At 64.2% G+C, this 55353-nt stretch carries 55 protein-coding genes, 1 tRNA gene and 1 pseudogene (2 of these 57 running past the window's edge); 31 read left to right on the plus strand and 26 right to left on the minus strand.

The annotated features are described in order from the left end of the window. The 3 genes from iolD to FJ419_RS01225 form a co-directional block, all read right to left on the minus strand. Nucleotides 1-1419, minus strand: partial view of a 3D-(3,5/4)-trihydroxycyclohexane-1,2-dione acylhydrolase (decyclizing) gene (gene iolD, locus FJ419_RS01215; RefSeq protein ID WP_140686886.1) — the 5' portion only. It extends 426 nt beyond the left edge of the window; the window shows 1419 of its 1845 coding nt (coding positions 1-1419); its start codon is at nt 1417-1419; its stop codon lies beyond the left edge, outside the window. Nucleotides 1420-1451: 32 nt separating this feature from the next. Next, nucleotides 1452-3389, minus strand: coding sequence for a 5-dehydro-2-deoxygluconokinase (gene iolC, locus FJ419_RS01220; RefSeq protein ID WP_140686887.1), 1938 nt, complete (start codon nt 3387-3389; stop codon nt 1452-1454). 154 nt (nt 3390-3543) lie between these two features. Next, on the minus strand, nt 3544-4389 hold the full coding sequence (locus FJ419_RS01225) for a MurR/RpiR family transcriptional regulator (RefSeq protein ID WP_181170604.1): 846 nt from the start codon (nt 4387-4389) through the stop codon (nt 3544-3546). Between the two features lie 157 nt (nt 4390-4546). Here FJ419_RS01225 and FJ419_RS01230 point away from each other — a divergent pair, with 157 nt between their 5' ends. Then, nucleotides 4547-5656 (plus strand): Gfo/Idh/MocA family oxidoreductase, encoded by a 1110-nt coding sequence (locus FJ419_RS01230; protein ID WP_140686889.1) that lies wholly within the window; start codon nt 4547-4549, stop codon nt 5654-5656. 69 nt (nt 5657-5725) lie between these two features. On the opposite strand, the gene FJ419_RS01235 is transcribed toward FJ419_RS01230, so the two are convergent. From FJ419_RS01235 to iolE, 7 genes are all read right to left on the minus strand, one after another. Then, nucleotides 5726-6664, minus strand: coding sequence for a sugar phosphate isomerase/epimerase (locus tag FJ419_RS01235; protein WP_140686890.1), 939 nt, complete (start codon nt 6662-6664; stop codon nt 5726-5728). Between the two features lie 32 nt (nt 6665-6696). After that, the gene (iolG, locus tag FJ419_RS01240) at nt 6697-7689 is read right to left on the minus strand and encodes an inositol 2-dehydrogenase (protein WP_140686891.1); all 993 of its coding nucleotides are present in this window, start codon (nt 7687-7689) and stop codon (nt 6697-6699) included. Between the two features lie 63 nt (nt 7690-7752). After that, a complete protein-coding gene (locus tag FJ419_RS01245; protein WP_140686892.1) occupies nt 7753-8571 on the minus strand; it encodes a carbohydrate ABC transporter permease in 819 nt (272 codons plus the stop codon). Continuing rightward, nucleotides 8568-9461 (minus strand): sugar ABC transporter permease, encoded by an 894-nt coding sequence (locus FJ419_RS01250; protein ID WP_181170574.1) that lies wholly within the window; start codon nt 9459-9461, stop codon nt 8568-8570. Before FJ419_RS01250 ends, FJ419_RS01245 begins: the two co-directional genes overlap by 4 nt. 11 nt (nt 9462-9472) lie before the next feature. Then, the gene (locus tag FJ419_RS01255) at nt 9473-10786 is read right to left on the minus strand and encodes an extracellular solute-binding protein (RefSeq protein ID WP_140686894.1); all 1314 of its coding nucleotides are present in this window, start codon (nt 10784-10786) and stop codon (nt 9473-9475) included. Then, nucleotides 10783-11880 (minus strand): ABC transporter ATP-binding protein, encoded by a 1098-nt coding sequence (locus FJ419_RS01260; RefSeq protein WP_140686895.1) that lies wholly within the window; start codon nt 11878-11880, stop codon nt 10783-10785. Before FJ419_RS01260 ends, FJ419_RS01255 begins: the two co-directional genes overlap by 4 nt. A 27-nt stretch (nt 11881-11907) precedes the next feature. Next, on the minus strand, nt 11908-12819 hold the full coding sequence (iolE, locus tag FJ419_RS01265) for a myo-inosose-2 dehydratase (RefSeq protein WP_140686896.1): 912 nt from the start codon (nt 12817-12819) through the stop codon (nt 11908-11910). 517 nt (nt 12820-13336) lie between these two features. On the opposite strand from iolE, the gene FJ419_RS01275 reads away from it, so the two are divergent. From FJ419_RS01275 to FJ419_RS01305, 7 genes are all read left to right on the plus strand, one after another. Further along, nucleotides 13337-14932 carry a PLP-dependent aminotransferase family protein gene (locus tag FJ419_RS01275; protein WP_140686897.1) on the plus strand — a complete coding sequence of 532 codons (1596 nt, stop codon included), beginning with the start codon at nt 13337-13339 and terminating at the stop codon, nt 14930-14932. Nucleotides 14933-15135: 203 nt separating this feature from the next. Then, on the plus strand, nt 15136-16062 hold the full coding sequence (locus tag FJ419_RS01280; RefSeq protein WP_140545631.1) for a helix-turn-helix domain-containing protein: 927 nt from the start codon (nt 15136-15138) through the stop codon (nt 16060-16062). Between the two features lie 184 nt (nt 16063-16246). After that, a complete protein-coding gene (locus FJ419_RS01285) occupies nt 16247-17758 on the plus strand; it encodes an alpha-N-arabinofuranosidase (RefSeq protein ID WP_140686898.1) in 1512 nt (503 codons plus the stop codon). Between the two features lie 43 nt (nt 17759-17801). Further along, nucleotides 17802-18893, plus strand: coding sequence for a sn-glycerol-3-phosphate ABC transporter ATP-binding protein UgpC (ugpC, locus tag FJ419_RS01290; RefSeq protein WP_140686899.1), 1092 nt, complete (start codon nt 17802-17804; stop codon nt 18891-18893). Nucleotide 18894: 1 nt separating this feature from the next. Then, a complete protein-coding gene (locus FJ419_RS01295) occupies nt 18895-19830 on the plus strand; it encodes a sugar ABC transporter permease (protein WP_140686900.1) in 936 nt (311 codons plus the stop codon). Beyond that, entirely contained in the window at nt 19827-20675 is an 849-nt protein-coding gene (locus tag FJ419_RS01300) for a carbohydrate ABC transporter permease (RefSeq protein ID WP_140686901.1), read from the plus strand. Before FJ419_RS01295 ends, FJ419_RS01300 begins: the two co-directional genes overlap by 4 nt. 136 nt (nt 20676-20811) lie before the next feature. Continuing rightward, nucleotides 20812-22083, plus strand: coding sequence for an extracellular solute-binding protein (locus FJ419_RS01305; RefSeq protein WP_246679121.1), 1272 nt, complete (start codon nt 20812-20814; stop codon nt 22081-22083). A 101-nt stretch (nt 22084-22184) separates the two neighbouring features. On the opposite strand, the gene FJ419_RS01310 is transcribed toward FJ419_RS01305, so the two are convergent. Continuing rightward, on the minus strand, nt 22185-22859 hold the full coding sequence (locus tag FJ419_RS01310) for a GntR family transcriptional regulator (protein WP_140686903.1): 675 nt from the start codon (nt 22857-22859) through the stop codon (nt 22185-22187). A 293-nt stretch (nt 22860-23152) separates the two neighbouring features. On the opposite strand from FJ419_RS01310, the gene FJ419_RS01315 reads away from it, so the two are divergent. Genes FJ419_RS01315 through atzF form a run of 8 tightly spaced genes read left to right on the plus strand, consistent with a single transcriptional unit; the run spans nt 23153 to nt 31423 of the window. Further along, complete coding sequence (locus FJ419_RS01315; protein ID WP_140686904.1) at nt 23153-24280, plus strand: BMP family ABC transporter substrate-binding protein; 1128 nt, start codon at nt 23153-23155, stop codon at nt 24278-24280. Nucleotides 24281-24309: 29 nt separating this feature from the next. Beyond that, nucleotides 24310-25425, plus strand: coding sequence for an ABC transporter permease (locus FJ419_RS01320; protein WP_246679122.1), 1116 nt, complete (start codon nt 24310-24312; stop codon nt 25423-25425). Continuing rightward, entirely contained in the window at nt 25425-26354 is a 930-nt protein-coding gene (locus FJ419_RS01325; RefSeq protein ID WP_140686906.1) for an ABC transporter permease, read from the plus strand. The genes FJ419_RS01320 and FJ419_RS01325 overlap by 1 nt, the downstream gene beginning before the upstream one ends. Nucleotides 26355-26368: 14 nt before the next feature. Further along, on the plus strand, nt 26369-27070 hold the full coding sequence (locus FJ419_RS01330) for an isochorismatase family cysteine hydrolase (protein ID WP_140686907.1): 702 nt from the start codon (nt 26369-26371) through the stop codon (nt 27068-27070). A 10-nt stretch (nt 27071-27080) separates the two neighbouring features. Next, nucleotides 27081-28613 (plus strand): ABC transporter ATP-binding protein, encoded by a 1533-nt coding sequence (locus FJ419_RS01335; RefSeq protein ID WP_140686908.1) that lies wholly within the window; start codon nt 27081-27083, stop codon nt 28611-28613. Further along, nucleotides 28613-29281, plus strand: coding sequence for an isochorismatase family cysteine hydrolase (locus FJ419_RS01340; protein WP_140686909.1), 669 nt, complete (start codon nt 28613-28615; stop codon nt 29279-29281). The genes FJ419_RS01335 and FJ419_RS01340 overlap by 1 nt, the downstream gene beginning before the upstream one ends. Then, on the plus strand, nt 29274-29624 hold the full coding sequence (locus FJ419_RS01345; RefSeq protein ID WP_140686910.1) for a cupin domain-containing protein: 351 nt from the start codon (nt 29274-29276) through the stop codon (nt 29622-29624). Before FJ419_RS01340 ends, FJ419_RS01345 begins: the two co-directional genes overlap by 8 nt. Then, entirely contained in the window at nt 29621-31423 is a 1803-nt protein-coding gene (gene atzF, locus FJ419_RS01350; RefSeq protein WP_140686911.1) for an allophanate hydrolase, read from the plus strand. The genes FJ419_RS01345 and atzF overlap by 4 nt, the downstream gene beginning before the upstream one ends. A gap of 131 nt (nt 31424-31554) precedes the next feature. Here atzF and FJ419_RS01355 read toward each other — a convergent pair whose 3' ends face one another. The 5 genes from FJ419_RS01355 to FJ419_RS01375 are packed head-to-tail and all read right to left on the minus strand — an operon-like array spanning nt 31555 to nt 34698. Continuing rightward, nucleotides 31555-32388, minus strand: coding sequence for an alpha/beta hydrolase (locus tag FJ419_RS01355; RefSeq protein ID WP_140686912.1), 834 nt, complete (start codon nt 32386-32388; stop codon nt 31555-31557). Nucleotides 32389-32402: 14 nt separating this feature from the next. Then, complete coding sequence (locus tag FJ419_RS01360; protein WP_246679123.1) at nt 32403-32618, minus strand: SRPBCC family protein; 216 nt, start codon at nt 32616-32618, stop codon at nt 32403-32405. 31 nt (nt 32619-32649) lie between these two features. Beyond that, entirely contained in the window at nt 32650-33609 is a 960-nt protein-coding gene (locus FJ419_RS01365) for an arginase family protein (protein WP_181170575.1), read from the minus strand. 19 nt (nt 33610-33628) lie between these two features. Continuing rightward, on the minus strand, nt 33629-33952 hold the full coding sequence (locus tag FJ419_RS01370; RefSeq protein ID WP_140686915.1) for a hypothetical protein: 324 nt from the start codon (nt 33950-33952) through the stop codon (nt 33629-33631). Between the two features lie 11 nt (nt 33953-33963). After that, the gene (locus FJ419_RS01375; protein WP_140686916.1) at nt 33964-34698 is read right to left on the minus strand and encodes a phosphoribosyltransferase; all 735 of its coding nucleotides are present in this window, start codon (nt 34696-34698) and stop codon (nt 33964-33966) included. Between the two features lie 243 nt (nt 34699-34941). On the opposite strand from FJ419_RS01375, the gene FJ419_RS01380 reads away from it, so the two are divergent. The 3 genes from FJ419_RS01380 to FJ419_RS01390 all read left to right on the plus strand — a co-directional run bounded on the left by FJ419_RS01380 (nt 34942) and on the right by FJ419_RS01390 (nt 36681). Then, nucleotides 34942-35370 (plus strand): CBS domain-containing protein, encoded by a 429-nt coding sequence (locus FJ419_RS01380; protein WP_140545638.1) that lies wholly within the window; start codon nt 34942-34944, stop codon nt 35368-35370. 354 nt (nt 35371-35724) lie between these two features. After that, the gene (locus FJ419_RS01385) at nt 35725-36162 is read left to right on the plus strand and encodes a DUF2267 domain-containing protein (RefSeq protein WP_140686917.1); all 438 of its coding nucleotides are present in this window, start codon (nt 35725-35727) and stop codon (nt 36160-36162) included. Between the two features lie 48 nt (nt 36163-36210). Further along, nucleotides 36211-36681: a YbhB/YbcL family Raf kinase inhibitor-like protein gene (locus tag FJ419_RS01390; RefSeq protein ID WP_140686918.1), complete on the plus strand. Its 471-nt coding sequence runs from the start codon at nt 36211-36213 to the stop codon at nt 36679-36681. 39 nt (nt 36682-36720) lie between these two features. Here the strand turns inward: FJ419_RS01390 and FJ419_RS01395 are convergent, their stop codons facing one another. The 4 genes from FJ419_RS01395 to FJ419_RS01410 all read right to left on the minus strand — a co-directional run bounded on the left by FJ419_RS01395 (nt 36721) and on the right by FJ419_RS01410 (nt 40830). Then, nucleotides 36721-38196, minus strand: a complete 1476-nt coding sequence (locus FJ419_RS01395; RefSeq protein ID WP_140686919.1) for an FAD-dependent oxidoreductase — start codon at nt 38194-38196, stop codon at nt 36721-36723. 1 nt (nt 38197) lies between these two features. After that, on the minus strand, nt 38198-39187 hold the full coding sequence (locus tag FJ419_RS01400; RefSeq protein ID WP_246679098.1) for a hypothetical protein: 990 nt from the start codon (nt 39185-39187) through the stop codon (nt 38198-38200). 393 nt (nt 39188-39580) lie between these two features. Next, a tRNA-Arg gene (locus tag FJ419_RS01405) sits at nt 39581-39657 on the minus strand. Nucleotides 39658-39906: 249 nt separating this feature from the next. Continuing rightward, on the minus strand, nt 39907-40830 hold the full coding sequence (locus FJ419_RS01410; protein WP_140545619.1) for a DUF1003 domain-containing protein: 924 nt from the start codon (nt 40828-40830) through the stop codon (nt 39907-39909). A gap of 544 nt (nt 40831-41374) precedes the next feature. Here FJ419_RS01410 and FJ419_RS01415 point away from each other — a divergent pair. Beyond that, nucleotides 41375-41824, plus strand: coding sequence for a universal stress protein (locus tag FJ419_RS01415; protein WP_140686920.1), 450 nt, complete (start codon nt 41375-41377; stop codon nt 41822-41824). 480 nt (nt 41825-42304) lie between these two features. Here FJ419_RS01415 and FJ419_RS01420 read toward each other — a convergent pair. Beyond that, nucleotides 42305-43099 (minus strand): annotated as a pseudogene (locus FJ419_RS01420) (D-alanyl-D-alanine carboxypeptidase family protein); the annotation flags it as partial. Between the two features lie 403 nt (nt 43100-43502). Between FJ419_RS01420 and FJ419_RS01425 the strand changes: the two are divergent. From FJ419_RS01425 to FJ419_RS01435, 3 genes are all read left to right on the plus strand, one after another. Continuing rightward, the gene (locus tag FJ419_RS01425; protein WP_140686922.1) at nt 43503-44609 is read left to right on the plus strand and encodes a hypothetical protein; all 1107 of its coding nucleotides are present in this window, start codon (nt 43503-43505) and stop codon (nt 44607-44609) included. A 345-nt stretch (nt 44610-44954) separates the two neighbouring features. Next, nucleotides 44955-45581: a nucleoside triphosphate hydrolase gene (locus FJ419_RS01430; protein ID WP_140686923.1), complete on the plus strand. Its 627-nt coding sequence runs from the start codon at nt 44955-44957 to the stop codon at nt 45579-45581. 152 nt (nt 45582-45733) lie between these two features. Then, the gene (locus FJ419_RS01435) at nt 45734-46057 is read left to right on the plus strand and encodes a hypothetical protein (RefSeq protein ID WP_140686924.1); all 324 of its coding nucleotides are present in this window, start codon (nt 45734-45736) and stop codon (nt 46055-46057) included. A gap of 421 nt (nt 46058-46478) precedes the next feature. Here FJ419_RS01435 and FJ419_RS01440 read toward each other — a convergent pair whose 3' ends face one another. The 3 genes from FJ419_RS01440 to FJ419_RS01450 all read right to left on the minus strand — a co-directional run bounded on the left by FJ419_RS01440 (nt 46479) and on the right by FJ419_RS01450 (nt 48783). Further along, nucleotides 46479-47183 carry a glutathione S-transferase N-terminal domain-containing protein gene (locus FJ419_RS01440; RefSeq protein WP_140686925.1) on the minus strand — a complete coding sequence of 235 codons (705 nt, stop codon included), beginning with the start codon at nt 47181-47183 and terminating at the stop codon, nt 46479-46481. Between the two features lie 132 nt (nt 47184-47315). Continuing rightward, nucleotides 47316-48524 carry a beta-ketoacyl-[acyl-carrier-protein] synthase family protein gene (locus FJ419_RS01445; protein ID WP_140686926.1) on the minus strand — a complete coding sequence of 403 codons (1209 nt, stop codon included), beginning with the start codon at nt 48522-48524 and terminating at the stop codon, nt 47316-47318. 4 nt (nt 48525-48528) lie between these two features. Beyond that, on the minus strand, nt 48529-48783 hold the full coding sequence (locus FJ419_RS01450; RefSeq protein ID WP_041003067.1) for an acyl carrier protein: 255 nt from the start codon (nt 48781-48783) through the stop codon (nt 48529-48531). A gap of 203 nt (nt 48784-48986) precedes the next feature. Here FJ419_RS01450 and FJ419_RS01455 point away from each other — a divergent pair, with 203 nt between their 5' ends. The 5 genes from FJ419_RS01455 to FJ419_RS01475 are packed head-to-tail and all read left to right on the plus strand — an operon-like array spanning nt 48987 to nt 51391. Continuing rightward, on the plus strand, nt 48987-49868 hold the full coding sequence (locus FJ419_RS01455; protein ID WP_140686927.1) for an urease accessory protein UreD: 882 nt from the start codon (nt 48987-48989) through the stop codon (nt 49866-49868). A 21-nt stretch (nt 49869-49889) separates the two neighbouring features. Continuing rightward, nucleotides 49890-50192, plus strand: a complete 303-nt coding sequence (locus FJ419_RS01460) for an urease subunit gamma (RefSeq protein ID WP_041003069.1) — start codon at nt 49890-49892, stop codon at nt 50190-50192. A gap of 12 nt (nt 50193-50204) precedes the next feature. Beyond that, nucleotides 50205-50459, plus strand: coding sequence for a DUF1272 domain-containing protein (locus FJ419_RS01465; RefSeq protein WP_140546152.1), 255 nt, complete (start codon nt 50205-50207; stop codon nt 50457-50459). 25 nt (nt 50460-50484) lie between these two features. Continuing rightward, nucleotides 50485-51078, plus strand: coding sequence for a HupE/UreJ family protein (locus tag FJ419_RS01470; protein WP_140686928.1), 594 nt, complete (start codon nt 50485-50487; stop codon nt 51076-51078). 7 nt (nt 51079-51085) lie between these two features. Further along, nucleotides 51086-51391: an urease subunit beta gene (locus FJ419_RS01475; RefSeq protein WP_140686929.1), complete on the plus strand. Its 306-nt coding sequence runs from the start codon at nt 51086-51088 to the stop codon at nt 51389-51391. Between the two features lie 20 nt (nt 51392-51411). On the opposite strand, the gene FJ419_RS01480 is transcribed toward FJ419_RS01475, so the two are convergent. Both FJ419_RS01480 and FJ419_RS01485 read right to left on the minus strand, forming a co-directional pair. Continuing rightward, a complete protein-coding gene (locus FJ419_RS01480) occupies nt 51412-51897 on the minus strand; it encodes a hypothetical protein (RefSeq protein WP_140686930.1) in 486 nt (161 codons plus the stop codon). 159 nt (nt 51898-52056) lie between these two features. Beyond that, nucleotides 52057-52434, minus strand: coding sequence for a hypothetical protein (locus tag FJ419_RS01485; RefSeq protein WP_140546156.1), 378 nt, complete (start codon nt 52432-52434; stop codon nt 52057-52059). A gap of 164 nt (nt 52435-52598) precedes the next feature. On the opposite strand from FJ419_RS01485, the gene ureC reads away from it, so the two are divergent. The 3 genes from ureC to FJ419_RS01500 all read left to right on the plus strand — a co-directional run. Beyond that, nucleotides 52599-54314, plus strand: a complete 1716-nt coding sequence (gene ureC / locus FJ419_RS01490; RefSeq protein ID WP_181170606.1) for an urease subunit alpha — start codon at nt 52599-52601, stop codon at nt 54312-54314. Nucleotides 54315-54346: 32 nt separating this feature from the next. Next, entirely contained in the window at nt 54347-54715 is a 369-nt protein-coding gene (locus FJ419_RS01495) for a hypothetical protein (protein WP_140686932.1), read from the plus strand. A 93-nt stretch (nt 54716-54808) separates the two neighbouring features. After that, nucleotides 54809-55353: the 5' portion of a hypothetical protein gene (locus FJ419_RS01500; RefSeq protein ID WP_140686933.1), read on the plus strand. 49 nt of this gene lie beyond the right edge of the window; 545 of the gene's 594 nt are visible here — the first part of the coding sequence; it begins with the start codon at nt 54809-54811; its stop codon lies off the right edge, out of view.

Consider the following 55353-nt stretch of genomic DNA (forward strand, 5'->3'; position numbering starts at 1 on the left):
ATAGGAGCCGTCGCCGACCATGACGACGACCTCCTGGTCAGGCTTCGCCATCTTGACGCCGAGCCCGCCGGCGATCTCGTAGCCCATGGTCGAGAAGCCGTATTCGGCATGGTAGGAGCCCGGCGCGCCGGCCTGCCAGAGCTTGTGCAATTCGCCGGGCAGACCGCCCGCGGCATGCAGCAGCGTGACGCCCGAGCCCATGGCGCGCTGCACGGCGCCGATCACCTGCGCATCGGACGGATAGGCGGCGTTGGTCGACGTGGTCACCTTGGCGGCGGCGGTCTGCCACTCTGTCTTGCCCTTCAGCGCGTTGTCGGTCCACGCGGCCGGCGCCTTCCAGCCCTTCAGCGCGGTGGACAGCTCGGCAAGTCCTTCGGCCGCGTCGGCGACCAGCGGCAGCGCCCAATGCTTGCCGGCGTCGAAACCTTGCGTGTTCAGGCCGATGATGGTGCGGCCGGCATTCTTGAACAGCGCCCAGGAGCCGGTGGTGAAATCCTGCAGCCTGGTGCCGACGGCGAGCACGACATCGGCCTCTTCCGCCAGCCGGTTGGCGGCCGACGTGCCGGTGACGCCGACCGCCGCCATGTTGAGCGGATGGTCGTCGGGCAGCGAGGATTTGCCGCCCTGCGTCTCGCAGACCGGAACGCCGGCGCCCTGCACCAGCTTGGCGAGCTCGTCCGAAGCTTGCGAATACAGCACCCCGCCGCCGGCGATCACCAGCGGCTTCCTGGCGCCCTTCAGCGCAGCGACGGCCGCCGCCAACTCATGGCGGTCCGGGCGCGGCCGGCGCGGCGCCCAGACGCGCTCGGCGAACAGGTTTTCGGGATAATTATAGGCCTCGGCCTGCACGTCCTGGCAGAGCGAGAGCGTCACCGGGCCGCATTCGGCCGGATCGGTCAGCACCTGCATGGCGCGGTTCAGCGCCGGGATGATCTGCTCCGGCCGCGTGATGCGGTCGAAATAGCGCGATACCGGACGGAAGCAGTCATTGACGCTCGCCGTGCCGTCGGAAAAATCCTCGGCCTGCTGCAGCACCGGGTCCGGAAGGCGGTTGGCGAAGACATCGCCCGGCAAAAACAGGACGGGCAACCGGTTTACATGCGCGAGCGCCGCGGCCGTCACCATGTTCAACGCGCCGGGGCCGATCGAACTGGTCGCGGCCATGAAGCGGCGGCGGAAATTGGCCTTGCCATAGGCGATCGCGGCATGCGCCATCGCCTGCTCGTTATGGGCGCGGAAGGTCGGCAGCTCGTCGCGGACCTGGTAGAGCGCCTCGCCGATGCCGGCGACATTGCCGTGGCCGAAGATGGCCCAGACGCCGCCGAAGATCGGCACTTTTTTCCCGTCAATCTCGGTCATTTGCCGGCTGAGAAAGCGGGTCAGCGCCTGCGCCATCGTCAGGCGGATTGTCTTGCTCATGGTGTCTCCTCCGCAGTCCTTCAGCGGTCCTGTTAAGCGGCTTTGCGGCCGCGCGCGGCAAGCCATGCCTCGGTCAGCTGCTCGAAGCGCGCGGCCATGTCGGCGATCGCCTCGTCATCCGACATCCGGCCGGCCAGCCATTGTTCGGCGGCGTTGACGAAGATGGTGCGACCGACGGCAAAGCCCTTGACGATTGGCGCATTGGCGGTTGCCGCAAAGGCCGCGACCAGCTCGTCCTGCGGCGCTTCCAGCCCGAGCAGCACCACGCCACGGCACCATGGATCGTTCTTGACGATGACCTGCTCGATCTTCGCCCAGGCGCCTGCCGAAGCCTGCGGCTCAAGCTTCCACCAGTCCGGCTTTATGCCCAGCGCATAGAGTTCTTCCAGCGCGCGCGGAATGGTGGTGTCGTCGAGCTTGCCGTGCTTGCCGGCGATGATCTCGACCAGCAATTCGCGTCCCACTTTCCGCGCCGCCTCGAACAAAGCGCGCAGCTTCTGCTGCTGCTCGGTCTTTAGCGCTTCCGGGTCGTCGTCCGGGTGATAGAAGCACAGGCATTTGATGCAATGGTCGACCGGCCATTCGGTGAGCTGCGAGCCGATATCCTGCGAGAATTCGAAACGCAGCGGCCGCGATCCGGGCAGCTCAACCGGACGGCCGAGCCAGGCGAAGGGATGGCGGGCGAATTCGAACATCGCGTCGCGGCCATATTTTTCGTCGATCAGCATGCCGTAGCCGTCGCGGCCGGCGGCGACCTTTGCCGCCGCCTTGACCGTCAGCACTTTGAAGTCGGGAATGCGCGAAACGTCGGCGCCGACCTTGGCGGCAACGTCTTCGAGCTGGACGCGATGGTCGCAGGCTAAAGCCATCAGCGAGGGGATGTCGCGCCGGCGCGTCGTTGCCCAGTGGACATGGTTGATCGCCTCGTCCTTGCGCAGCGCCAGATGCTTGCTGCCGTGCTTCAAAAAGAACTGCAGCTCCTCGAAGGTCGGGTATTCCGGCGCGCACAGCAGGCGCGACACGGCGAAGGCGCCGCAGGCATTGGCCCAGGTCGCGGCGGTGGCAAAACTCTCGCCGCCCAGCCAGCCCCGCAGGAACCCGGACATGAAGGCATCGCCGGCACCCAGCACATTGTAGATCTCGATCGAAAAGCCCTTGCCGACAATTCCGTCCTCGAGATCATCGCTGATCGGGCCGTCATAGACGATGCAGCCCTTGGCGCCGCGCTTGAGCACGATGGTGGCCGAAGACAGGGCGCGGATCGTCTTCAGCGCGCTCAGGCAATCGTCGGCGCCCGAAGCAATCATGATCTCCTCCTCGGTGCCGACGATGAGATCGCAATCCGGCAGCACGGTCTTGAGCTGCGCCGAGACGCGGTCCGACTTGACGTAGCGCTCGAAGCCCTCGGCATGCCCGGCGAGGCCCCACAGATTCGGGCGGTAGTCGATGTCGAACACAACCTTGCCACCCCGGGCCTTCATCAGGCGGATGGCCTTGCGCTGGGCGGCATCGGAATTCGGCCGCGAGAAATGCGTGCCGGTGACGACCACCGAGCGCGCCGAGGCGATGAACGCCTCGTCGATATCCTCCTCGGCCAGCGCCATGTCGGCGCAGTCGGACCGGTAGAAGATCATCGGCGAGACGCCTTCGCTCTCGACCGAAAGCAGCACCAGCGCCGTCAGGCGTTCCTTGTCGGTCTTCAGCCCGTCGACCGAAACGCCCTCGCGCCGAAGCTGCTCGCGGATGAAGCGGCCCATCTGCTCGTCGCCGACGCGGGTGAGCAGCGCCGAGCGCAGCCCGAGCCTTGCCGTGCCGACGGAAATATTGGCCGGGCAGCCGCCGACCGACTTGGCGAAAGAGGTGATGTCCTCCAGCCGCGAGCCGATCTGCTGGCCATAGAGATCGACCGAGGCGCGGCCGATGGTGATGACGTCGAGCGGCGGGTATTTCCCTTCCACGGCTTCGCCCATTCGAACCTCCCATCGGCCTTGTTATGCAGAGCAGCGTCGTTTTGGACAGCACGCGCCGGCGACGGCGTGGTGTCGTCAATATGAAATATTAATTCCAATCTACAGTCAATATGGAATGAGCATTCCCGAGCCGAAAAGCGCTCGTCCGGGAGGCTCAGCCCTTGCGCCTGCGCACCGTTTCGCGGCGCTTCTCGCCGACGGCGACGGTCAGCGCCATGGCCAGCGCCATCGTCGCCGAGATCGAGCGGAAGCCGCCGAAATCGGCCTCGGCGACCTCGAACCAGACTTTGGCGAATTGCGCCAGCGGCGAGAAGGACGAGTCGGTGATCGCCACGATCGGCACGCCCTGCTCGGCGATCGAGCGCGTCTCCTCGATGGTCGCCGGCGCGTAAGGCGAGAAGCTGATGGCGATGACGGCGTCGCGCGGCGTGGCGAAGCCGATCATCTCGGCGTTCAGCCCGGCGGCCGATTCCACCAGCTGGTTGCGGATCTTGAGCTTGCCCAGCGCATAGGCAATGTAGGAGGCGACCGGATAGGAGCGGCGCTTGGCCAGCACATAGATGGTCTCGGCTTTCGCCAGAAGCGCCACGGCCTCCTCGAAATGGGCATCATTGAGCGACCGCGAAATATCGCCCAGCGAGGTGCTGGCGGCGGCGACGAAGCCGTCGAAGATCGCCCGATGCCCGCGGCCTTCCTCGGCCTTGGCGCGCAACGCCGCCAGCCGCTCGTCATAGGAGGAGTTGCGCTCGCGCAGACGCTCGCGGAAAACCTGCTGCAGGCTGGTGAAGCCGTCGAAGCCGAGCTGCTGGGCAAAACGGATCAGCGTCGAGGGCTGCACGCCGGCCGAGGCGGCAATGCTCGCCGCCGTGCCGAAGGCGATATCGTCGGGATTGTCGAGCGCATAGGCGGCGATCTGCGCGATGCGCTTGGGCAGGCTCGCGCGCCTGTCCAGGATCGTCGCGCGCAGCGTTTCGAAATCGCGAGGCACCCGTTCGTCCATCGTCGCTCCGCCCACGCTCATAAGGTTTGTCCCTCTCCTGCCTCATCATAGCGAGTTCGCGCAAGAACACCATAAAAAATGATTTAGATGTTCCATTCTTTACTAAAATGGACTAATTCATCCACACATACTTTCCTTTATCCTGGAGACAATCGACATGGTCGGAGTGGGCCTCATCGGCACGGGCTTCATGGGCAAGTGCCACGCCATCGCCTGGAACGCGGTGGGCACGGTCTTTCCCGATGTCGACAAGCCGAAACTGGTGCATCTGGGCGAGGTGAACGACGAGCTTGCCAAACGTAAAGCTGCCGAGTTCGGCTTCGCAAAAGGCTCCGGCGACTGGCGCGCCGTGGTCGAGGATCCGGACGTCGAGATCGTCTCGCTGACCACGCCAAACCAGTTCCACCCGGAAATGGCGATCGCCGTCCTCGAAGCCGGCAAGCATCTGTGGTGCGAGAAACCGATGGCGCCGAGCTTCGGCGAGGCCGAGGCGATGGCGAAGGCCGCGAAGACATCCGGCAAGGTCGCCGTGCTCGGCTACAACTACATCCAGAACCCCGCCATCCGCCATATCGGCGCGCTGCTCGAGGAAAGGATCATCGGCGACGTCAACCTCGTGCGCATCGAGATGGACGAGGATTTCATGGCCGACCCCGAAGCGCTGTTCTTCTGGAAGCACGAGGCCTCTTCCGGCTACGGCGCGCTCGATGATTTCGCCGTGCATCCGCTGTCGCTGATCAGGGCGCTGTTCGGCCGCGTTTCGCGCGTCATGTGCGACATGGTCAAACCCTATGCCGACCGCAAGACCGCTTCCGGCGCTCGCCGCGCTGTCGAGACCTATGACATCGCCAGCGTCTTGATGCATCTCGAGAACGGCGTCGCCGGCTCGCTGCTGGTCAATCGCTCGGCCTGGGGCCGCAAGGGCCGCATCGCCATCCAGATCTTCGGCTCGAAGGGCTCGATCCTCTACGACCAGGAGCGGATGAACGAGTTTCAGCTCTACCTCACTGCCGACCGGCCGACCGAGCAGGGCTACCGCACCATCCTGGTGGCGCCGCACCACAAGCCCTACGATTCCTTCCTGCCGGCGCCCGGCCATGGGCTGGGCTTCAACGACCTCAAGATGATCGAATGCCGCGAGCTCCTGATGCGCATCGCCGGCAAGCCGGCACGCATCATCGACTTCGACGAGGGGCTGGAGATCGAGCGCACCGTGCATGCCATGGCCCGTTCGTTCCAGGAGCAGCGCTGGGTCAATGTGAGGTGATCGAGCCGAGCGCTGGGGCCGGTACGACGGCCCACGGTGGCCGGCCAATGCAGGTTCGGATCTGAACATTCAGGCCAGGTTGATGGCGACGTTGCGCAGCAGTGCCACGGATTTGCGCATGCCTTCCATCGGCGACAGCATCATGTCCTCGTGCTCGATCGACAGCACGTCGTCATAGCCGGCCTGCTTCAGCGCGGTGCAGAACTGCCGCCACCAGGTTTCACCGTGGCCGTAACCGAGCGTGATGTAATTCCAGGCCCTTTCGGCAAACAGCGTTGGCGGGCGCGCATCGAGCGTGCCGTCTATGCCGGCCGGCACCGGCTCGATGCGTGTGTCCTTGGCGTGGACATAATAGATGGCCGAGCCAAGCTTGCGCACGGCGGCAATGGGATCGGCGCCCATCCACATCGGATGGCTCGGATCGTAGTTGGCGCCGACCGTCTCGCCGACCGCATCGCGCAGCCGGAACAGCGTCTGGACGTTGTACACGGCCTGATGCCCATGCAGTTCCAGGCAAAGCTTCCTGATGCCCAGATTGTTGGCAAATCCGACGAGGTCGCGCCAATAGGGAATGATGCAATCGTCCCACTGGTAGCGCTGGATGTCGGCGCATTCGGGCGGCCAGTCGGTGATGATCCAGTTGGGGTTGGCGTCGCCCGGCCCTCCGGGCAGCCCGGACATCATCACAATCCGGTCGATGCCCATCAGGCTCGCCAGCCGGATCGTGTCCTCGGTCACCTGGCGATGCTGCTTGCCCTGCGGTCCCGGACGCAGCGGGTTGCCGGAGCAGTTAAGCGCCGCGATCGTCAGCCCGTGGTCGCGAATCTTGGCGACGAATTCGGCCCGGGTCGTCGCGCTGTCCAGCATGGCCGCCAGATCGATATGCGGCGCCGACGACCAGTTGCCGCAGGCGAACTCCAGCGTCTCCAGTCCAAGATCGGCCGAGGCGCGCAGCATCTCGTCGAAGGACAGGTTGCCGAGGCTGTCGGTGATCATGCCAATCTTCATTTCGGGACTCCCGCTTGCCTCACACCCGCCGATTAGAGTTTCACCGGTTCGAACCTGCCGGACCGAGCCGACGCGAGCGCCGCCTCGCAAAGGATCATGGCCTTGCGGCCGTCGCTGGCGGTGACCGCCGGCCGCCTGCCCGTTTCGACGCAAGTGATGAAGTGATCGATCTCGGCGGCGTAGGATTCCGCGTAGCGTTCGACGAAGAAGTAATAGGGCTTGTCGCGCGATATGCCCTTGCCGCCATACAATTCCACCGAGGTCGGCAGCCGGTTGCCGGCCTGCAGCATGCCGTCGGCGCCGTGCACCTCGATGCGCTGGTCATAGCCATAGGCGGCCCTGACGCTGTTGTTGATGTGACATTGCCGGCCGGACGCGGTTCGCAGGATGAACATCGCAGTATCGTAGTCGCCGAGCTTTCTGTATTGCGGCGCCACCAGCGAGGAGCCGGTCGCGAAAAGCTCCACAGGCTCCTCGCCAAGCATGTTCCGCGCCATGTCGAAGTCGTGGATGGTCATCTCGCGAAAGACGCCGCCGCCTCCGGCCAGCGCTTCCTCGGTCTCCGGTTCGGGATCGCGGCTGGTGATGATGACCTGCTCGACGGCGCCGATCTCGCCGCCGTCGAGGCGCTCCTTCAGCGCCCGGAAGCTCGGATCGAAGCGGCGGTTGAAGCCGATCTGGAACGGCACGCCGGCCTTCGCGACCGCGGCCAGGCACTCGTCGGTGCGCTTGAGGTCGAGATCGATCGGCTTCTCGCAGAAGATCGCCTTGCCATGCGCGGCCGCTGCCATGGCAAGCTCCGCGTGGGTGCGCGTCGCCGATGCGATGAACACCATCTTCACTGACGGATCGTTCATAACGAGCTCGGTGTCCGCGATCTCGGCGCCGGTTACGGCGGCGACCTTCTCGGCCGCCTCGCGATTGGGATCGACGACGTAGCGTAGCCGCACCCCAGGGTGGCGCGCGAGATTGCTCGCATGCACGCGGCCGATCAGCCCCACCCCGAACAGACAAACATCCATCATGCGTTCGACTTTCTCATCAGGCCGCTCCAGCGCTGCCGGCCGGTTCGTGTATCCGAGCGGCAGTCATTTCACCGCGCCCATGGTCAGGCCGCGAACCAAGTGCCGCTGCACCAGCAGCGCGAAGAACACGATCGGCAACGCTCCGATGACGCCGGCGGCCGCCATCGAGGCCCAGTCGGTATCGATGCGCCCGATGAGTGTGGCGGTGCCGCGCGGCATGGTCATCGCCCGCGGCGTCGCGGTCAGCGCCAGCGCGAAAAGGAATTCGTTGAAGGTGACCAGCACGGCGAAAATAGCGGTGGCCGCCAACCCGGGTGCCGCCAGCGGCAGCGTGATGCGGCGGAAGGCGCCGAAGCGCGAATCGCCGTCCACCATGGCCGCCTCCTCGAGATCGACGGGGATCTCGCGGAAGAAGCTCTCCATCATCCAGACGCAGAAGGTGACGTTGAAGGCCGTGTAGGTGACGATCAGTCCGAGCCAGCTGTCGAGCAGCCCAAGGCTCAGCATCAAGAGATAGACCGGTATCAGGATCACCACCGGCGGGATGATGCGCAGTGTCAGGAGGAAGAGCCCGATCTTGCGCTCCGCGGCGAATGGCAGGCGGAACCTCGCGATCGCGTAGGCGCCCATCGCGCCGAAGACCAGCGCTATCGCAACCGAGAAGAAGGTGACCACCACCGAGTTCGTCAGATAGGAGCCGAACTGCTTTTCGGTGAACAGCCTGACGTAATTGTCGAGCGTCGGCACATGCGGATAGAGGGTGCCTTCCTGCGTGATCTCGCGGTTGGACTTGAGCGAGGTGGACACCAGCCAGTAGATCGGCAGCAGCACCACTGCCAGCACGAAAATGGTGGTGAGGATGCGCGCCAGGCGGGTGCTCATGACGCGTCGATCCTGCGCAGGAGCCTGATGGCGCTGAAGGCGAGCGCGAGCACGACGAGGCCGATCGTCACGAACAGCGCCGCCGCGTATCCGGTCTGCTGGAATTTGAAGGCGGTGTCGTAGCCATAGATCGAGATCAGCCTCGTCGCTTCGCCCGGCCCGCCTCGGGTCAGCACGAAAACCTGGTCGAAGGTGCCGAAGGCGTCGATGGTGCGGAGCACGATGGCGACCGCCAGCACCGGCCGCATCATCGGGAAGGTGAGGTCGGCGAAGACGCGCCAGGCGCCGGCGCCGTCGACGCGCGCCGCCTCGAACGGCTCGTGCGGCAGCGATTGCAGGCCGGCGAGCAGGATCAGGAACATCAGCGGCGTCCACTCCCAGACGTCGAGCACGACAAGGCCGATGAAGGCATTGAGCGGGTTGCCGAGGATCTGGACCCCGCCGCCGCCCATGGCCTCGGAGAGCGCCGTCAGCATGCCGGCGTCGCTGGCGTAGATCAGCCTGAACAGGATGGCGACGACGACCGGCGTGATCACCATGGGAATGATCAGCACCGTCCGGAGCAGCCGGATACCGCGGAATTCGTGCAGGCAGAACAAGGCAAGCGCGAAGCCCAGCACCGCCTCGATCGAAACCGCAAGCGCCACGAACTTGACCGTGACCCACAGCGAATTCAGGAACTGTGCGTCGCTCCAAAGCTGCACATAGTTCCGGAAGCCGACATGTGAGACGGGCGAGCCGTAGCGGTAAGCCCTGGCGCTGGCGCGCAGCCCGTCCCAGAGCGGATAGACGAGCACGCCGAGCACGATCGTCAGGCCCGGCGCCAGCATGAGATAGGGGAGGGCGAGGTCGAGCCCCGCCCCCTGCAGGCGATATTTGCGTGCCTGCATGCCGGTTTGCATCAGTAGTACCCGGCCGTGGTCAGATAGTCCTTGACCTGTTTGGCCGCCGTGTCCAGGGCGGCACCGCCGCCGGAGCCGGCCTGCAAAGCCTTGTTGAGCTCGATGCCGAGCAGTTCCTCGACCTTCGCCCAGTCGGGGGTGCGCGGCCGCGGCAGCGCCCCGGCGTCGAGCTGCTGCAAGGCGACCGGTATCAGTCGGTTGCCGGGCTTGGCGATGCCGAAGGCGCTGCGCTTGACCGGGATCGAGCCCGCTTCCGAGAGCTTGGCCTGTGTTTCGGCGCTGACATACCACTTCAGGAACTCGATCGAGTTCGCCTTGTTGGGCGCCGATTTCGGCACGCCGGCGATGAAGATGCCCATCTGGGCGATCGCCTTGTCCTGCTTCGGCACGACGCCGAAATCGAGCTTGCCGGCGACCTTGGTCTGGGCGGGGTCGTCCGCCTTCAACGCGTTGCCCGAATATTGGATGATGGCGCCGGCATCGCCGCCGAGGATCGCCGCGCCCTCCTGGTCGGAGTCGAACTCGACCACGCCGCTCGGCGCGTTCTGCTTCATCGTGCCGACGAAGAAATCGGCCGAGGCCTTGCCTTCGGCCGAATTGAAGATCGGGTTCCACTTGTCGTCGAAGAAGGAGCCGCCGAACGACAGGAAGACCGGATACCAGCTGGTGACGATCGGGTTGCCGGAAACGCCGCGGAAGACGACCGGGTATTTGATCTTGCCGGCCGCGACACCTTCCTTGCCCTTTGCGATCACCTCGTCCCAGGTCTTGGGCGCACCGCCGGTGAAGACGTCGTTGCGATAGGTCAGCGTCTGCAGGTCGCCGACGAAGGGCACGCAGATCAGCGTCGGCTTGGCGTTCTCGAAGCCCTTGACGCGCGGCCCCTGCTGCGGCGGCCAGTAACCCATGTCGATCATCGAGCCGATCCAGTCCTTGTCGGCACCGTCGATGCCGCCGGCGCCGAGGTCCTCGAGCACGTTGGCGGCGCCGAACTGCGGCACCCATGGGTCGTCGAGCAGGTAAAGGTCATACTGGCCGGCGCCGCTCTGGGCGTCGGCGAACCACTTCTCCAGCGTCACCCCGTATTCGTCCTCGAGGAACTGGATGTCGAAGCCCTGCTCCTTGGCCAGCGGGATGATCTTTTCCTTGAACGGCGTCAGGCCGCCATCGGCGAAGGCGCCGATGATCACCTTCTTTCCGGCGGCGCGGGCCGGCATTGGCAGGCCGAGCGTGGTGAGGGCGGTGGTCGCCAAAGCCAGGCCAAGCCCGGCCTTGACGACGGAGCGGCGAGTAAGTCTGCTTGAATGCATCATGTCACTCTCCCATTGTTGTTGACCCTGTGGACGGCTGTCAGGCCGTCCGAATTGAAGAAACAGGCGTTCGCCGGGTCGAAGGCGACGCCGATGCTTTCACCCACCACACCCCTGAAATCGCGGCCGGCCCGGACCGAGACGTTGCCGCCTTCGACGCGGACATTGACCAGCGTCTCGTTGCCCATCGGTTCGACGACGTAGATTTCGCCGGGCAGGGCATCAGTCGTGTCGACGGCGGCAGCGCTGCAGTCCTCCGGCCGGAGGCCGATTTCGGCGACGGAGGCGGCGCGGCAGGCAGCAAGCCGTGCGGTGTCCAGTGGGACGACCTTGCCGGCCACGATGACGCCTTGCTCGCAAAGCGCCGCCGGCAGAATGTTCATCGGCGGGTTGCCGACGAAGGTGGCGACGAAACGGTTTGCCGGGCGGTCGTAGATCTCGATGGGCGGCGCCATCTGCTGCAGCTCGCCGCCATGCATGACGGCGACGAAGTCGGCCATCGTCAGGGCTTCGACCTGGTCATGTGTGACGTAGATGGTGGTGGCGCTGAGGCGCTGGCAGAGCCGCTTGATCTCGCCGCGCATGGTCAGCCGCAGCCTTGCGTCGAGATTGGACAGCGGCTCGTCCATCAGGAAGGCGGCCGGGTCGCGCACGATGGCGCGGGCCAGCGCCACGCGCTGCCGCTGGCCGCCCGAGAGCTGGCGCGGCCGGCGGTCGAGCAGATGGCCGATCTCAAGGACTGCCGCGACCTCGCCGATCTTGGCCTTTCGCCCGGGATCCGGCGTGCCGCGGATCCACAGCGGATAGCCGATGTTTTCGGCGACCGTCATCTGCGGATAGAGCGCGTAGCTCTGGAATACCATGGCGATGTCGCGGTCGCGCGGCTGCAGCCGGGTGACGTCGCGTTCGCCGATAAAGACCTTGCCCGCGGTCGGCATGTCGAGCCCAGCCAGGATGCGCAGCGCCGTCGTCTTGCCGCAGCCCGACGGGCCGAGCAGGGCGAGGAACTTGTGGTCCGGCACCGCAAGGTCAAGCGATCGCAGCACGTTGAGCGCGCCGAAGCTCTTGACCACCTTCTGGTACAGAACCGAACTCATCTCCCTCCCCGGCGCGCCATGCTTTCTTCAGGCCTTGCGCTCGTGGACGTAGAAGCCCGCGCCCTCGGCCAGCCTCTTCAGATTCCGATACCCCATCGTGGCATAGGTCAAGGGATGCGCCTTGGCCGGATCCTGCTCGGCTTCCACGACCAGCCAGCCGGAATAGCCCTGGTCGGCGAGGATCTTGAGCAGCGTCGGATAGTCGATCGCGCCGTCGCCCGGCACGGTGAAGATGCCTTCCATCACCGCGCCCATGAAGCTCATATCCGCCTCGCGCGCTTTCTTTAAGATGGCCGGGCGCACATCCTTGCAATGGACATGCACGACGCGCTCGACATGCCGGCGCAGCAATTGCTCCGGGTCGCCGCCCGAAAAGGCGCAGTGCCCGGTATCGTAGAGCAGGCCAACCGCCTCGCCGGTTGTATGCATCAGCCTGTCGATCTCCGCGTCGGTCTCGACGATCGTGCCCATGTGGTGATGGAAGGCCATGCCGACGCCGAAATCGGAAAACCGCTCGGCGAGCCGGGTGATCTTGGCGCCATAGGCCTTCCATTCCCCGTCCATCAGCTTCGGCCGCTGCGAGATCGGGTCGTGGATGGCGCCATGCCGGCCGCGCGAGGTGTCGGCATAGACAACGCGCCGGGCGCCGAGGTCCCGAAGCAGCGTCAGATGCGGCCGGATTGCCTCGAATTCCTCGTCCACCGCCTTCTCGCAGATGCGCCCGTCATACCAGCCGGAGACCAGCGCCAGCCCGTAATGGTCGAGGATGGGCCGAAGCGTGCGGCTGTCGCGCGGGAACTTGCCGCCAAGCTCGGTGCCGGCATAGCCGGCCTCCGCGGTCTCGCTGAGGCAGGTCTCGAGCGGCGTGTCGCCCCCCAATTCCGGCACGTCGTCATTCGTCCAGGTGATCGGGTTGGTGCCAAGTCGAACTGTCGTCATTGCTCGCTTTCCGCCCCGCAGCCATGATGGCTGCGGGGTGTCCGGTCTCGGGAGGAGAAGGCTGCGGTTGCCGGCGGCGGGACGAAACCCTGCCGTTTCGTCAGGCGAGGGCCCTCCCAGCGCCGCGCCTCACATGTTCCCGTCGTACATGTCCTTGTCGACGTCTTGCCCCAACGTCACTGCGCGAAGTCTACGCCGCTCTGTCTCCATCGCGAGGGCCAGTTTTCCGGAAAATGAAGGAACCAGTTTGTGTCGGGAGGCGGGTGTGGCAGGATGGGGAGAAGAAAGAACGGACGTCAGCAAATGTTGAACGCCGGCGGGACAGCGCCCCCCTCTGCCCTACCGGGCATCTCGATGGCACTCCGGCTTTCGCCAATCACAAGCATCGCAGGAAAGAGCGGGGCGGTGAAGCTGCCAATCTCCCCCCTCGTGGGGGAGATGTCCGGCAGGACAGAGGGGGGCGCGAAGGAACTCGACCTGGAAAGCTAGCGTGCTCGGCACGCGATTGAGGTAATCCATGCGCTCCCACCCCAAGCCCCAGGCTTTTCCGCTCGACATGCTGGCCGTGAACCGCGCGAGCCCCGAGCACCTTTCGCGCCAGCTCTATCACGGCCTCGTCGCCATCATCCGCAACCGCACGCTTCCCCCCGGCTCGGAGCTCCCTTCCACCCGCGCTCTGGCCGCCGAGCTCGGCCTTGGCCGCAACACCATCGTCGCGGCTTATGACCAGCTCGTCACCGAAGGCTATCTCGCCAACCGGCAGGGCGCCCGTCCGGTCATCGTCGACCTGCCCGAAGGCCCGCGCGAAACGCCGGCCGAGGATCCGCCTCTGCCGCTGCGCCAGCCCTCGCTGCGCGGCCAGCAGCTGCTCAGCCAGCCCTATCACCACGGCAGGCCGGGGCATGTCGCCTTTCATCCCGGCATGCCGGATGCGCAGAGCTTTCCCTTCGGCGTCTGGGGCCGGCTGGTCGCGCGCCGCGCCAGCCATGGCGGCGAGACGCTGTTCGGCACCTATGACGTCACCGGCCATCCGGCGCTGAAGGAAGCAATCGCCGGCTACCTTTATTCCGCGCGCGGCGTGCGCTGCCGTCCCGAGCAGATCGTCATCACCACCGGCGCGCAGGCCGCCTTCGATCTTCTCGCCCGCCTGCTGCTCGACCCCGAGGACACCGTGTGGATGGAGGAGCCCGGCTATTACGGCGCCAAGGCCGCCTTCACCGTAGCCGGCGCAAGAATCCTGCCCATCCCTGTCGACCAGGAGCGCGGCTGGCGCTTTGAGCATGATCCCGAACCGAAGGTCAGCGAACGCAAAAAGTGGGAACCGGTTTTCGGACAAAGATCATGCTCCAACAACGAGCTGGACCGGGGTCGCGATTCAACGAAACGCCATCACGGTCTAGCCGCTCCAAGTTCCTCGCCCCGCCTCATCTATGTGACGCCGGCTTGCCAGCATCCGCTCGGCATCACCATGCGCATGGAGGAGCGGCTGCGCCTGCTCGACATCGCCGAGACCGCGAATGCCTGGGTGATCGAGGACGATTTCGACGGCGAATACCGTTTTCAAGGGAGACCCGTGCCGGCGATCCAGAGCATGGACCGCTCCGGCCGCGTCATCTATGTCGGCACCTTCGCCAAGCTTTTATTCCCGGCGCTGCGCCTCGGCTTCATGGTGCTGCCTGTGGAGCTCGCCGGCCGCATCGTCAACGCGCTCTCCACCACCGGCCAGTTCGCGCCGCTGCTCCTACAGGCCGCCTTGGCCGATTTCATCACCGAAGGCCATATGAGCCGGCATCTGAAGCGCATGCGCCGCATCTACGCCCAGCGCCGCCAGCTTTTTCGCGACATCGTGACCGAGCGCCTGCGCGACGAGATCACACTCTCCCCCGCCGAGGCCGGCATCCAGGTGGTGGGCTATCTGAAGGAAGGCATCGACGATATCGAGGTCAGCCAGGCGGCGGCGAAAAGGGCCATCAACGTCTCGCCGCTGTCGAAATATTTCCAGAACACGGCGCCGACGCAAGGTCTGGTGCTGGGCTACGCCGCGTGTGACGCGGCGCAGACGCGGGACGGGGTGGAGAGGCTGGCGGCGGCGATCCGCGAGACGCTGGGGTGAGGGTTTCACGGCGTCGGTAAGTGGCGCCCCGATGTCCCGCTTGGCCAGGTCGCACGGGGCGGCAACCCTGCCGAGGAACAAATGGTCCTCTTCGCGGTCGCTCAATTAAAAAGGTGCATGGAGTGCCGCCGCCGCATTGATTGAATCAATTATCCCGATATACAAGCTGATTTCGGGTGCAAATCGCATAGGCTGGCAATCCATTGAGTCGCAATTTTCTGGTGATCGACCCTGAGGAGGGCATGGCCGTCCTTAAGGGCCTTGCCTCTTCGGCGCGCATTTCCATGCTGAGGCTGCTGCATGAGAAGGGGCCGATGAATGTCAACGAAATCGCCTCCGTGCTGTCGCTGCCGCAGTCGACGGTCTCGACCAATATCCAGGTGCTCGAGGATGCGGGCCTGATCCGCACCGAGAACCAGAAGGCGAAGAAAGGCAGCCAGAAGATCTGCTATCCGACCGCCGAGGAAGTGCTCGTGGTCTTCAAGAGCGAGTATCGAGCGGTCAAGAACGACGCGATCGAAGTATCGATGCCGATCGGGCTTTACACCGGTTTCGAGGTCACCGCGCCTTGCGGTCTCTGTTCGCCGGACGGGATCATCGGCCTGCTCGATGTGCCCAACACCTTCCTGGATCCGGACCGTATGAAGGCTGGTCTGTTGTGGTTCACGCGCGGCTTTGTCGAATATCAGTTCCCCAACAATGCCAAGCTCGCCAATACCGAGATTACCGAGCTCGAGCTGGTGGTGGAACTGTCCTCGGAAGTGCCGGGCACCAGCGCCGACTGGCCCTCCGACATCACGCTGACGATCAATGGCGTCGATGTCGGCACCTGGACGTCACCCGGCGATTTCGGCGACAAGCGCGGCGTTTTCACGCCCTCCTGGTGGAAGCTCAAGGGCTCGCAATATGGCAAGCTGAAGAACTGGCGAGTTTCCGCTGACGGCACCTATGTCGACGGTGTCAGGATTTCCGAGACCAGCCTCGCCGCCCTCGACCTCAAGGGCCATCATTCAATCCGGGTTCGTATCGGCGTCAAGGACGACGCCGAGCGTCCCGGCGGAATCAATATTTTCGGCAAGGGATTCGGTAATTACGATCAGGACATTCTGCTGAGGATCAAAACCGGTTGATATCATAAAATCGGGTCTCAAAAATAATGTAGCGAGTTCAAGCTGTTGGCTGCATTTGCGAATGAGACCATCGGTCAATTGTCAGACTTTTGGTAGTTTTTCGCTTGACGAATGGATGCCGTTTCCCTTTAATATCTAATAAGGTGATTTAAATCACCATTTATGATATTCTCGGAGGAAATGCATGAAGGCGGCCGTCACGGCGCATCCGCGTTATATCGTCTCGAAGATCGATCCTAGGCTCTACGGATCTTTCATCGAGCATCTTGGGCGGGCGGTCTACACCGGCATCTACGAGCCCGGTCATGCGACGGCGGATGACAATGGTATGCGTCGGGACGTCATCGATCTCGTCAAGGAGCTCAGGGTTCCGATCGTCCGCTATCCCGGCGGCAATTTCGTATCCGCTTACAATTGGGAAGATGGCGTCGGCCCCAAGGAAGGACGCCCGGTGCGCCTCGACCTTGCTTGGCACACGTCGGAAAGCAATGAAGTCGGCCTGCATGAATTTGCCGACTGGTGCGCCTCGGCGAACACCGAGATGATGCTTGCCGTCAATCTCGGCTCGCGTGGGCTCGATGAAGCCCGCAACCTTCTGGAATACGCCAATCATCCCGGCGGCAGCGAGTGGAGCGACAAGCGCATCGCCAACGGCCGCAAGGAGCCCTTCGACGTCAAGCTCTGGTGCCTTGGAAACGAGATGGACGGCCCCTGGCAGATCGGCCACAAGACCGCCGACGAGTATGGCCGCCTGGCCCACGAGACCGCCAAGGCGATGCGTGCCTTCTCCAAGTCGCTCGAGCTCGTGGTCTGCGGCTCGTCAAATGCCAAGATGCCGACATACCCGGAATGGGAAGCGATCGTTCTCGACCATACTTACAACGAGGTAGATTACATCTCGCTGCACATGTATTTCGAAAACGAAGCCAATGACGCGCCGAACTATCTTGCCATGAGCGAGAAGCTCGACGCTTACATTGTCTCGGTCGCCGGCGTCATCGATTATATCAAGGCCAAGAAGCGCTCCAAGAAGCAGGTCTACATCTCGTTCGACGAATGGAACGTCTGGTACCATTCCAAGGAGCAAGACAAGAAGATCCTTGGCGGCAATGAGGGCTGGCCCTTCGCCCCGCCATTGCTGGAAGACATCTACAATTTCGAGGACGTGCTGCAGGTCGGCCTGATCCTCAACACCTTCATCCGTCGTTCCGACGTGGTCAAGATCGCGTGCCTGGCGCAACTGGTCAACGTCATCGCGCCGATCATGACCGTTCCCAACGGCCCGGCATGGCGTCAGACGATCTTCTATCCTTATCTCTATGCCTCGATCTACGGCCGCGGCAATGCGCTGGATCTCAAGGTGGAAAGCCCGACCTACAGCTCCACGGTTGCCGGCGATGTTTCCTATGTCGACGTCGCCGGCGTGCATGACACGGACACCGGACATGTCACCTTCTTTGCCGTCAACCGCCATTCGAGCGAGGAAATCGAAACCGCGATCGACATAGCGGGCTTCGGCGCGGCTGACATCGTTGACCATCAGCTGATGACGCATGCGGATCTGAAAGCCGTCAATTCGGCGCAGAACCCAAGCAATGTCGGGCCCAGAAAAGGGACCGGCGCGTCGCTGGTGGGCGGCAAGTTGAGCCTGCCGCTGCCGCCCTATTCCTACCAGATGGTCCGCCTGAAGCTCTGACTTCAGGCGCATCGTCGTGCATGGGCTGAGGAGGAGCCTCGACGTGACGGCCGATATTGAGATCAGGAATGTGAGCAAGCATTTCGGCGCCATGACGGTGCTGGATGATCTGTCTCTCTCCATCAAGGCACGCGAATTCATCGTGTTTCTCGGGCCCTCCGGCTGCGGGAAATCGACGCTTCTGCGCATGATCGCCGGCCTCGAAACTGTCGATACCGGCGAGATAGCCATCAACAACGAACGTATCGATCATCTGCCGCCGGGCAAGCGCGGCATTGCCATGGTGTTCCAGTCCTATGCGCTTTATCCGCATATGAGCGTGCGCGACAACATGGCATTCGGGCTCGAGAATATCGGCATGCCGCGCGACCTCATCGACGCGCGCATAAAAGAGAGCGCCCGCATCCTCGAAATGGAGCACCTGCTCGAGCGCAAGCCGGGCCAGCTCTCCGGCGGCCAGCGGCAGCGCGTCGCCATCGGCCGAGCGATCGTCAAGGAGCCGAAGGCCTTCCTCTTCGACGAGCCGCTCTCCAATCTCGATGCAGCATTGCGGACCCGTACCCGCATCGAGCTTGCCCAACTGCACCAGCGCCTGCAATCGACGATGATCTTCGTCACCCACGACCAGGTCGAGGCGATGACGCTCGCCGACCGCATTGTCGTCATGAACAATCGCAAGATCGAGCAGATCGGCTCTCCCATGGAAATCTACGACCGCCCCGCGACCAAATTCGTCGCAGGCTTCGTCGGCGCGCCGGCGATGAATTTTGTCGAGGCGACGCTCGACAGATCGAGCCGGAACGCCACGGCCAGATTTGCGGACGGCATAGCGGTTCAGACCGAGATCGCCTCCGACCAGACGATCGACGGCAAATACACTTTCGGCATCCGTTCGGAAGACGTGCGCATCGTTTCCGCCGGGCAGGGCAATGCCGATGGCGTGGTCGATGTGCTTGAGCGGCTCGGCGAACGCACCTTGGTCTACGCCCGGCTTGGCGACGGCCAGCAGATCGTCGGCTCGGATGTCGGCAACAGCCGCGTTGCGGTCGGCGACAAGGTCGGGCTCGCCTTCGATGGCCGGAAATCGCATCTGTTCGGCGAGACCGGTCGTGCCTGGCATGCGGGGGAGGTCTGACATGGACGACCGACGGGCGACGCCGCGCACCGCGCTTCCTGCCGCCGGCGTCAGAGCTGCAAGCATCGATATCTACGCGCCGCAATGGCGAAACTTCATTTTCGTCGCGCCGTTCCTGTTCTTCTTCACGACGCTGCTGCTGGTCCCGCTGTTCTGGGGAATGTGGCTGAGCTTCCACAAGGCCGACACGTTCTCATCCGGAAACTTCGTCGGTTTCGGCAACTATATCAGGCTGTTTCACGACAAGGTGTTCCTGCAATCGGTCTGGAATACCTTTTACTTCGTGCTTCTGACGGTGCCGACCCTGGCGCTGATCGGCCTTTTTCTCGCGCTTTGCCTCAACCGCCGCACACGCACCGCCGCGGTGCTGCGGACCCTGTTCTTTTCTTCCTCGGTGCTGTCGGTCACGATCGTCACATTGATCTGGCGCATCGTGTTCATCCCGAATGTCGGCCTTCTGTCGACGATCTACGGATGGTTCGGCGCAACCGCCCCGGCTTTCATTTCCGATCCCAGCCTGGCGATGATCGGCATCGCCATTGCCACCGTCTGGTGGTGCATCGGCCTGCCGATGATGCTCTTTCTCTCCGCCCTCCAGCAGATTCCGCAGGATATTTACGAAGCGGCAGCCCTGGACAATGCCAATCGCTGGCAGACGTTACGCTCGATTACGCTGCCGTCGATCAAACGAACCTTCGTCCTGGTGGTCATCGTCCAGATCGTGCTGCAGTTCCAGCTGTTCGGCCAGGCCTGGCTGATGACACGCGGCGGTCCGAACAACCTGACCAAGCCGATCGTGCTCTACATCTATGACACCGCGTTCCGTCGCTGGGATCTCGGCATGGGTGCCGCGGCTTCGGAGGTGCTGTTCATCCTCATCCTGATGGCGGCCATGGCCCAGTACCTGGTCACACGCAATAAGCCAGGTCAGGCATGAGGGCTCCAGCCATTTCCATCAAGGGACGCGCATTCGGCGACCGCGTGCTGCTGGCTCTGGTCATCCTGCTTTCCCTGGTCATGGTCGCGCCGGTTCTGTGGGTTATCGGCCTGTCGCTCAAGGAAAATGCCGAGCTGATGGCAAATCCGAATTCGGTGTTTCAGGCGCCCTATACGCTGAAGAACTACATCAACACCATCGGCACCTCGTCGGTGTTCGTCTGGGTGTTTAACAGCATCATCGTCTCGGGAGGATTGACGCTCGGAACGCTGATCCTGTCATCGCTCGCCGGCTATGGCTTTGCGCGGCTGAATTTCCCCGGCCGAAACGTCCTGTTCGTGATCGTCCTCTTCGGCCTGGCGGTTCCGGAACAGGCCGTGCTTGTCGCGCGCCATCAGATCTTCAGCATGCTGAACTTCCACAACACCTATCACGGGCTCATTCTCCCGGGCCTGTCGGCTTCTTTCGGCGTCTTCCTGATGACCCAGTATTTCAAGGCCATCCCGAAGGAGCTGGACGAAGCCGCCATGCTGGACAATGCCGGCCGGTTCAGGACGTTCTGGAAGGTTCTTTTGCCGCTCACGGTGCCCGCCCAGGCAACACTCGGCATCTTCACCTTCCTCGGCGCGTGGAACGACTACTTGTGGCCGCTGATCTCGGCAACCAAGAAGGATATGTACACGCTGACGGTCGGCATGGCCTCGACACAGACCAATTTCGCCCAGTCGGAAGGCATCGGCTTCTTGATGGCGCAGGCGGTGTTCGCCGGCGCGCCGATCCTGATCGTCTACCTGTTTTTCCAGAAATACATCGTCACGGCCGTCTCGGGCGCTGCGGTGCGATGACGAGATTGTCTGACGGCGGGCGTCGCAGCGATTGAAGCATGAAGCCAGTCCAGCGTGGAGTGGCGCAGACTCAGTAGGAGGAACTGATATGAAAATGAAGAAAGTCCTGTTTGCAGCGGTCTCGGCGGGCGTGCTGATGCTCGCAAGCCCGGGTCTTGCAGCGACGGAATTGACGGTGCAGCGCTTTTTCGGTGCCTGCGATGCCGATTTCGGCACCAACACAGATGTCGCCAAGGCAGTAGGCGAATGCGGCATCATCACCTCGCTGATCAACAAGTTCAACGCCGACAACCCCGATGTCCACGTCAGCGTCAGCACTGTGGAATGGCCGGGCTATGACCAGCTGACCGCGCAGTTCGCTTCGGGCGATGCTCCCGACATCGTCACGATCCATGAATCCGCGCTTTCGGATTACCAGTCCAAGGGGCTGTTGATGCCGCTTGACGATCTGTTGAAGTCCGTCGGCGTCACACCCGATGCCTTCACGGACGCGGCGCGCAACGGCGCCACCAAGGACGGCAAGATCTATGGCCTGCCGATCGACAGCTGGACGATGCTCTATCACATCAACATGGATCTCTTCAAACAGGCTGGCCTCGTCAATGCCGACGGCACGCCGATCCTTCCGAAGTCGCCCGAGGAGCTACTCGCCCAGGCCGAACAGTTCAAGCAGAAGACCGGCAAGCCTTATTTCGTTCAGAACCTGGCCAATGAGACCGCGCTCTACACGCGCAATCTCTACACCTATCTCTTCCAGCAGAATTCCGATTTCTTCGCCGATCCGAAGCATGTGAAGCTGAACACGCCGGAAGCCAAGAAGGTCGTCGAGATGTACAAGGCGATCTTCGACAAGGACTACACCACCAAGGACCTCGACTACGGCGGCGCCATCAACGCCTTCCTTGCCGGTGGAGGTGGCGTGCAGCTCAACGGCACGTGGGTCGTCGGCGACAACAACGCCCAGTCCGAAACCAAGGGCACGGCCCTCAACAAGGGCGGCTATGCGGTTTACCCCTATCCGCAGCTATTTGCCGGCGCCCATGCGCAATATGCCGACGGCCACACCTGGGCAGTCTCGCAGAAGGACCGCACACCCGAGCAGACCGCGGCTATCGGCAAGTTCCTTAAGTTCTTCGCCGACCATGACTTCGACTGGTCGCGCACCGGCCACCTGCCGGCCTACAAGGCCATCATCGCATCGGACGCCTTCAAGGCGCTGCCGCATCGCAATACCATCGCCGCGGTCGCCGATCTCGGCCGGCCGCTGCCGTCGGCGGTGCAGCGCCAGTTTGCGATCCAGGACATTGTGGGCGAAGAGATGAGCGCTGCGATCACCGGCCAGAAGGACGTCGATGCCGCGCTTGCCGATATGGAAAGCCGCGTCAACGAATTGCTCGCCAACATTTGACCGCAGGTTTCTCGAAAACGCTCTCGATGCCCGCGGCCGGAGGCGCCGCGGGCATTCTTGGCCAATGAAGCAGCACCGCTTCTTCGCACCGTGCGGAAATTTCAGGCCACGTTCCGCCGATTTGGCTTGCGATCGTCAGCCGCGAACACCGCGCTTGCCTCGCTGACGATAGAGACATGGTCCCTGGCGGCCTTGCCCGCAGCCACGCTGTCTCCGCGCATGATTGCGGTGACGATCAGGTCGTGTTCCTGCCAGGATTTGGCCAGCCGTCCGGGCAGCATGAACTGCGCGCGGCGGAAGGGTGCCAACCGGCTGCGGGTCATCACGGTGAGTTCGTGGATATGCGCATTGTGGGCGCCACGATAAAGCCGGCTATGGAACTCGGTGTTGAAATACTCATAGTCCTCCTCGGCGCCCAGCTGCACCATCCGCGCCGAAGCCTGGTGCTCGATCTCGAGCCCGCGACGCTCGCTGCTGGTCATGCGCTCGGCCGAGAAGCGCGCGCAGATCGCTTCCAGTTCGGCCATGCTCTCGAACATCGAGGCGAGGTGCTCCTGCGTCACGACGGCAACGATAGCGCCCCTGTTGGGCCGCCTCTCGACCAGGCCCATGGCGCTGAGCTGGCCGAGCGCCTCCCTGACAGGGGTGCGTGATACGTCGAAGCGAGCGGCGAGCGAGGTCTCGTCCAGCTTTTCGCCTGGACGCAGGTAGCCGGTGACGATCCGGTCGCCGATCGCCCTGACCATCTGATCGACAGTCGTGCCCGACCTGATCAAGCTGCGCTTCCCCGACAATTTTCCTCCGTCGCGTCTTCTCGCGGAGTCGGCCGACTCGTTGGCCTCCGACTCGGATATGCCCTCTATGCCTTTATTTTAATCTGCCTGTCAAATTGGCTACTTTCAAGGCAAAAAGTGCATGCAATTGCCTCCGCCATAGGCATAAGCCTTCGAGCTGGTAACTGATTTTATTGAATAAAGTTCAAGACACAAACTGGCACAGCGATTGCATGCACTTTCTTCGACGGCATGTTAACCGACCCGGAAAAGGGTCCCAAAGGGGAGCATTCACTATGACCGACAGATTCGTGCTTAACCGCCGCCAACTGCTCAAGACCTCAGCCGCGGGAGCCGCGCTCGGCCTCGCCTCGGCGTCCTTTCCGATCAGCCGTGCCTTCGCCGCAGCCGCCACTGTCGGCTTCATCTATGTCGGCCCGAAGGACGATTATGGCTACAACCAGGCGCATGCCGAGGGGGCGGCCGCGCTGAAGGGCATCGAAGGCATCTCCGTCGTCGAGGAGGAAAACGTTCCCGAGACGGTCGACGTCCAGAAGACGATGGAATCGATGATCAACCTCGACGGCGCCTCGCTGATCTTCCCAACCTCCTTCGGCTATTTCGATCCGCATATGCTGGCCATGTGCGCGAAATTCCCCGACGTGCAGTTTCGCCATTGCGGCGGCATGTGGGACAAGGCCAAGCACCCCATGAATGCCGGCTCCTATTTCGGCTATATCGGCATGGGCCAGTACCTGAACGGCGTCGTCGCCGGCCACGCATCGAAGTCGAAGAAGCTCGGTTTCGTCGCCGCCAAGCCCATTCCGCAGGTGCTGCTCAACATCAATTCCTTCCTGCTCGGCGCGCGCTCGGTCGATCCGTCGATCACCTGCCAGGTCATCTTCACCGGCGAATGGTCGCTGGCGGTGAAGGAAGCGGAAGCCACCAACGCGCTGGTCGACCAGGGCGCCGATGTCATCACCTGCCATGTCGACAGCCCGAAAGTGGTGGTCGAGACGGCTGCGGGCCGCGGCGCCTTCGTCTGTGGCTACCACGCCAACCAGAGCCCGCTGGCGCCGGAAAAATACCTCACCGGGGCCGAGTGGAACTGGGCCAAGGTCTACAAGATGTTCGTCGACGACCTCATCGCCGGAACGCCGCTGCCCAATTTCACCCGCGGCGGACTGGCCGACGGCTTCGTCAAGATGAGCCCGCTCGGTCCCGCCGTCGGCGAGCCGGCCCGCAAGCAATTCGACGCCACCCTGGCCGAGATGATGAAGGGCGGCTTCTCTGTCATCAAGGGCCCGCTGAAGAGCAACAAGGGCGCCGTCGTGGCGACGGAAGGCCAGACCTTCGTCGAGACCGCCATCGAGCTCGAAAGCATGGACTATCTCGTCGAGGGCGTCGTCGGCTCGACCGCCTGAAGCCGAGCGGAGACGGGACCATGACCGATATGGTCAGCAGTGCGGAGGCGCCGGCCCTGCTCGGCGCCAGGGGATATCCGGCGGCGCTGGAATGGATCGCACGGCGGGCGGAGGCTTTCGTCATTCCGCTCGCGGCACTTGTCGTCGGCATGGCGCTGTTCAGCCTGTTCATCGCCCTGGTCGGCAAGTCGCCGGTCCTGCTTTACGAGACGATGTGGCGGGGCGGCTTCGGCTCATGGTTCTCCATCCAGAATTCGCTATCGCGGGCCGCACCGCTGCTGCTGGCGGCGCTGTGCGTGGCACTGCCGGCGCGGCTCGGCCTCGTCGTCATCGGCGGCGAGGGCGCCATCGTGCTTGGTGGCGTCGGCGCCGCCGCCATGGGCGTGGCGCTGAGCGGCGCGCCGTCCTTCATCGTTATTCCTGCCATGGGCGTGGCGGGCCTGGCCGCCGGCGGCATCTGGATCGGCGCCGTCGGCGCGCTCCGCCACTACCGGGCCGTCAACGAGACCATTTCCAGCCTGCTGATGGCCTACATCGCCATCGCCCTGATGAACCAGCTGGTGGAAGGGCCGCTGCGCGACCCGGCCTCGCTCAACAAGCCCTCGACCCAGCCGCTCGCCGACATCTACCGCATCGGCAACATTCCGGGCATGGAGGTGCATTGGGGGCTTGCCGTCGGCGTCGTCGCCTGCGTGCTCTCCTGGGTCCTGATCGAAAAGACCCGCTGGGGCTTTGCCGCCCGCATTGCCGGCGGCAATGTCAAGGCAGCGCAGGTGCAGGGGCTGGCCGTCGGACCGCTCATCGTCGGCTTCACCGCGCTTGCGGGCGGCTTTGCCGGTCTTGCCGGCATGCTGGAAGTCGCAGCCGTGCAAGGCAGCGCCAACGGCTCGCTCGCCGCCGGCTATGGCTACACCGGCATTCTCGTCGCCTTCCTCGCCCGCCACAACCCACTGGCCATCATCCCCGTCGCCATCCTGCTTGGCGGCATCGATGCCTCCGGCGGGCTGATCCAGCGCCGCATGGACCTGCCCGACGCCACCGTGCTGGTGCTGCAAGGCATGCTGTTCATCGTCATCCTGCTCAGCGAAACCTTGTACGGCCGCTTCAAGGCCTTCAATCCCGATTTGTGGCAGAGGGCCTCGTGATGGATGCGACCGGGATCGGCCTCTGGGGCGTGCCGCTCGCCATCCTCGGCGGTGCGATCCGCGTGTCGACGCCCTTCATCTTCGTTTCGCTGGGCGAGGCCATCACCGAGCGCTCCGGCCGCATCAATCTGGGGCTGGAAGGCACGCTCGTCTTCGGCGCCATGACCGCATATGCAGTCGCGGTCATGACCAGCTCGCCATGGCTCGGCCTGCTGGCCGCCGCGGCCGCCGGCCTTTGCTTCGGCCTGTTCCATGGCTGGATCTGCAAATTCCCGAAAGTCAACGACATCGCCATCGGCATCGCGCTGATGCTGTTCGGCTCGGGGCTCGCCTTCTTCTTCGGCAAGCCGTTCATCAAGCCGAAAGCGCCCAACCTTCCGGCCATTCCCTTCGGCGTCTGGTCAGACATTCCGCAGGTGCAGGCGGCACTCGACGTCAACGTCCTGTTCCTGATCGGGGCAGCACTTTCGCTGGTCCTGTGGTGGGCCTTCCGCAACACCCGCGCCGGCCTCATCGTGCGTGTCGTCGGCGACAGTTCCGACGCCGCGCGCGCCATGGGCCTCAACAACCCGAACACCGTGCGCTTCATCGCCACCGGCGTCGGCGGCGCTCTGGCCGGCATCGGCGGCGCCTATCTGTCGCTCTACTATCCCGGCAGCTGGACCGAGCGCATCTCGTCCGGTCAGGGGCTGATGGCGGTGGCGCTGGTCATCTTCGCGCGCTGGAATCCGCTCGGCTGCTTTGCCGCCGCGCTTCTGTTCGGCGGCGCCGGGGCGCTCGGACCGGCGCTGCAGTCGGTCGGCGTCACGCAAGGCTACTATTTGTTCTACGCCGCCCCCTACATCCTCACCCTCATCATCATGATCGCCACCTCGTCGCCGACACGCTCGCTAGCGGGCGCGCCGGGCGAATTGTCGATCACCAAATAGCTGGAGTTTTTGCCATGAACGCCAGAGCGGAAATCACCCGGCGCTATATCGACGCCGACCCGTATCCGTGGCCCTACAATGGCGAGCTTCGCCCCGACAACACGGCGTTGATCGTCATCGACATGCAGACCGATTTCTGCGGACCGGGCGGCTATGTCGATCACATGGGATACGACCTGTCGCTGGTGCGCGCGCCGATCGAGCCGATCAAGTCCGTGCTGTCGGCCATGCGCGCGAAAGGCTACACCATCATCCATACCCGCGAAGGCCACCGCCCCGACCTCGCCGACCTGCCCGCCAACAAGCGTTGGCGCTCGCGCCGTATCAATGCCGGCATCGGCGACCCCGGCCCTTGCGGGCGCATCCTGGTGCGCGGCGAGCCGGGCTGGGACATCATTCCCGATCTCTACCCGGCCGAGGGCGAGCCGATCATCGACAAGCCCGGCAAGGGCTCCTTCTGCGCCACCGACCTGGAGCTGATCCTCAACCAGCGCGGCATCGAAAACATCGTGCTCACCGGCATCACCACCGATGTCTGCGTGCACACCACCATGCGCGAGGCCAACGACCGCGGCTTCGAATGCGTGATGCTGGAGGATTGTTGCGGGGCGACCGACTACGGCAATCATCTTGCCGCGATCAAGATGATCAAGATGCAGGGCGGCGTCTTCGGCGCGGTGTCGAACTCGGCGTCCTTCGTCGCCCAGCTGCCGTGAGGAAACCAGGATGAGCGCGATCACCGGCAACAAGGCCGTCGGCGTCGAGACCATCGGCATGACCATGCGTTTCGGCGCCTTCACGGCGTTGGGCGACGTCTCGATCAAGGTGCCGGCCGGATCGTTCCACGCGCTGCTTGGCGAAAACGGCGCCGGCAAGTCGACGCTGGTCAAATGCATGATGGGTTTTTATCACCCGACCGCCGGCGACATCCTCGTCGACGGCCGCGAGGTGGCGATCGCCAGCCCCAGGGACGCCTCGGCGCTCGGCCTCGGCATGGTCTACCAGCATTTCACGCTTGTCCCGTCGCTGACCGGCGCCGAGAACCTGGTCATTTCGCGTGAGCAGGTTCCCGGCGTGATCGACTGGCGCAAGGAGCGCGGCGAGCTTGCAAAGTTCATGGATCGAATGCCGTTCAAGCTGCCGCTCGACGTCAAGGTGGCCGAGCTCGCTGCCGGCGAGAAGCAGAAGCTGGAGATCATCAAGCAGCTTTATCTCGGCCGTTCCTTCCTCGTGCTGGACGAGCCGACCTCCGTGCTCACCCCCGGCGAGGCGCAGGAAGTGCTTGGCCTGGTGCGCGCCATGACCAGGGCTGGCAACCTGACGGTGCTGATGATCTCGCACAAATTCCATGAGGTGACGGCATTCGCCGACGATGTCAGCGTGCTGCGCAAGGGCAGGCTGACCGGCACTGGCCGCGTCGTCGACCTCGACCGCAAAGCCATGGCGGCGATGATGATCGGCGACCAGCCGATCGCGGCCCTCGACAGTCGCGCCGAGCCCAGGCCTGACGCCGAGATCGTGCTCAAGGTCAAGGCGCTGAAGGCGCCGGACCGCACCGGGCTGAAGTCGATCCGGATCGAGGATCTCGGCGTGCGCTCCGGCGAGATCGTCGGCATCGCCGGTATCTCCGGCAACGGCCAGAAGGAGTTCCTCGAAGTGCTGGCCGGGCAGCGCCCCCGCGATGCCGGCGAAGTCATGGTGCGCGGCACCGCCTATGCGGCAACGCGGGCCGAGGCGCGCGCTCTCAATGTGCGGCTCATTCCCGAGGAGCCGCTGAAGAATGCCTGCGCGCCGAAAATGACTGTGGCCGAAAACATTTCCTTCCGCACCTTCGACATCGACAGCAACGGCAAACCGGTGAGCTGGATCAGTGCCGGCGCCATCAGGGCATTCAGCGCCAGGCTGGTCGAGCAGTTCAAGGTCAAGACCGCATCGCTTGCCTCGCCGATCGCCTCGCTGTCGGGCGGCAATGTGCAGCGCGCCGTGCTTGCCCGCGAGCTCACCGGCAAGGTCGACCTTCTGATCGTCTCCAATCCGTGCTTCGGACTCGACTTCTCGGCCGTAGCCGAAATCCGCGCCCGCATCATGAAGGCGCGCAATGCCGGTGCCGCCGTGCTTCTGATGTCGGAGGATCTCGACGAACTGCTCGAGCTCTCGGACCGCATCCTGGTCATGTCCGACGGCGCGCTCGTCTACGAGACGCCGATCGCGCAGGCGAGCGTGCAGACCATCGGCGAGCACATGGCGGGACATCACTGATGGCGGAAATCGCAGCGCAGCCATTTCCGTTCGCCTTCAAGCCGCGGACCATGGCGCTGGTCGTAATCGACATGCAACGCGACTTCGCCGAGCCCGGCGGCTTCGGCGCCAGCCTCGGCAACGACGTCAGCCGGGTGACCGCGATCGTGCCGACGGTGAAGCGATTGATCGACGGCTTTCGCGCCGCCGGCCTTCCGGTGATCCACACGATGGAGTGCCACCGGCCCGACCTTTCCGACCTGCCGCCGGCCAAGCGCAATCGCGGCAATCCGTCGGTTCGTATCGGCGATGCCGGCCCGATGGGGCGCGTGCTGATCGCCGGCGAGCCGGGTACCGCGATCCTCGATGAGCTTGCGCCGCTGCCCGGCGAGATCGTCATCGAGAAGCCGGGCAAGGGCGCCTTCTATGCGACCTCCTTCGGCGATGACCTGAAAAGGCTCGGCGTCGAGCAGCTCGTCTTTGCCGGCGTCACCACCGAAGTCTGCGTGCAGACGACGATGCGCGAGGCCAACGATCGCGGCTATGAATGCCTGCTCGCCGAGGACGCCACGGAAAGTTACTTTCCCGAGTTCAAGGCGGCGGCGATCGCCATGATCAGGGCGCAGGGCGCCATCGTCGGCTGGACGGCGACGACCGACCAGGTGCTCGAGGGAATTGCCAATGCCTAATCTTGCCTTTGCGGGCCTGCTCGACGGCCGCTGGCACGATCTGGCGTTCGAGCCTTTCCGCGACGGCATCGGCGTGCACTGGCTGCTGAAAGGCCGGCCGGTCGAGCCGTCGGTCGCGATCCTGAAATACCGGCCCGGCGCCGGCGTGCCGCGTCACCGCCATGTCGGGCTGGAGACCATCGTCGTCCTGGAAGGCATCCAGAGCGACGAGAACGGTGACTATCCTGCCGGCAGCGTGATCCTCAATCCGGTCGGAACCGAGCATTCGGTGTGGACGAAGGACGGCTGCGTCGTGCTGATCCAATGGGACCTGCCGGTGATCATTCTGGGGGAGACGAAATGAGCGATGTCCACTTCGACATAGCGAGCCTGCATGCGGCCTATCGTGGAGGCGTCGCTCTTGGCGATGTGATCGCGGCGATTTATGCTCGCATCGAGGCAGCCGACGATCCGGGCATCTTCATCCATCTCGCCGCCAGGGCGGATCTGCTTGCCGCGGTCGAAGCGCTCGGCCCGTTCAACCCGGTGGCAAAACCGCTGTGGGGCATTCCCTTCGCCGTCAAGGACAACATCGACGTCGCCGGCATGCCGACGACGGCGGCCTGCGCGCAATACACCTACTGGCCCGACAAGGACGCCACCGTCGTGGCGCGGCTCAAGGCCGCCGGCGCGCTGGTCGTCGGCAAGACCAATCTCGACCAGTTCGCCACCGGCCTCGTTGGCGTGCGCACGCCCTGGCCGATCCCGCGCAACGCCATCGACGCGGAGCTGGTGCCGGGCGGCTCCTCCTCCGGGTCGGCGGTGGCGACGGCGCGCGGCATCGTCTCCTTCGCGCTCGGCACCGACACCGCCGGCTCCGGCCGCATCCCGGCCGGCCTCAACAACATCGTCGGGCTGAAGCCGACCGTCGGTGCGTTGTCGACGGGCGGCGTCGTTCCGGCCTGCCGCACGCTCGACTGCGTGTCGGTGTTCGCGCTGACCGTCGACGACGCCTATGCAGTGTTCTGCGTCGCGGCAGCGCGCGATGCGGCCGATCCCTATTCGCGCGACATCGCCGTCCGGCCGCTCTCCGCGCGTCCGCCTGTTCCGAGCGTCGGCATTCCGGCAAAAGCCGACTGGAAATTCTTCGGCGATGCGGCGATGCAGGCCGGCTTCGAGGCCTCGCTCGCCATGCTGTCGCGGCTCGGCTGCCGGTTGGTTGAAATCCCGTTCGGCGATTTCTACGCCACCGCCAACCTCCTCTATGAGGGCGCCTGGGTGGCCGAGCGCTATGCCGCGATCCGCGATTTCATGGAAGCCAACGAAGCCGCCATGCATCCGGTGACGAGCAGGATCATCGGCGGCGCCAGGAAGCTGTCGGCGGCGGACGCCTTCCGCGGCCTCTATGCCTTGCAGGCCTACCGGGCCAAGCTCGCCCCGCTCATCGCCTCGGTCGACCTGTTCTGCGTGCCGACCGCGCCGACGCATTACACCACCGCCGCCGTGCTCGCCGATCCGGTCGAGACCAACAGCCGGCTCGGCACCTACACCAATTTCGTCAACCTGCTCGACATGTGCGGCATCGCCGTGCCGACCGGCACGCGCGACGACGGCCTGCCGATGAGCGTGACGCTGCTTGCGGCCGCCGGAGTGGACGGCCTTGTAGCGTCCGTCGCGCGCGATCTCCATGCCGCGAGCGGTGTCACTCTCGGCGCGACCGGCTGGCGGCAGCCGAGCGTGCAGCCTGTCGGCGAGTCGGCCGAAGACGGCACGATCGAATTGGTGGTGGTCGGCGCTCACCTCTCGGGAATGCCGCTCAATGGCCAGCTCAAGCAGGCCGGTGCCCGGTTCTGCCGGGCGATGAGGACGGCTTCTTCATACAAGCTTTACCAGCTCGCCGGCCAGGCCACGCCCAAGCCCGGACTGGTCCGTGTGGAGAACGGCGGCACTGCGATCGAGGTGGAGGTCTGGCGGCTGCCTGCCGAGGCCTTCGGCCACTTCGTGGCCGCCATCCCGCCGCCGCTGGGCATTGGCAATATAGAGCTTGACGACGGCAGCGCCGCCAAAGGGTTTCTCGTGGAATCCGTGGGCTTGCTGGGCGCTTCCGACATCTCGTCATTCGGCGGCTGGCGCCGCTTTCAGTCTGATCGCGTTCCCGTTTGAATGTACCGTCAACGGCCCGCGCGAACTGCTTTGCGTGGAATCAGTGCCGGGCACGTCATCCGAACGATGACGAAGAGGGTTGTCATCGTTGCCTTTCGGCGGAACACTCTGCTGCCGCTCAACGATTGCTATTATGCGCTGCTGCCGACGTGCTGATGCCAGACGTCGAGCACCGCGGCAACGATTGCTTCGGGCGCATCTTCCTGGACGAGGTGCTTGGCGTTGGAGATAATCGTGAATGACGCGTTTGGAATACGCCTCGCGAGTTCCTCCCCATCCTTCAGCGGGATGAACTCGTCTTCAGCGCCCCACAGGATCGTCACTGGGCAGCGAATCTCGCCATAGCGCCATTCGACCTCCTCGCTGTATTTGTCGTCCATTTGAGCGATCTGGCGCCAGAACGCCTTCTGCCCCTCTTCCTCAAGCCAGGGATCGAGATAGAGCCGCATCTCCTCCTCAGCCAAGGTGCGCTTGACCGCCGCACTGATGTACGCGCGCAGTATGGCCTCATGGACATAGGCGGGCAGTCCGGCGAACACCTCTCCATGCGCTTTCGCCGCCTGCACCAGCGCTGAGCCCTGCGGGCTGATCGCGACCGGGTCGATCAATACGAGGCTGCGGTAGTCGACACCGTCAAGCAAATGCGCACGCAGCGCCACCGAGCCACCGAAGTCATGCGCCACGATATCGGGCTGCTCGGTACCCCAATGGTTTACGAGTGCCGCGAACAGGCTGTTCTGAGCGCCGTGCAGGACGTCGCTCTCGGGCTTGGTCGAGCGCCCATAGCCGAGCATGTCGTAATAGAAGACCCGTCGATGCCGCGCGAGCCATGGCACGATCCGCCGCCATTCGAGCGAAGAGAATGGCGAGCCATGCATGACGACCGCAGGCGGCCCTTCGCCGATGACGCCCCAGGCGATCTCATCACCGTTGAAGTCGAACCGCTCGGGCACCTGCCAATCCATGGCTTTTCTCCTGATCAGTTTTTCACTGGGATCGAAATTACTCGTGCTAGAAAGCCTCTGATCGCTTCGAGCGTCTTTTCCTCGTCTGCCGTGGGTTCGAAGTCCGCCGACCAGACGACAGTGCTTGTTTTGGCGCCGTTGTCTTCGACCTTGAGTTCGGCAACGTAGTTGCGAACCGGCGTCGAGGTCTTTTCCATCCGATACCGGTAGACGTGGCGATCTGGCTGCATTTCAAGCAACCGCTCGGTCTGTCGACTCCCATCACGAGTTTCGGCGATCCGGAGGCACGCATAGCGCGGCGCTCAGTATGTCGACCAGCAACTTGCCGCAACGTCGATCCGGATCGCGATCGGGGTCATAGATCGTCACCTCCATTCCAATCACGCGCGGGTCGGCGCACCACGTGCGTAGCGCCTCGACGGCTTCTGCCGGCAAGAACCCTCCGGGTTCGGGTGTATCGACGGCAGACATGATCTCGCTGTCGAGTACATCCACATCGAAATGGATAAACACGCCCTCGACGGCATCTCCGCCGACCGCGTCAAGGGCGGCGCGCGCCGCGTCGCTAACGCCGCGGCGGCGCACCTCGGTCAAGTCCATTCGCTGCACCTGCGTGTCGAATAGAGCTTTTGACGTGTACGTCGCCGGGTCCCGCAGATCTCGATAGCCGAATGCGATGATATCAGCTTCCTGGAACAGAGGCGTGTGCTCGCCGAAGTCGACCAGAGGAGCCGGCCCGTGACCAGTTACAAAAGCCAGGTCCATCCCTGCCGCGCCCTTCGACGGCGACGTTGCCGGAAGCTTGAAATCGGTGTGGCCGTCAAAGAAGATCAGACCGTAGCGGCCACGCCGGCGCAGGGCGAGAGCGGGGCCGAGCAGGACGCTGCAGTCGCCGCCAATAACGAGAGGAAATCGTCTGGCATTCAGCTCCTCGCCCACAGCGTCAGCGAGCGTCTCGGAATAGCGACGGAGCGCGGGCGCATTGCGTACGCCGGTTGTCGCATCGATCTCGGGACTATAGGGCGGAGCGGAAACTGTCCGCGAAGACTCTGCCCCCAACCGCTCGCTGATGCCGAGCGACTGAAGCACGTCGGGCGCTTTCCGCGCGCCAGGCTCGCGCTCGCCGGGCTGCGGCATGAGCCCAAGGTTCGAGGGTGCTGCAATCAGCGCGATTCGGCGCGTTGCCGTCGCATCGGCTCGCATCACTGTGTTGAATGCCATCCCGGTTCTCCTAGTCATGTCATTGGCTGTACTTAGCAACCGATCCTGCCGACTCTGTTTCCGCCGCAAGGTTCTTCAGTGCAGTGAAGTAGATAGAGTCAGCTGCCGTTGTCGGGCCGTGGATCCGCTCCTCTTCGGCTGTCAACAGGTCGACGAGGAAGGTGGCGAGGTTCGCCTCGTTCAGCCTTGCTGCCACGTGGCGATTGCGCGGGCTGTGGCGGCTGCTTCCGCTGCCATGGGCGAAGAGCACAAGGCCAAGAGCATCCGGAGGCAACGAAAGATTGCCCTGAAGTGTGACAGCCCCCGCGGCAACATGCACGACGTGCTCGCTACGCCAGTCCATATCCACCTCCGCTATGGCGATCTGGCGCCGCGCGCCGAACCCGCGGCGGCGTGCCCAGCCAACTCTTCTTCGGAAGCGGCAGTCTTGTCGGAAGCGGCAGGCTTGGGCACGGACCTGGCGAGGAGCGCGCGGACCTCTTCATCGCTCGTCTGTGAGAAATCCATATACCAGCGCCCGACACCGAGCAGCGGCTCTGGCGTCGTCGCGCAAACGACTTCGTCGGCGTCCGCCCGCATCGCGTCGCAAGTGTCGGGGCTACCGACGGGAACGGCCGCGACGATATGGGCGGCGCGGTTTTTTCGCAGCGCCTTGATCCCCGCCCGCATGGTCGATCCGGTCGCGAGCCCGTCATCCACCAGGATAATGGTCCGTCCATTCAACTGCGGCGGGGCCCGCCCGGTCCTATAGAGGCGCTCACGGCGCAGAAGCTCTTTTTCCTCCTTTGCAGCGACCGCGTCGATGACCTGTGGCGGGATCGCGAGACCGCTGACGATTTCGTCGCTCAGGACACGCACGCCTGAGGGCGCGATTGCCCCCATGGCCAGTTCCTCGTGGCCGGGGACGCCGAGCTTGCGCACGACGAAGACGTCGAGCGGTGCCTTGAGCGCCTGCGCGACTTCGTAGCCAACCGGCACGCCGCCTCGGGGCAGCGCCAATACGATCACGTCGTCGCGCCCGGCAAAGCGAACGAGTTTCCCGGCCAGTCGCCGCCCGGCCTCGCGGCGATCTGTAAAGATGGTAGCCATGGCCTTCGATCCCCGTGCATCTGCTTTCCCGGTGCATGTCCTTTCACCCTGCGGCCACTCCCGTGGGATGACCGCGGCACCGGTATCGTTTTGGAACTCGCTCGCTGTCTCGACGTTCCAAGAATAGTTTCGATCGCGAGGTGGATCGAGCAGACCGCGATCCGTGCTCCGGACGCCTGGCGATCTCGCGATGCGCAGCAGAGGCGGGTTTGGCGCCTCAGCAATCAGAGAGAGGAACATCCCATGCAAGTTCAGGAGATCATGTGCCGTCGGACCGAACTGGTCGGCCCGAACACGACGATCAGGGATGCCGCCCGGAAAATGCGGGCCGACAATCTCGGCGCCCTTCCGGTCGGCGAGAATGACAGGCTGGTCGGCATGGTGACGGACCGCGACATTGTGATGCGTGGCGTCGCCGAGGAGCGCTTAGCCGGCAACACGACCGTTCGCGAAGTCATGTCCGAGCATGTCCATTGGTGCTTCGACGACGCCGATATTACGGATGCAGCGAAGATCATGGCCAAGCATCAGGTGCGTCGTCTTCCGGTGATCAACCGCGACAAGCGTCTCGTCGGCGTCATTGCTCTGGCTGACCTCGGGCGGGCCGATGAGGAAGCCGCCAAGATCGCCCTTGAAGGCATTTCCGAGGCGACGGACGATCCTCGGCGCTAGAGCAATTCCAGGAAAAGTGCGTAGCGGTTTTCCGTCCGGAATTGCGTAAAAACAAAACTGAGAGCGGTTTGGCGATTCCGTGAAACGCTGAACCGCTCTAGACGCTCGCCTGAGCGGTTACGGCCATGCGTTCTCCTCCGTCGGGGCTGAACGCCGCCTGCTCAGGCAGCCTTCAGTTTGGCCACTATCGCGCTTTCACGTCTATGCGGCGTGTCTTGTCCCTTTGCAGCGGGGTTCTTCGGAAGCTCGACAGCCGACAAGAATGCGCATCGGGACATGCCATCGCGGAACAACGGGCCGGCATGGCTGTTTGGTCAATCCACCCAGTCGGATTTGAACGGAAGGAGGATTTCGATGAACGCCACCGGACTCGACGTATTCGACAAGACACTGCAGACCACGAACATCTGGCTCGACGAGATCATGGACGAGATTGGACCGGATCGGCAGGTCGCCTGGCACGTTCTCGGAGCGGTGCTGCACGCCCTGCGCGACCGTATCCAGCCGGATCTTGCAGCCCACCTCGGCTCGCAATTGCCGATTCTGGTTCGTGGCGCCTTCTATGACCAATACCAACCCTCCAAAGCTCCCGAGAAGGTGCGGTCGCTCGACGAGTTTCTGGCCAAGATCAAGGCGGAGCTTGAAGTCATCCGCCCGCTTGATTCCAAGGATGCATTCAGGGCCGTGTCCAAGGTGCTTGCCCAGCATGTCGAAGAAGGACAGATGCACAAGGTCTGGGACTCCCTGCCAGGAGAGATCAGACGGGTCGCCGAAGCTCAGCAAGCGGCGTGAACGGCGCCGGCGCGGGTTTCTCGGTCGCAATCTCCAGGGGAAATAGCAATGCCGCTCACCCTTATCAGCCCGGCTTTCCCGGCAGGCGGAAAAATTCCCGAAAAATACGCGCGCGACGGCCGGAACGTCTCGCCGCCGCTGAAGTGGTCCGGTGTTCCTGACGGTGCCAAGAGCCTTGTTCTTGCCGTGCAGGATCCCGATGCGCCAAGCGGGACTTTCGGGCACTGGGCGGTCTTCAATATTCCGCCGGATGCCGGCGGACTCGCCGAAGCTGAAGATGGCAAGCCCGGCCCGTCGGCACTCAGGCAAGCCACCAACGATTTCGGCAATGCCAATTACGATGGTCCGCAGCCGCCTGCGGGGCATGGCGTCCACCATTACCACTTTCGGCTGGCCGCGCTCAATGTGCCGAGCCTCAGCGTACCGGGACAGGCGGGCGTGCATCAGGTCTGGAAACAAGCCCAGAAGCACGCGTTGCAGGAGACGGAGTTGGTCGGAACCTATGAACGGCCAGCATGAGGCCGGTGGCATCGCTCGCCGCCTTCACGGCGGTCGCCTTCACAATGCAATCCGGGCAAGCGGTTTTCGGGCGGGGCCGTGGATGACCGAACCGTCGGCGGCAAAGATCGAGCCGTGGCAGGGACAATCCCAGCTGCGGTCAGCATTGTTCCAGGATACGGTGCAGCCTTTGTGGGTGCAGGACGCCGAAACCGCCTGGAGTGCACCTTCGGCGTCTCTCCACGCCGCAATCTTTTCGTCTCCCCTGACAATCACGCCACCCATGCCGGGCGCGATATCGTGCGTGCTCGAGACGATCGATTGACTGCGGCCATTCTTGTGGAAGTCCTCGGGATAGGGCCGCGCCGGATCGTAGAGTTTTTGCCATCGGCTTGGGCGGGTGCAGATCAGGTCGGCGATCATCGTGCCCACGACCGTTCCGTTGGTGATGCCCCAGGCGTTGAAACCGGTGGCAATGTGGAAGCCGGCTGCCTTGGTGGGATCGGGTTCGCCGGCGTATGGGATCCTGTCGGCCGTGTCATAGTCCTCATTGCACCAGCGCCACGCGACATCACCGACGGGAAGGTTCTTTCTCGCCCATCTTTCCAGTGCGACGAACCGCCTCGCCACGTCGCCATCCCAGCCGGTGTTGAATTTGGGGCCGAGCGCGACCAGCAGTGGACCTTCGGCATCACGGCCCGTGCGGATGGAATGCGTCGGATCGTCGATGCCGATGAACATCCCGTCGACAGGGAGGGGATCACCGATCCGAAAGGCCATGGCGGTGTGGCAGCGCGGTTGCGTCCGGTTCGCCATGCCGACGGGACTCTTCACCGTCATGTTGGTGGCGACAACGACGTCCCCGGCATCAACGACGCCGCCATCGGTGACGACGCGCCAGCGGCTTGCCTCGTCGATCGAGGTGGCGCGGCTGTTTTCGAAGATGCGACCGCCATGGCCTGTCACCGCTGCCGCCAAGCCAATCAGATACATCGTTGGATTGAACTGCGCCTGGTCGGGGAACCGTAATGCTGCGGCCGTTTCGAAAGGCAGTGGCGCGCGCTTGAGGAGATCGGCCTCCAGCCCGACCTGGCGTGCGGCCTCCGCCTCGGCCACGACCTCCGCGCGCCGGCTTTCACTGCAGGTGTAGGTATAGGCGTCCTTGCTCTCGAGATCGCAGGCGATGGCGTAGGTGTTGACCCAATCGCGGATTTGTTGCGCGCCAGCGGAATTCGCGTCGGCGTAGTCCTGGGCCAACTCCCGGCTGACAGTGTCGATGAGATGACGATAGATCAGTGCATGCTGCGTGGTGATCTTGGCCGTCGAGCGGCCGGTGACCTGGCCGCCTGTCCGCAGGCCTTCGAGGACGACCACCGACCGGCCCGCCTCGCAAAGGCGAAGCGCCGTCGTCAGGCCGACAATTCCAGCCCCCACGACAACGGCGTCCGCACGGACCGAACCTTCGAGCCGGGGAAAGTTCGTGGCAGTGGCTGCCGCAACCCAACAGCTTCCCGGTTTTCCCAAGAGAATGGTCATTTCAACCGCGTCCCTTGCGTCTCGATGCGCTTCCATCGACAACCGGACCGGCGGAGGAACGTTCCCGGGGTTCGTCTCTTTCAGTCGATCCCTCGCCACCCCGGGTCAGAAAAGCGCCGGGAAGGTGCGAGGTGCAGGCCATCACCCAAGTGATCGCCTCGCGGTCGTATTCGTCGCCCGAGCGCCAGTCCTCGAAGAAGGCGTTCAGCCTGTCGACACGCCCCGGCCAGATACCGGCGGCCTGCAGGCCGAGTGAAACGCCGTAATTGGTGAAGGCGAACTTGGTATCGCCCAGCCATGGGGCGCGGCTGAAATAGCCGGGCGGGTCGACCCACATCGTTTCCAGGGTTCGCAGCGAACGCCTCTTCTGCGCCTCTGCCCACGGCTCGTCGGGAAAGAAATGGGCGAGCCACAGCATCATGCCCAGGCCGAGGTCCTGCTCGATGTCGAGGGTGCGCCAATCCCGCTCCATCAGGTCGCGCATTTGCGCGATCTCGACCGCCAGTGCGTCCTCACCGAGCATCCGGTAAGAGACGTAGCCGTCATAGGCATCCATGCTGCCGAGACCGTAGCCAGGATATGGGCCGCTCAGATCCTCCTGCATCTTCCAGATCACGCCGCGGCCGGGGATCACAAAGGCCGGGTGAATGTCACGCGCCAGCGCAATGCCGCGCTTGCGGTATTTCGGCTTCAGATCGCCGAGACGCGCCAAGGCGAACAGCCACATCGCCAGATAATGGAAATACTGGCCGTCGCGATCCGCCGCCTCGCCGATCCTCAATCCGCGCCGGCGGCCTAGAACACGCTCGACATCGGCCACCAGCCGGTCGGCCGCGCCCAGCCAGCGCTCTTCGCCAGTTTCTGTGTAAAGCGAGACATAGAGCACGACGCCGAATGCATCGGTCCAAAGATACCGCAAGCCGTTGGGCCAGATGCCTTCGGCGCGCAGCCAATCGAGTTTTCGCAGGACATAGTCGACGTCATGCAACATTGCGCCAAAGTCCTAAAACTGGCGGAACTGGCCTGTATTCGGCGCCGCGCGATTGCGAGCACGCCGAATTTCAAGCTCTCCTCCGTCCGGTTGATCGGGCCAATATCGCGAAACGATCTGATCGGCGGCGGGTTCCTTGGCCGCTTTCCCCGGCGCGAGCGGGTATCGTCGTCTGATCACGAGTTTCGGGTCCAGGCACTCATAACGGGATGTGCGAGGTTGCCAGGCGTTTCGGGCCTTTCGATCGGGGAGGCAAAGTTGCGACGCCGCCAAATCGAATTGAAGTTGGCGAGGCCGCAGCCGAGCGCGGTTCTCAGCGCTTACGCCGCTCAACCCCGAAGGACTTCAGCAAAGCAAAGCCTAGTGCTAACTACCTGTTATGCGATGAGAAATTGGCGCACCCGACAGGATTCGAACCTGTGACCTCTGCCTTCGGAGGGCAGCGCTCTATCCAGCTGAGCTACGGGTGCTTCCCGGGAAAACGAACCGGCCGGTGAGCCGGCCAGCCCAAGGCTTCATAGCCGAAGCCGCCCGTGGCTTCAACGGCCAATTGGCGATTGTGCGGCGGCTTGAGACGGGTTGATTGTCTCACTGATAGCTTTCGGACATGGCGCTCCCCTCGCCGTCGCGGCTTCGCCAAGCCAGCAAGCCGGGGCGAGCCGCGGGTCTCGCCGCCGTTCGGACGTCCCATTTTGTCGAGGAACCCAAGCTCTGCGGCTTCACCCCTCCGCCTCCACCTTCGCCACCCTCCTTCTCACCGCCCTTGTCGCCCGCTTCTGCTTCTTTGCACCCGCCAGCTCGTGCATGGCGTCCAGCTGCATCTGCTGCATTTCGGCCAGCCGCTGCCATTGGCGCGAGATCAAATAGTCGAGCTTTTCGTGCAGGTGGCGCACTTCGAGCTCGGCTTTCAGGTTCACCCGGTAGTCGTTGAAGGAGCGCAGCCGGTCTTTGGCTTCCTGCCGCTTCTGGCTCATCATGATCACCGGCGCCTGGATGGCGGCGATGCAGGAGAGCAGAAGGTTGAGCAGGATGAACGGGTAGGGATCGAAGGCGTGCGCCAGACCGGCGATCAGGTTGATGCCGATCCAGACCAGAAGCACGGTGCCGAACGAGATCAGGAACCACCAGCTGCCGCCGAACTCGGCCATCGTGTCGGAGACGCGGTCGGCGAAGGAGCGGTGCTCCTCGAACTCCTCTTCGGAGTTTTCCGAGATCGTGTCTTGTCTCGCGATCGATTCCACCACCTGGCGGTCGAGTTCGGAGAACTCGCCATGCTCCTGCTGCAGCAACTCCTCCATGTAGCGCATGCGGTAGCGGCCGAGCTCCTCGCGGCTGATGCGGGCGCCGCGCGGCAGGTCGGGATGGTCGGAGCGGATGCGGTCGGCAAGGCTGGGCCGCAGGTCGTCGATGCGCACCAGGTCGCGCTTGCGGAACTTACGGCCGCTGATCGCCGAGGGTTTTTTCTTCGGCTTGATCCGGCCGGGCACATGCGGTTCGGAATCCGGCACTTCCGGCGCTTCGAGGATCTCGTCGGCTCCGTGCTGGGCATCCTCCAACACGGTTTCCGCCTCGAGATATTCGCCGGCGACGTCGTTCTCGTTGTCCGCCTGCTTCTGCGCGGCTGCCTTCGGGTCGCTGGCCATGGTCGGTGCTCCTGTTCGAGGCTTTGCGATACGATACGCCAAGCCGGCGCGGCATATCCATGGCCAGTATGAATCTCGTGTGACAGAACAAGTTCTTGTGATTGGGCGGGCAGGGTAAGGAGCGCACGGCGATGCGCGCAATTGCATAGCGCAGCGACGCCCCCCACTCCGTCTCGGCTTCGCCGATCCACCTCTCCCCCGCTCCGCGAAGGAGAGGAAAGGGCGCGGCGCTATTTCCTCTCCCCCTACCTTTTGGTGGGGGAGAGGTGCCTCAGGCGAAGCTCGAGACGGAGTGGGGGAGCGCCGGCCGCGATTATTCGCGCGGCCGGCGACAAAATCTGGAGCAGCACGCCGCCTCCAATCCGCACAGGCCGCACATGATTAAGCCCCCTGGCGCAATTGTCTCCGCCGCCTGGCCTTGATCCAGATCAAGCTGGCCCCTGTGGCGGGCCTGATAGGCTGACTATATCGAGATCAGGCCTGACCGTTCAGGCTCCCGCCACCTGGGCCGCGCGCAGCGCCCTGCAAATGAGGGACCGCCACCATGTACAAGAAAATCCTGATCGCCACCGACGGTTCGGAACTGGCCCAGAAGGGCGTCGCTCACGGGCTGGAGCTGGCCAAGGGGCTCGGCGCCACCGTGGCCTTCGTCACCGTCTCCGAGCCGTTCCCGACGCTGGCCTGGGGCGGCGCCATGGCCGGCTATGTCGCCGCCGACGAGCTCACCAATTACGAGGAAAGCGCGCGCAAATATGCAAGCGAGGTGCTCGACAAATGCAAGGCCGAAGCCGATGCCAAGGGCGTGGCCTCCAAGGGCGTCCACGTCGAGAACAAGGCGCCGGCCGAGGCGATCCTCGAGGTTGCGGGCGCCGAGGGCAGCGACCTCATCGTCATGGCCTCGCACGGCCGTCGCGGCCTCGGCCGCCTGGTGCTTGGCAGCCAGACGGCGGAGGTGGTGTCGCTGACGACGATCCCGGTGCTGGTGGTTCGGTAGGCTCCGCCCGGCGGAGCGGCGTGAGAACGAGATAGGCAGCGATCCTTCGCGCCCCCCTCTGTCCTGCCGGACATCTCCCCCACGAGGGGGGAGATTGGCGGTTTCGGCGCAGGGTCACTCCTGCAACGTTGGTGATTAGCGAAACCGGCGGCGCCGGCTGATCTCCCCCCTCGTGGGGGAGATGTCCGGCAGGACAGAGGGGGGCGCTGTCCCGCCGGCGTCTCAGACTTTCTCGTCCGCCCCGCCGCTCTACTGCGCCGGCAGCAGCAGCGGCGAACTGGGCGACGCCAAATCCGGCGAAGGCAGATCGGACGCCGCTTGCCCTGGCGGCGGCGAGGCAGGCGCGGCCGGCGGCGGCAACCCCGGCAATGCCTGATCCGACGGCGGCAGTCCAGGCAAAGCCATGCCGGGCAGGGGCGAAGCCGGCTGCTGCCCGGAATACATCAGCCTGGGCTGGCCGGCATCGGCGATCGCCGGCCCCATGCTGCGCTGGATCAGCGCCTCGACATGGTCGTTGCGCTGTCGCGCGCTGTCGGCGCCCATCACCACCACGATCAGATGTCTGCCGTCGGCATTGTAGGAGGTGACGATGTTGTAGCCGGAGGCACGGATATAGCCGGTCTTGATGCCGTCGACGCCGCGCACGCGTCCCAGCATGTCGTTGTGGCCGCGCACCAGCCGGCCGCGGAACATGAAGTCGCTTTCGGAGAAATAGTGGAAATGCTGCGGAAAGCGCTTTTCCAGCGCCATGCCCAGCACCGCCATGTCGCGCGCCGTGGTCACCTGGCCGTCGTCGGGCAGGCCGCATGCATTGCGGAAATTGGTGGCGGTCATGCCGAGCTGGCGCGCCTTGGCGGTCATCATGGCGGCGAACTGGTCCTCTGAGCCGCCGCCCAGATATTCGCCCACCGCCACCGCCACGTCGTTCGCCGACTTCACCACCATGGCGCGGATGGCGGAATCGACGTCGATCGTCTCGCCGCGCCGGAAGCGCAGCTTCGTCGGCGGCTGCGAGGCGGCGTGGTCGGAAACCGGAATCTGCGTCTGCTTGGTGACGCGGCCGGACTCCAGCGCCTCGAACAGCATGTAGAGCGTCATCATCTTGGTCAGCGACGCGGGATAGCGCTGCGACCTCGAATTGACCTCGAACAAGGTCTTGCCGGTCGAGGCATCGACCACGATCGCCGCATATTTCTGCGGCTGCGCCGGGACAGCGAGCACGCTTTCCGGCGGCGCGGCCGTGGTGCAGCCGGCGACCAGCAGGAGCAGGGCCATCGCGGCGATGAGTTTCTGGAGGAAAAGGAAGGGTCGGGGCAAGACGGTTCTAAAGCTGTTGCTGAGATGCGGCGAAGCTAACGTACCGCATATGCCGCGTCCAATGGGTTAACGGCGGCAATAAGGAATTTGCCCAGGTTTTGGAGGTTCGAGCCGTCGCCGAAGCTGCCAATCTCCCCTTGCGGGACCCCTTGTGGGGAGGGTCGATCCGCGTAGCGGATCGGGGTCGAAAGAATTCTTTCTTTGAGCCTCCACCCCGTCGACCGGTCTCCGCTTTGCTCCGACCGCTCGCCGACCATCCTCACAAGGGTGAGGAACAGATGCAAATTGCCAATCGCCCCGCTTGCGCATCCGCCATCGCGCAGGCTTTTCTTGCGCCCGAAAGATTCGGGGAGAGGCATTCATGGACACGCTCACCATCGGCGCAAAGGGCATCTCGGTTTCGCTCGATCTCGCGGTCGGTCACATTAGTGCCATGGAGGTCGAGGCCGAAGGCCGCCTCCTGAAGCCCGTGCACCGCGCGCCTTGGGTCGGCTCGCCGCGCGAGACATTGCCCGCGAACCTCCCCGAAGGCACGGTCCACCTGTCCGGCGATTTTCTCTGCGCGCCTTTCTCCACGAGCGACGTCGAGACCGCGCCCCTGCATGGCTGGCCGGCCAACAGCGAGTGGGACGTCGTCGACAACGGGGCGGTTCCCGCAGGCTGGCGCGCCGTCTTCCGGCTGCGCCGCAAGGTCATGGGCGCCACTATCGACAAGGTCTTCACGCTGCGCGACAGCCATCCCTTCCTCTACCAGGAGCACATCTTTTCCGGCGGCGCCGGCGCGATCTCCGTCGCCCATCATCCGATGACGGTCATGCAAGGCGGCGGCCGGCTAGCCTTCTCGCCGAAACGCATGGCCGTCACGCCGCCGATGCCGCTCGAGCCCGATCCGGCGCGCGGCTGCTTCATGCTGGCCTATCCGGCTCGCGCCACCGACCTCACAAAGGTCCCGCTCGCCGCCGGCGGCACAACCGACCTCACCGACTACCGCATGGAGGACAGGCGCGAGGATTTCATCACCCTGGTCGAGGCGGATCACGGCGGCCCGGGCTGGACGGCGATTGCCCGCCGCGCCGAGCAGGATCTGGTTCTGGTGCTGAAGAACCCGGCCGAGCTGCCGGTCACCATGCTGTGGTTCTCGAATGGCGGCCGCGACTACGCGCCCTGGAGCGGCCGTCACGTCGGCGTGCTAGGCGTCGAGGACGGCCGCGCGGCCGTCGGCCACGCCGCTTCGCTGGGCGACAACTGGTTGAAGCATGAAGGCGTGGCCACAGCCTTCGCGCTCGCCGAAGGGCGGTCGGTGTCGTTCCGCCATGTCATCGGCGCGGTTCCGTTCGCGGACGTGGAGCCGCCGAGCGGCCTGGACCAAGTGAGTGATCGATTGCGCATCCGTGCCCAGAATATTGCGGTGAAGGAGGTGCCCTTCGACGGGGAATTCCTGCGCATCGGGCGCTCGTTTGCGGCGTAAATTGGGGCAGCGCGTCCGGAAATTTCGTCATTCCAGGGCGGAGCAAGGAGCGGAGCGACGCGCGCAGACCCTGGAATCCATGCCGTGACCTTGGCCGAGGGATGCAAACGGCGCAGAATTCTGAACCGCAACAGCGCTCGCTCGTCACGGCATGGATTCTCGGGTCTGCGCGCGTCGCTTCGCTCCTTGCTCCGCCCGTGGATGACGAAGGGACAGGCGTTCCGAGCCAATCTCGAAGGCGGAGACGCCAACAATCAGTTGAAACCGCGGCTTCTAGGATCGAGGTTTGAATTTTCGGCCGACACCCGCCAAGATGTCGGCTGAACCGCAGCCGGAAAGCCGCCGATGTCCGAGATCGCCCATATCACAGCCGCCATCTTCAAGCGCGCCGGCGGAGCCAGGCGCTTCGTCGTTGCCATCGCCGGTCCGCCCGGCTCCGGCAAGTCGACGTTGTCCGCTGCATTGCATGAGCTGCTGCCGGAAAGCACATCCGAGGTCGTACCGATGGACGGCTTTCATTATGACGATATCATTCTCAACCGCCGCGGCCTGCGACCCCGCAAGGGCGCGCCGGAAACTTTCGATTTCGCCGGTTTCGAGACGCTCTTGAAGCGCATCCGCTCGGGCGAGCCCGATATCGCGATTCCCGTGTTCGACCGCAGCATGGAACTGTCGCGCGCGGCGGCCGAAATCATCGCCACCGACACCAAGTTCATCCTGGTCGAGGGCAACTATCTGCTACTCGACGAGGAGCCGTGGTCGCGGCTGGCGCCTTTGTTCGATTTCACCGTCTTCGTCGACGTGCCGAGGGCTGAGCTCGAAAGCCGCCTGATGGAGCGCTGGCGCGAGCACGGCAAATCCGACGAGGACGCCCGCGCCTGGATCGCCTCCAACGACATGCCCAACATCGAGCGGGTGCTGGCGCGGCGCCGGCCGGCCGATATGGTCGTTGGTTCCTTGGTTATTGGTTAACCTGCTCAATTTTCAATATTTTCCGGCGGGAACTTTAAGGTTTTCAGGCCGTTATGACCCTATCCCGAATTGTCCGGCGCCGGAGCAATTCCAGGAAGGCGCGCGAACGCTTTCCCTCCGAAACTGCGAACCGAGAATGCAGGAGCCGTCAGATGGCAACGAACAGAAAACCCGTGGCCAAGAAAAGCAGGGCTAACCAATCCAAGGCAACGCAGGCCAAGGCCGGCGCCGGCCCCGCGATCGCGGAGCGGTCGAACGATGCCAAGCCGGCTTTCGGCAAGGCGGCGCCGAAGAAAGTGACGCCCGGCGCGGCTCACAAGGTCGCGGCCAAGAGCGCGAAACATGCCAAGTCCCCGGCAAGCAAATCGGGACCGATCCGCACCGTGGCCAGCGTCGCCACAGGAGCGGTCGTCGCCACCGCGCGGCTAGCGGCCTCCGTGTTCGGCCGCGGCGGCGCCAAGGCCAAGGCGAAATAGCCCCTTTACGCGATTCCGGATGGCGAAGTCGCCGAGCCGGACCTTCGCGATTGGCCACCACGACAGCTCGGTCGTCATTCTAGGGCGGAGCAAGGAGCGAAGCGACGCGCGCAGACCCTAGAATCCATGCCGTGACGCTAGAGCGTTGCTGCGGTTACAGAATTCTGCACCGTTGCACCTTACGGCAAGAGCCACGGCATGGATACTCGGGTCAAGCCCGAGTATGACGACGTCACGGGGGTTTCGGCTAATCTCCAACGTGGGCGCTAGCCGCCCGCTTAGCCCACCGCCACCTTCAGCCAAAGCGCCTTTTCGCCGAGCGTCGAAACCAGCCCGGCATGGGCCGCGATCGACCTCAGTCAAGCGCGCCCGCAGGGCTTTTTTTTGTTGCGCCCACCGCTGCACGTTTCCCGAAGCTGCTTCAGCCCTTCGTCGGGATGGTGAGCCCCCTCTTCACCGCCGGCCGTGCCAGGCCGCGCTCCAGCCACTCGGCAACGGTCGGGAAATCGTCGAAACCGACCAGCTCGCGCGCCTCGTAGAAGCCGATCAGGTTGCGCACCCAGCCCAGCATCGACACATCGGCGATGGTATAGTCGTCGTCCATGATCCACTTGCGGCCCTTCAGGCGCGTTTCCATGACGCCGATCAGCCGCCGCGACTCGTCGCGGTAACGCTCCAGCGGCCGCTTGTCGGCAATCTCGCGCCCGGCGAATTTGTGGAAGAAGCCGACCTGCCCGAAGATCGGGCCGATCGCCGCCATCTGGAAGAACACCCATTGGATCGTCTCGTAGCGCCGCGCCGGATCGGCGGGAATGAGCTTGCCGGTCTTGTCGGCCAGGTAGAGCAGGATGGCGCCGGATTCGAACAAGCCGATCGGCTTGCCGCCCGGACCGTCCGGATCGACGATCGCCGGTATCTTGCCGTTCGGATTGAGCGACAGGAATTCCGGCGTCCAGCTCTCATTCTTGCCGATGTCGACATAATGCGGCTCATAGGGCAGGCCGATCTCCTCCAGCGCGATCGACGCCTTCACGCCATTGGGCGTCGTGGCCGAATAAAGCTGCAGGCGCTCGGGGTGCTTGGCCGGCCAGCGCTTGGCGATCGGAAAGGCGGACAGGTCGGTCATCGGAAACTCCGGATGCGGATCGGCGGCGGGCGGCGCTCATGGCGGGTCAGGGAGAATTAGGACCCCGGCCGGCCGGGATCAATACACCGCAAGCGGCTTGGCATGGACACACAGTCAACCGGTCGGCCGCGGTCAGACCGCCTTGAAGGCCAGCACTGCATTGGTTCCGCCGAAGGCGAAACTGTTGCTGAGCGCCGCGCGCACCTTGCGCTCGCGCGCCGTGTTCGGCGTCACGTCGAGATCGCAATCCGGGTCCGGCTCGCGGTAATTGGCGGTCGGCGGCACGATGCCGTCGCGGATCGCCATCACGCAGGCGATCATCTCCAGCCCGCCGGAAGCGCCGAGGCAATGCGCATGCATCGACTTGGTCGAGGACACCGAAAGCGAACGGGCATGCTCGCCGAAGACGCGCTTGATCGCCGCGGTCTCGATCTGGTCGTTGGCCTTGGTGCCGGTGCCGTGCGCGTTGAGGTAGTCGACATCTTCCGGACCGAGTCCGGCATCCGCCAGGCAAAAACGCATCGCCGCTTCCGGTCCCTCGATGGTCGGCGCGACGATGTCGGAGGCATCGGCCGAAAGTCCGACGCCGGCGATCTCGGCCAAAATGGTGGCGCCTCGCGCCATCGCGTGATCGTAGCTTTCGAGCACCGCCATGCCGGCGCCTTCGCCGAGCACCAGGCCGGCGCGATCGGCCGAGAACGGCCGGCAGGTGTCGGGCGAAAGCACCCTGAGCGCCTCCCAGCCCTTCAGCACGCCCCACACCAGCGGCGCTTCGGTGCCGCCGGCGACCATCACGTCGGCGCGGCCGAGCCTGATCTGGTCGACCGCCGAGGAGATCGCATGGTTGGCCGACGAGCAGGCCGAGGTGGCGCCGAAAACAGGGCCGCGCAACCCGAGATTCATGCTGACCTGGCCGGCGGCCGCGCCCGGCATCACTTTCGGCACGGTGAAGATGGCGGCACGGTTGCGCCCTTCGAGCAGGATGGCGCGGTAATTCTCCTCGATCGTCTCGAAGCCCGCGACGCCGATGCCGACGATTGCGCCCATCCGGTAGGTATTGTCGGCATGCGCGGTCAAGCCAGATTGTCGCATGGCCTCCCGCGCCGCGATCACCGCCAGCAGGCTGAAGCGGTCCATCGACACGACCTGCTTGCGGTCGATGCCATGGTCCGGCAATTGCTTGATTTCGCAGCCGGTCTTGACCTTGAGGTCATGCAGCGACGGATTGTCGATAGGGCCGATGGCCGAGCGGCCGGCGCGCATAGCGTCCCATATCGCCGCCGCATCGTTGCCGAGCCCGCAAATCCCGCCAATACCGGTGATGACGACGCGTTTTTGCATGCAGTCAGGCTTTTTTCGCGATCAGCTCGCGAACCGCCTCGACCATGTCGCCGACGTTCTTGAGGTTGCTCCAGGCATCGACCGTGTTCATCTCGATCTCGATGCCGTACTTTTCCTCGAGATCGAAGATGATCTCGGTCAGCTCCAGCGAATGGATGCCGAGCGTGCCGAGATCGGTGCTGGCGGTGATTTCCTCGCCGCCGGTATCGGCATGCGCCTTGATCTTTTCGATGATCTCGGTCGTCAGCTGGTCAGCCATTCGGTTCCTTCCCTGTCGTTGCCCGACGCCAACTGATCAGCGCCTCTTTTTTGATCCCCGGACCCAACAAACGCCGTTGCCCTTACCTCGCCAGGCACCGCGCGACCGCTCCAAGGTGGCTTCCCTCTATAGAAACCGAAACGATGTCAAGCAACAAGCGATATCGACAAAGCCGCCGGAGTGCTTAACCTGGGATCGTGGACATGATCGACAACACTTTGACATCCCAGCCTGCCTCGCCTTTGGCCGCCCCTCCCTTGCCTGCCGCGCAACGTGCTGCCGGCCTGGGCAGGCTTTTCTGCGGCAAGAGCGGCGGCCGGACGCGCCTGCGGCGGCTCTACCAGGATGGATCGGCCAAGATCCGCCTGCCTGCGGTGCAAGGCGATCCGCTCGAGGCGGTGCTGATCAACACCGCCGGCGGGCTGACCGGCGGCGATCGCCTCGGCTGGACGGTCGAGGTCGGCGCCGACGCCTCCGCCGCCATCACCACCCAGGCCTGCGAGAAGATCTATCGCGCCGCCGCCGACAGGGCCGAGACAAGCGTCAGCCTGCGGGTCGGTCCGGGCGGCCGCGTCGCCTGGCTGCCGCAGGAAACCATCGTTTTCGACCGCGCCGCCTTCGCCCGGACGCTGGATGTCGAGCTTGGCGACGATGCCGAGGCATTGGTGCTGGAAGCCACGCTGTTCGGCCGGCTGGCGATGGGTGAGCGGACGACCAATGGCAGTTTCCATGACCGCTGGCGGGTCCGCCAGGGTGGTGCGCTGGTCCATGCGGAGGATTTCAGGCTCGGCCCGGACATCGCCGCAACGCTCCAGCGGCCGGCGGCGACCGGCGGCGCGCTTGCCGTCGCCACATTGCTGCTGGTGTCGCCGCAGGCGGAAAGTCTGCTGGAGCCGGCCCGCGCCATCATCGGCGACCCCGCCATCGGTGGTTGGGGCGGCGCCAGTTTCTGGCGCGTCGGCCGATCTGGCAAGCTTCTTGCGAGGCTTTGTGCCGGCGACGGCTACCAGCTCCGCAAGCGGCTGGTTCCGCTCGTCGAACTGCTCAATGGGCGGGCGGGCCTGCCTAAATTGTGGTCACTCTGATTTCGATTGCCGGGAAGTTGCATGAACCTGACACCGCGTGAAAAAGATAAGCTGCTGATCGCCATGGCAGCGATGGTGGCGCGCAAGCGGCTGGAGCGCGGCGTCAAGCTCAACCATCCCGAAGCCATCGCCCTGATCACCGACTTCGTCGTCGAAGGCGCGCGCGACGGCCGCCCGGTCGCGGAACTGATGGAGGCGGGTGCGCATGTCGTCACCCGCGCCCAGGTCATGGACGGCATCGCCGAGATGATCCACGACGTTCAGGTCGAGGCGACATTTCCCGACGGCACCAAGCTGGTGACCGTGCATGAACCGATCCGGTGAGGAGGAATACAGATGCTGGAGCTCAGGCCGAATTGCGAATGCTGCGACAAGGATCTGCCGCCGGAAGCGACCGATGCGCTGATCTGCACCTTCGAGTGCACCTTCTGCGCCGACTGCGTGGACAGTGTGCTGGGTGGCGTCTGCCCCAATTGCGGCGGCAATTTCGCGTCGCGGCCGATCCGGCCGGCGGCCAAGCTGACGAAATATCCGCCGTCGACCAGGCGCGTGCTCAAGGCCGAAGGCTGCGGCCCGCGCAAGGCCGCTTAACAGGTCAATTGGAAAGGGCAGAAAGATGATCTCCGCTTCGACGAAACGCAGCGCGCTCGCCGTCATCCTGTTGCTGGCGGCGGCCATGCCGGCCTATGCCCATGTCGGCATCGCCACGACCTCGTCCTTCGCCGCTGGCTTCGCGCATCCGCTGTCCGGTCTCGACCATATGGCGGCCATGATCGCCGTCGGCGTGTGGGCGGCGCTGAAGGGCGGCAAGGCTATCTGGGCCTGGCCGCTGGCCTTTGTCGGCGTGATGCTGGCCGGCGGCGCGCTCGGCATGCTGCATGTGCCGATGCCTTTCGTTGAGCCGGGCATCCTCGCTTCCGTGGTGACGCTCGGCCTGCTGGTGGCGCTGGCGATCGACCTGCCGGTCTCGGCCGGTATCGCCATCACCGGTCTGTTCGCGCTGTTCCATGGTCACGCCCACGGCACGGAAGTGCCGGAAAATGCCGGCGGTTTTGAATATATGGCCGGCTTCGCGATGGCCACGGCGCTGCTCCACGGCGCTGGCATCGCGGCCGGTCTCGGCCTAGGCTTGCGCTTCCGCAGCCTGGCGCGCGCCGCAGGTGCGGCTTGCGCGGCGGTCGGCGTCGGCCTTGCCTTCGGCGTGTTGTGAGGGCGCGATGATCCCCGGCGAAGTTATCGCGGCCAAAGGCGAGATCGAGCTCAACAAGGGGCTGCCGACCGTCACGCTCAAGGTCGCCAACAGCGGCGATCGGCCGATCCAGGTCGGCAGCCACTATCATTTCTTCGAGACCAATGAGGGCCTGAAATTCGACCGCGAACGCGCACGCGGCATGCGGCTCGACATCGCGGCCGGAACCGCCATGCGCTTCGAGCCCGGGCAGGAGCGAGACGTCACGCTGGTGCCGCTGGGCGGCAAGCGCGAGGTCTATGGCTTCCAGCAAAAGGTGATGGGCAAGCTGTGACGTCCGCCGGCGCGCTCACATCACTTCGGCGGCTTGGCGGCGGCATAGATGACGACCTTCCCCGGATTGTCGAACTCTACGGCGAGCACGTCTTCGGCCTGCACGCGCCGCGAATCGATCGCGTTGAAGAGCAAGGCGTTCGCCTCGATCTCCTGGCGCAGCTCGGCGACATCCTCCTGATGCTGCTTCACCTTGTTCTCTATCGCCGGCGGCGGCCCGCCCTCGCTGCGCGCCGCGTCGGTCAGGAACACGATGTCGACCGTATCGAGCTTGGTGGTCTTGCGCACCGTGCCGATGTTGTCGCGGGTGCGGTCGATGGCCGTGATGACCTTTCCGGCCTCCGTCGAGGAAAGCGCCTCTTCCTGCCGGACATCGGAATCGACGATTGCCGCGGCAGGCCTGTCGTTGTCCAGCGGCTGCGCCGCGGGTGCCGCCTGGGGCGCAGCCATGAAAAGCGTGGCGGCAACCGCGGAACTCCATCTTTTAGAACGCGGGGCTTTCGCCATCGCTCGCTCCTGACTGAACTCGTGGCGGGGCGAAAACAGCGAAACGGTCCTGCTTGGCCGGAGGTTCCCTTCAAAAGCCGGCAGGCGGACCGTGACGCGGCCCGCTTTCCCTTCAAAATATGGCTGGCGGACCGCAAGGCGGCCCGCCTGGGCGTGCAATCAGCTCGCCTTCTTGGTAATCAGCGTCAGCGCGCCATTGGGCTGCATGCTTGCGGCGATCACCTGCGCGGAGCTCATGCCCTTGGCCTCGAGCGCGGATTTGACCTTGGGCGTGGCGTCGATCGACTTGCGCAATGTCTGCAGGCCGGCATCGCCGCGCTGCGCCACGATCTGGTTGACCTGCGTCTGCGTGTCCTTGGGCAGTTCGGTGATGTCCACGACATTGACGCTCTGGATCGCGGGCGCCGCGGACTGGGCCTTCGGCGCGGCAGGCGCGGTCGGGGCGGGACTGGGCTGCGGCGTCGGCTGCTGCTGGGCATTGGCAGTGCCCGCCATCAACGTGGTGGCGGTTGCGGCGAGAAGAATCGCTTTGAGCATGGATATTCCTTCCATCGGTTTGGCAAACGGTCCTTTTGGGCTGACCGGGGCACCTCAACCGCCAAATGGGAGCGCAAGGTGTTCCTAAGCGGGTCATTGCGTGACCATTGGGTGGCGACAATGTGCACCTCGCGTTCATTCAACCTGAATTTCGGGAGCAATCGCTGATGGCCATGATAAGCCGCGCCGCCTATGCGCAGATGTATGGAACGACGGTCGGCGACAAGGTGCGGCTTGCCGACACCGAGCTCTTCATCGAGGTGGAGAAGGACCTCACCGTTTACGGCGAGGAAGTGAAATTCGGCGGCGGCAAGGTCATCCGCGACGGCATGGGCCAAAGCCAGGTAACGCGGGCCGGCGGCGCGGTCGACACCGTCATCACCAATGCGCTGGTCGTCGATGCGCTCACCGGCATCGTCAAGGCCGATATCGGCCTGAAGGATGGCCGCATCGCCGCGATCGGCAAGGCCGGCAATCCGGACACGCAGGCCGGCGTCACCATCATCATCGGCCCCGGCACCGAGATCATCGCCGGCGAGGGCAGGATACTCACGGCCGGCGGCTTCGACGCGCATATCCACTTCATCTGCCCGCAGCAGATCGAGGAAGCGCTGATGAGCGGCGTCACCACCATGCTTGGCGGCGGCACCGGCCCGGCGCACGGCACCTTGGCCACCACCTGCACGCCGGGACCCTGGCACATGGCGCGCATGATCCAGTCCTTCGATGCCTTTCCGATGAATATCGGCCTGTCGGGCAAGGGCAATGCCTCAAAACCGGCGGCGCTTGAAGAGATGGTGCTGGCCGGCGCGTGCGCGCTGAAGCTGCATGAGGACTGGGGCACGACCCCGGCCGCCATCGATTGCTGCCTGTCGGTTGCCGACGATTACGACGTCCAGGTGATGATCCACACCGACACGCTGAACGAGTCGGGCTTCGTCGAGAACACGGTGGCGGCCATCAAGGGCCGCACCATCCACGCCTTCCACACCGAGGGTGCAGGCGGCGGCCATGCGCCCGACATCATCAAGGTCTGCGGCCTGCCCAATGTCATCCCGTCCTCGACCAACCCGACCCGGCCATACACGGTCAACACGCTGGCCGAGCATCTCGACATGCTGATGGTCTGCCACCATCTGTCGCCGTCGATCCCGGAGGACATCGCCTTTGCCGAAAGCCGCATCCGCAAGGAGACGATCGCCGCCGAGGACATCCTGCACGACATCGGCGCCTTCTCGATCATCTCCTCCGACAGCCAGGCCATGGGCCGCGTCGGCGAGGTGGCGATCCGCTGCTGGCAGACCGCCGACAAGATGAAGCGCCAGCGCGGCGCGCTGCCGGACGAGACCGGCGACAACGATAATTTCCGCGTCCGCCGCTACATCGCCAAATACACCATCAATCCGGCCATCGCGCACGGCCTGTCGAAGGAGATCGGATCGATCACGGTCGGCAAGCGCGCCGATCTCGTGCTGTGGAACCCGGCCTTCTTCGGCGTCAAGCCGGAGATGGTGTTGGTCGGCGGCTCGATCGCCGCGGCTCCGATGGGCGACCCGAACGCCTCGATCCCGACGCCGCAGCCGATGCATTACCGGCCGATGTTCGGCGCCTATGGCAAGGCGCTGACCAATTCGTCGGTGACCTTCGTCTCGAAGGCCGCTTTCGACGCCGGCCTGCAGGGCAGGCTGGGCGTCGACAAGGCGATGATTGCGGTCGAGAACACCCGCGGCGGCATCGGCAAGCATTCCATGGTGCTTAACGACGCCACACCGCATGTCGAGGTCGATCCCGAGACCTACGAAGTGCGCGCCGACGGCGAGTTGCTGACCTGCGAACCGGCGACCGTGCTGCCGATGGCGCAGCGGTATTTTCTGTTTTAGGTTTGGTGCGCCCACAAGGTATCGGACGCATCATGAATGAACAAAAGAAGTTGGCGTTGATCTCCAGGATGGGCGCGCTGCGGGAATATAATGGCGGCGTCGCCCCGGTCGTTATGCCGCTCGTTACACTGGAAGAGTACTTTGATGGGGCTGAAGGTGAAGCCGGATTGCTGTGCAACAGCCCGGAAGAGCCGGATAACGATACGATTCTCGCGACATTCCAATCGATACGAAAAAGACCCGAGGTCGACGACGTTCGGATAGCAATCGTGCAGTGGGATGATGCAGCATGGCCATTCTCGGACAAGGTCGTCATCATAACCCGCGCCAGCGAGGAAGACGCGTCGTTGGCTGGCTGCCGTCAGGGTTTGAACCCGATGAAACCTGGGAAGGCGATGTAGATCACCTCCCTACGGAGCAGATTGAAGTTCCGGCGGGCTACCGAAAGCTATGGCTCTGGTATGACTAACCGCAACGAACGGGTCTGTTCGTAGATGCCCACCGAAATCGCCTCTCCCCACGACATCTTCCCGCATATCCGTATCGTCATGGGCATGGTGATCGGCCTCGGCGTCACGCGGCTGCTTTCGGGAACGGCCCGCATCGTCCAGCACCCTGGCCAGTATCGGCTCTATGCGGTGCACCTCGCCTGGGTCGCCTCGGTGCTGTTGATGCTGGTGCATTTCTGGTGGTGGGAGTTCGGGCTCTACGCCATCGAGAACTGGACCTTCGGCAAATATCTTTTCATCATCTTCTACGCCATCACTCTGTTCCTGCTTTGCGCGCTGCTGTTTCCGGATTCGATGCTCGATTACACCAGCTACGAGGACTATTTTTACTCGCGCCGCGCCTGGTTCTTCGGACTGCTCGGCTTCACCTATCTGCTCGACGTCGTCGACACGCTGCTCAAGGGTCCCGAGCACTTTGCCCGCTTCGGCAATGAGTATCTGTTCCGAACGCCGGTCTTCGTCGCGCTCTGTGTCGTCGCGATCCTGGTGCGCGACCGCCGCTTCCACATCGCCTTCGTCGCGGCCGCGCT

The sequence above is a fragment of the Mesorhizobium sp. B2-6-2 genome (assembly GCF_006440615.1).
Classification (GTDB): Bacteria; Pseudomonadota; Alphaproteobacteria; order Rhizobiales; family Rhizobiaceae; genus Mesorhizobium.

Bases quoted from the DNA above. Each gene is read 5' to 3' on its own strand.
- FJ419_RS01325 (WP_140686906.1), top strand. From the start codon at position 25,425: ATGGATGCGACCGGGATCGGCCTCTGGGGCGTGCCGCTCGCCATCCTC.
- FJ419_RS01320 (WP_246679122.1), top strand. From the start codon at position 24,310: ATGGTCAGCAGTGCGGAGGCGCCGGCCCTGCTCGGCGCCAGGGGATAT.
- FJ419_RS01450 (WP_041003067.1), bottom strand. From the start codon at position 48,783: ATGGCTGACCAGCTGACGACCGAGATCATCGAAAAGATCAAGGCGCAT.
- FJ419_RS01285 (WP_140686898.1), top strand. From the start codon at position 16,247: ATGAAGGCGGCCGTCACGGCGCATCCGCGTTATATCGTCTCGAAGATC.
- FJ419_RS01275 (WP_140686897.1), top strand. From the start codon at position 13,337: ATGCGCTCCCACCCCAAGCCCCAGGCTTTTCCGCTCGACATGCTGGCC.
- FJ419_RS01425 (WP_140686922.1), top strand. From the start codon at position 43,503: ATGGACACGCTCACCATCGGCGCAAAGGGCATCTCGGTTTCGCTCGAT.
- FJ419_RS01250 (WP_181170574.1), bottom strand. From the start codon at position 9,461: ATGCAGGCACGCAAATATCGCCTGCAGGGGGCGGGGCTCGACCTCGCC.
- FJ419_RS01400 (WP_246679098.1), bottom strand. From the start codon at position 39,187: ATGTTGCATGACGTCGACTATGTCCTGCGAAAACTCGATTGGCTGCGC.
- FJ419_RS01495 (WP_140686932.1), top strand. From the start codon at position 54,347: ATGAATGAACAAAAGAAGTTGGCGTTGATCTCCAGGATGGGCGCGCTG.
- FJ419_RS01430 (WP_140686923.1), top strand. From the start codon at position 44,955: ATGTCCGAGATCGCCCATATCACAGCCGCCATCTTCAAGCGCGCCGGC.
- FJ419_RS01245 (WP_140686892.1), bottom strand. From the start codon at position 8,571: ATGAGCACCCGCCTGGCGCGCATCCTCACCACCATTTTCGTGCTGGCA.
- FJ419_RS01440 (WP_140686925.1), bottom strand. From the start codon at position 47,183: ATGACCGACCTGTCCGCCTTTCCGATCGCCAAGCGCTGGCCGGCCAAG.
- iolG (WP_140686891.1), bottom strand. From the start codon at position 7,689: ATGATGGATGTTTGTCTGTTCGGGGTGGGGCTGATCGGCCGCGTGCAT.
- FJ419_RS01365 (WP_181170575.1), bottom strand. From the start codon at position 33,609: ATGGCATTCAACACAGTGATGCGAGCCGATGCGACGGCAACGCGCCGA.
- FJ419_RS01300 (WP_140686901.1), top strand. From the start codon at position 19,827: ATGAGGGCTCCAGCCATTTCCATCAAGGGACGCGCATTCGGCGACCGC.
- FJ419_RS01235 (WP_140686890.1), bottom strand. From the start codon at position 6,664: ATGAAGATTGGCATGATCACCGACAGCCTCGGCAACCTGTCCTTCGAC.
- FJ419_RS01435 (WP_140686924.1), top strand. From the start codon at position 45,734: ATGGCAACGAACAGAAAACCCGTGGCCAAGAAAAGCAGGGCTAACCAA.
- FJ419_RS01360 (WP_246679123.1), bottom strand. From the start codon at position 32,618: ATGCAGCCAGATCGCCACGTCTACCGGTATCGGATGGAAAAGACCTCG.
- FJ419_RS01260 (WP_140686895.1), bottom strand. From the start codon at position 11,880: ATGAGTTCGGTTCTGTACCAGAAGGTGGTCAAGAGCTTCGGCGCGCTC.
- atzF (WP_140686911.1), top strand. From the start codon at position 29,621: ATGAGCGATGTCCACTTCGACATAGCGAGCCTGCATGCGGCCTATCGT.
- FJ419_RS01455 (WP_140686927.1), top strand. From the start codon at position 48,987: ATGATCGACAACACTTTGACATCCCAGCCTGCCTCGCCTTTGGCCGCC.
- FJ419_RS01390 (WP_140686918.1), top strand. From the start codon at position 36,211: ATGCCGCTCACCCTTATCAGCCCGGCTTTCCCGGCAGGCGGAAAAATT.
- FJ419_RS01305 (WP_246679121.1), top strand. From the start codon at position 20,812: ATGCTCGCAAGCCCGGGTCTTGCAGCGACGGAATTGACGGTGCAGCGC.
- FJ419_RS01335 (WP_140686908.1), top strand. From the start codon at position 27,081: ATGAGCGCGATCACCGGCAACAAGGCCGTCGGCGTCGAGACCATCGGC.
- FJ419_RS01230 (WP_140686889.1), top strand. From the start codon at position 4,547: ATGGTCGGAGTGGGCCTCATCGGCACGGGCTTCATGGGCAAGTGCCAC.
- FJ419_RS01410 (WP_140545619.1), bottom strand. From the start codon at position 40,830: ATGGCCAGCGACCCGAAGGCAGCCGCGCAGAAGCAGGCGGACAACGAG.
- iolE (WP_140686896.1), bottom strand. From the start codon at position 12,819: ATGACGACAGTTCGACTTGGCACCAACCCGATCACCTGGACGAATGAC.
- FJ419_RS01315 (WP_140686904.1), top strand. From the start codon at position 23,153: ATGACCGACAGATTCGTGCTTAACCGCCGCCAACTGCTCAAGACCTCA.
- FJ419_RS01470 (WP_140686928.1), top strand. From the start codon at position 50,485: ATGATCTCCGCTTCGACGAAACGCAGCGCGCTCGCCGTCATCCTGTTG.
- FJ419_RS01330 (WP_140686907.1), top strand. From the start codon at position 26,369: ATGAACGCCAGAGCGGAAATCACCCGGCGCTATATCGACGCCGACCCG.
- FJ419_RS01480 (WP_140686930.1), bottom strand. From the start codon at position 51,897: ATGGCGAAAGCCCCGCGTTCTAAAAGATGGAGTTCCGCGGTTGCCGCC.
- FJ419_RS01385 (WP_140686917.1), top strand. From the start codon at position 35,725: ATGAACGCCACCGGACTCGACGTATTCGACAAGACACTGCAGACCACG.
- FJ419_RS01415 (WP_140686920.1), top strand. From the start codon at position 41,375: ATGTACAAGAAAATCCTGATCGCCACCGACGGTTCGGAACTGGCCCAG.
- FJ419_RS01475 (WP_140686929.1), top strand. From the start codon at position 51,086: ATGATCCCCGGCGAAGTTATCGCGGCCAAAGGCGAGATCGAGCTCAAC.
- FJ419_RS01375 (WP_140686916.1), bottom strand. From the start codon at position 34,698: ATGGCTACCATCTTTACAGATCGCCGCGAGGCCGGGCGGCGACTGGCC.
- FJ419_RS01445 (WP_140686926.1), bottom strand. From the start codon at position 48,524: ATGCAAAAACGCGTCGTCATCACCGGTATTGGCGGGATTTGCGGGCTC.
- FJ419_RS01355 (WP_140686912.1), bottom strand. From the start codon at position 32,388: ATGGATTGGCAGGTGCCCGAGCGGTTCGACTTCAACGGTGATGAGATC.
- FJ419_RS01395 (WP_140686919.1), bottom strand. From the start codon at position 38,196: ATGACCATTCTCTTGGGAAAACCGGGAAGCTGTTGGGTTGCGGCAGCC.
- iolC (WP_140686887.1), bottom strand. From the start codon at position 3,389: ATGGGCGAAGCCGTGGAAGGGAAATACCCGCCGCTCGACGTCATCACC.
- FJ419_RS01460 (WP_041003069.1), top strand. From the start codon at position 49,890: ATGAACCTGACACCGCGTGAAAAAGATAAGCTGCTGATCGCCATGGCA.
- FJ419_RS01255 (WP_140686894.1), bottom strand. From the start codon at position 10,786: ATGATGCATTCAAGCAGACTTACTCGCCGCTCCGTCGTCAAGGCCGGG.
- FJ419_RS01370 (WP_140686915.1), bottom strand. From the start codon at position 33,952: ATGGACTGGCGTAGCGAGCACGTCGTGCATGTTGCCGCGGGGGCTGTC.
- FJ419_RS01465 (WP_140546152.1), top strand. From the start codon at position 50,205: ATGCTGGAGCTCAGGCCGAATTGCGAATGCTGCGACAAGGATCTGCCG.
- FJ419_RS01340 (WP_140686909.1), top strand. From the start codon at position 28,613: ATGGCGGAAATCGCAGCGCAGCCATTTCCGTTCGCCTTCAAGCCGCGG.
- FJ419_RS01380 (WP_140545638.1), top strand. From the start codon at position 34,942: ATGCAAGTTCAGGAGATCATGTGCCGTCGGACCGAACTGGTCGGCCCG.
- FJ419_RS01295 (WP_140686900.1), top strand. From the start codon at position 18,895: ATGGACGACCGACGGGCGACGCCGCGCACCGCGCTTCCTGCCGCCGGC.
- FJ419_RS01345 (WP_140686910.1), top strand. From the start codon at position 29,274: ATGCCTAATCTTGCCTTTGCGGGCCTGCTCGACGGCCGCTGGCACGAT.
- FJ419_RS01225 (WP_181170604.1), bottom strand. From the start codon at position 4,389: ATGGACGAACGGGTGCCTCGCGATTTCGAAACGCTGCGCGCGACGATC.
- FJ419_RS01485 (WP_140546156.1), bottom strand. From the start codon at position 52,434: ATGCTCAAAGCGATTCTTCTCGCCGCAACCGCCACCACGTTGATGGCG.